This is a genomic window from Ruminococcus flavefaciens MA2007, assembly GCF_000621845.1.
Lineage (GTDB): Bacteria > Bacillota > Clostridia > Oscillospirales > Ruminococcaceae > Ruminococcus > Ruminococcus flavefaciens_E.
The window spans coordinates 1-57,671 of sequence record NZ_JHXF01000022.1 but is presented as its reverse complement, the minus strand read 5'-3'; the positions used below and the strand labels follow the sequence as shown (position 1 = coordinate 57,671).

48 protein-coding genes, 2 pseudogenes and 1 riboswitch are annotated in these 57,671 nt (G+C 44.2%); of the genes and pseudogenes, 18 read left to right on the top strand and 32 right to left on the bottom strand.

Going from position 1 to position 57,671, the window contains the following annotated elements; translation table 11 throughout:
• Window positions 1-71 precede the first annotated feature (71 nt).
• Both T497_RS0110395 and T497_RS0110390 read right to left on the bottom strand, forming a co-directional pair.
• A complete protein-coding gene (locus T497_RS0110395; protein ID WP_028515558.1) occupies window positions 72-1,703 on the bottom strand; it encodes an alpha/beta hydrolase in 1,632 nt (543 codons plus the stop codon).
• Between the two features lie 256 nt (window positions 1,704-1,959).
• Window positions 1,960-2,706: an alpha/beta hydrolase family protein gene (locus tag T497_RS0110390; RefSeq protein WP_028515557.1), complete on the bottom strand. Its 747-nt coding sequence runs from the start codon at window positions 2,704-2,706 to the stop codon at window positions 1,960-1,962.
• Window positions 2,707-3,050: 344 nt separating this feature from the next.
• Here T497_RS0110390 and T497_RS18115 point away from each other — a divergent pair, with 344 nt between their 5' ends.
• From T497_RS18115 to T497_RS0110375, 3 genes are all read left to right on the top strand, one after another.
• Window positions 3,051-6,686, top strand: coding sequence for a family 43 glycosylhydrolase (locus T497_RS18115; protein ID WP_242840005.1), 3,636 nt, complete (start codon window positions 3,051-3,053; stop codon window positions 6,684-6,686).
• 205 nt (window positions 6,687-6,891) lie between these two features.
• Window positions 6,892-7,782, top strand: coding sequence for a dockerin type I domain-containing protein (locus tag T497_RS18550; protein ID WP_028515556.1), 891 nt, complete (start codon window positions 6,892-6,894; stop codon window positions 7,780-7,782).
• 285 nt (window positions 7,783-8,067) lie between these two features.
• Window positions 8,068-8,607 carry a hypothetical protein gene (locus T497_RS0110375; protein ID WP_028515555.1) on the top strand — a complete coding sequence of 180 codons (540 nt, stop codon included), beginning with the start codon at window positions 8,068-8,070 and terminating at the stop codon, window positions 8,605-8,607.
• Window positions 8,608-8,708: 101 nt separating this feature from the next.
• Here the strand turns inward: T497_RS0110375 and T497_RS17600 are convergent, their stop codons facing one another.
• The 3 genes from T497_RS17600 to T497_RS18105 form a co-directional block, all read right to left on the bottom strand.
• Window positions 8,709-10,307 carry an endo-1,4-beta-xylanase gene (locus T497_RS17600; RefSeq protein WP_051530623.1) on the bottom strand — a complete coding sequence of 533 codons (1,599 nt, stop codon included), beginning with the start codon at window positions 10,305-10,307 and terminating at the stop codon, window positions 8,709-8,711.
• Between the two features lie 244 nt (window positions 10,308-10,551).
• Window positions 10,552-12,378 carry a glycoside hydrolase family 3 protein gene (locus T497_RS16575; protein WP_051530622.1) on the bottom strand — a complete coding sequence of 609 codons (1,827 nt, stop codon included), beginning with the start codon at window positions 12,376-12,378 and terminating at the stop codon, window positions 10,552-10,554.
• A 165-nt stretch (window positions 12,379-12,543) separates the two neighbouring features.
• The gene (locus T497_RS18105; RefSeq protein WP_080693354.1) at window positions 12,544-14,478 is read right to left on the bottom strand and encodes a glycoside hydrolase family 11 protein; all 1,935 of its coding nucleotides are present in this window, start codon (window positions 14,476-14,478) and stop codon (window positions 12,544-12,546) included.
• Between the two features lie 173 nt (window positions 14,479-14,651).
• A riboswitch (Fluoride riboswitch) is annotated at window positions 14,652-14,723 on the top strand.
• A gap of 40 nt (window positions 14,724-14,763) precedes the next feature.
• On the opposite strand from T497_RS18105, the gene T497_RS0110355 reads away from it, so the two are divergent.
• The 6 genes from T497_RS0110355 to T497_RS0110330 all read left to right on the top strand — a co-directional run bounded on the left by T497_RS0110355 (window position 14,764) and on the right by T497_RS0110330 (window position 19,299).
• Entirely contained in the window at window positions 14,764-15,966 is a 1,203-nt protein-coding gene (locus T497_RS0110355) for a cation:proton antiporter (RefSeq protein WP_028515553.1), read from the top strand.
• Between the two features lie 73 nt (window positions 15,967-16,039).
• The gene (locus tag T497_RS0110350; protein WP_028515552.1) at window positions 16,040-16,597 is read left to right on the top strand and encodes a chromate transporter; all 558 of its coding nucleotides are present in this window, start codon (window positions 16,040-16,042) and stop codon (window positions 16,595-16,597) included.
• Window positions 16,584-17,150, top strand: a complete 567-nt coding sequence (locus tag T497_RS0110345) for a chromate transporter (protein WP_028515551.1) — start codon at window positions 16,584-16,586, stop codon at window positions 17,148-17,150. The genes T497_RS0110350 and T497_RS0110345 overlap by 14 nt, the downstream gene beginning before the upstream one ends.
• A gap of 43 nt (window positions 17,151-17,193) precedes the next feature.
• Window positions 17,194-17,730 carry a GNAT family N-acetyltransferase gene (locus T497_RS0110340; RefSeq protein ID WP_028515550.1) on the top strand — a complete coding sequence of 179 codons (537 nt, stop codon included), beginning with the start codon at window positions 17,194-17,196 and terminating at the stop codon, window positions 17,728-17,730.
• Between the two features lie 119 nt (window positions 17,731-17,849).
• Entirely contained in the window at window positions 17,850-19,007 is a 1,158-nt protein-coding gene (locus T497_RS0110335) for an MFS transporter (protein ID WP_028515549.1), read from the top strand.
• Window positions 19,008-19,029: 22 nt separating this feature from the next.
• Window positions 19,030-19,299 (top strand): hypothetical protein, encoded by a 270-nt coding sequence (locus T497_RS0110330; RefSeq protein WP_028515548.1) that lies wholly within the window; start codon window positions 19,030-19,032, stop codon window positions 19,297-19,299.
• 99 nt (window positions 19,300-19,398) lie between these two features.
• Here T497_RS0110330 and T497_RS17595 read toward each other — a convergent pair whose 3' ends face one another.
• Window positions 19,399-23,070: a glycoside hydrolase family 9 protein gene (locus T497_RS17595; protein ID WP_028515547.1), complete on the bottom strand. Its 3,672-nt coding sequence runs from the start codon at window positions 23,068-23,070 to the stop codon at window positions 19,399-19,401.
• Window positions 23,071-23,501: 431 nt separating this feature from the next.
• Between T497_RS17595 and T497_RS18855 the strand changes: the two are divergent.
• Window positions 23,502-23,702, top strand: a pseudogene (locus T497_RS18855) (amidoligase family protein); the annotation flags it as partial.
• Between the two features lie 274 nt (window positions 23,703-23,976).
• Here the strand turns inward: T497_RS18855 and T497_RS0110320 are convergent.
• The 14 genes from T497_RS0110320 to T497_RS0110255 all read right to left on the bottom strand — a co-directional run bounded on the left by T497_RS0110320 (window position 23,977) and on the right by T497_RS0110255 (window position 40,333).
• On the bottom strand, window positions 23,977-26,586 hold the full coding sequence (locus T497_RS0110320) for a dockerin type I repeat-containing protein (protein ID WP_028515546.1): 2,610 nt from the start codon (window positions 26,584-26,586) through the stop codon (window positions 23,977-23,979).
• A 417-nt stretch (window positions 26,587-27,003) separates the two neighbouring features.
• The gene (locus T497_RS16565) at window positions 27,004-30,324 is read right to left on the bottom strand and encodes a glycoside hydrolase family 9 protein (RefSeq protein ID WP_037324877.1); all 3,321 of its coding nucleotides are present in this window, start codon (window positions 30,322-30,324) and stop codon (window positions 27,004-27,006) included.
• 437 nt (window positions 30,325-30,761) lie between these two features.
• Window positions 30,762-31,391: a flavodoxin family protein gene (locus T497_RS0110310; RefSeq protein WP_028515545.1), complete on the bottom strand. Its 630-nt coding sequence runs from the start codon at window positions 31,389-31,391 to the stop codon at window positions 30,762-30,764.
• 125 nt (window positions 31,392-31,516) lie between these two features.
• Window positions 31,517-33,355 carry an aldo/keto reductase gene (locus tag T497_RS18850; protein WP_242840004.1) on the bottom strand — a complete coding sequence of 613 codons (1,839 nt, stop codon included), beginning with the start codon at window positions 33,353-33,355 and terminating at the stop codon, window positions 31,517-31,519.
• 11 nt (window positions 33,356-33,366) lie between these two features.
• The gene (locus T497_RS0110295; protein WP_037324875.1) at window positions 33,367-34,032 is read right to left on the bottom strand and encodes a YczE/YyaS/YitT family protein; all 666 of its coding nucleotides are present in this window, start codon (window positions 34,030-34,032) and stop codon (window positions 33,367-33,369) included.
• 12 nt (window positions 34,033-34,044) lie between these two features.
• Window positions 34,045-34,266 (bottom strand): hypothetical protein, encoded by a 222-nt coding sequence (locus T497_RS0110290; protein WP_196243038.1) that lies wholly within the window; start codon window positions 34,264-34,266, stop codon window positions 34,045-34,047.
• 83 nt (window positions 34,267-34,349) lie between these two features.
• Complete coding sequence (locus tag T497_RS16555) at window positions 34,350-34,940, bottom strand: DUF4405 domain-containing protein (protein WP_037324879.1); 591 nt, start codon at window positions 34,938-34,940, stop codon at window positions 34,350-34,352.
• Window positions 34,941-34,955: 15 nt separating this feature from the next.
• On the bottom strand, window positions 34,956-35,657 hold the full coding sequence (locus T497_RS0110280; RefSeq protein WP_028515542.1) for a flavodoxin: 702 nt from the start codon (window positions 35,655-35,657) through the stop codon (window positions 34,956-34,958).
• A gap of 13 nt (window positions 35,658-35,670) precedes the next feature.
• On the bottom strand, window positions 35,671-35,991 hold the full coding sequence (locus T497_RS18950; RefSeq protein ID WP_278244741.1) for an aldo/keto reductase: 321 nt from the start codon (window positions 35,989-35,991) through the stop codon (window positions 35,671-35,673).
• On the bottom strand, window positions 35,948-36,607 hold the full coding sequence (locus T497_RS16550; RefSeq protein WP_278244740.1) for an aldo/keto reductase: 660 nt from the start codon (window positions 36,605-36,607) through the stop codon (window positions 35,948-35,950). Before T497_RS16550 ends, T497_RS18950 begins: the two co-directional genes overlap by 44 nt.
• Window positions 36,608-36,620: 13 nt before the next feature.
• Window positions 36,621-37,658 carry an aldo/keto reductase gene (locus tag T497_RS0110270; protein WP_028515541.1) on the bottom strand — a complete coding sequence of 346 codons (1,038 nt, stop codon included), beginning with the start codon at window positions 37,656-37,658 and terminating at the stop codon, window positions 36,621-36,623.
• Window positions 37,655-38,275 carry a TetR family transcriptional regulator gene (locus T497_RS0110265; protein ID WP_028515540.1) on the bottom strand — a complete coding sequence of 207 codons (621 nt, stop codon included), beginning with the start codon at window positions 38,273-38,275 and terminating at the stop codon, window positions 37,655-37,657. The genes T497_RS0110270 and T497_RS0110265 overlap by 4 nt, the downstream gene beginning before the upstream one ends.
• A 248-nt stretch (window positions 38,276-38,523) precedes the next feature.
• A complete protein-coding gene (locus tag T497_RS0110260; protein ID WP_028515539.1) occupies window positions 38,524-39,069 on the bottom strand; it encodes a prolyl-tRNA synthetase associated domain-containing protein in 546 nt (181 codons plus the stop codon).
• A gap of 373 nt (window positions 39,070-39,442) precedes the next feature.
• On the bottom strand, window positions 39,443-40,333 hold the full coding sequence (locus T497_RS0110255) for a LysR family transcriptional regulator (RefSeq protein WP_028515538.1): 891 nt from the start codon (window positions 40,331-40,333) through the stop codon (window positions 39,443-39,445).
• A 136-nt stretch (window positions 40,334-40,469) separates the two neighbouring features.
• Between T497_RS0110255 and T497_RS0110250 the strand changes: the two genes are divergently transcribed.
• The 7 genes from T497_RS0110250 (at window position 40,470) to T497_RS0110220 (ending at window position 46,208) form a co-directional block, all read left to right on the top strand.
• A complete protein-coding gene (locus tag T497_RS0110250) occupies window positions 40,470-40,694 on the top strand; it encodes a hypothetical protein (RefSeq protein ID WP_028515537.1) in 225 nt (74 codons plus the stop codon).
• Between the two features lie 244 nt (window positions 40,695-40,938).
• A complete protein-coding gene (locus tag T497_RS0110245; protein WP_431602426.1) occupies window positions 40,939-41,931 on the top strand; it encodes an alpha/beta hydrolase in 993 nt (330 codons plus the stop codon).
• Between the two features lie 11 nt (window positions 41,932-41,942).
• Entirely contained in the window at window positions 41,943-42,485 is a 543-nt protein-coding gene (locus T497_RS0110240; protein WP_028515535.1) for a flavodoxin family protein, read from the top strand.
• 22 nt (window positions 42,486-42,507) lie between these two features.
• Window positions 42,508-43,614, top strand: coding sequence for an MBL fold metallo-hydrolase (locus T497_RS0110235; RefSeq protein WP_028515534.1), 1,107 nt, complete (start codon window positions 42,508-42,510; stop codon window positions 43,612-43,614).
• Window positions 43,611-44,180, top strand: coding sequence for a sugar O-acetyltransferase (locus tag T497_RS0110230; protein ID WP_028515533.1), 570 nt, complete (start codon window positions 43,611-43,613; stop codon window positions 44,178-44,180). The genes T497_RS0110235 and T497_RS0110230 overlap by 4 nt, the downstream gene beginning before the upstream one ends.
• Window positions 44,170-45,678, top strand: coding sequence for an aldo/keto reductase (locus T497_RS0110225; protein WP_196243037.1), 1,509 nt, complete (start codon window positions 44,170-44,172; stop codon window positions 45,676-45,678). The genes T497_RS0110230 and T497_RS0110225 overlap by 11 nt, the downstream gene beginning before the upstream one ends.
• Before the next feature lie 8 nt (window positions 45,679-45,686).
• Window positions 45,687-46,208, top strand: coding sequence for a flavodoxin family protein (locus T497_RS0110220; RefSeq protein WP_028515531.1), 522 nt, complete (start codon window positions 45,687-45,689; stop codon window positions 46,206-46,208).
• Window positions 46,209-46,377: 169 nt separating this feature from the next.
• On the opposite strand, the gene T497_RS0110215 is transcribed toward T497_RS0110220, so the two are convergent.
• The 11 genes and pseudogenes from T497_RS0110215 to T497_RS16545 all read right to left on the bottom strand — a co-directional run bounded on the left by T497_RS0110215 (window position 46,378) and on the right by T497_RS16545 (window position 56,514).
• Window positions 46,378-47,226: an SIR2 family NAD-dependent protein deacylase gene (locus T497_RS0110215; RefSeq protein WP_028515530.1), complete on the bottom strand. Its 849-nt coding sequence runs from the start codon at window positions 47,224-47,226 to the stop codon at window positions 46,378-46,380.
• Entirely contained in the window at window positions 47,192-47,956 is a 765-nt protein-coding gene (locus T497_RS0110210) for a protein-ADP-ribose hydrolase (RefSeq protein ID WP_028515529.1), read from the bottom strand. Before T497_RS0110210 ends, T497_RS0110215 begins: the two co-directional genes overlap by 35 nt.
• A 4-nt stretch (window positions 47,957-47,960) precedes the next feature.
• Window positions 47,961-48,578: a 4Fe-4S binding protein gene (locus T497_RS0110205; RefSeq protein WP_028515528.1), complete on the bottom strand. Its 618-nt coding sequence runs from the start codon at window positions 48,576-48,578 to the stop codon at window positions 47,961-47,963.
• Window positions 48,575-48,916 (bottom strand): hypothetical protein, encoded by a 342-nt coding sequence (locus tag T497_RS0110200; RefSeq protein WP_028515527.1) that lies wholly within the window; start codon window positions 48,914-48,916, stop codon window positions 48,575-48,577. The genes T497_RS0110205 and T497_RS0110200 overlap by 4 nt, the downstream gene beginning before the upstream one ends.
• Before the next feature lie 53 nt (window positions 48,917-48,969).
• Window positions 48,970-49,407, bottom strand: a complete 438-nt coding sequence (locus tag T497_RS0110195) for an Rrf2 family transcriptional regulator (protein ID WP_028515526.1) — start codon at window positions 49,405-49,407, stop codon at window positions 48,970-48,972.
• 17 nt (window positions 49,408-49,424) lie between these two features.
• Window positions 49,425-50,054: an NAD(P)-dependent oxidoreductase gene (locus tag T497_RS0110190; protein ID WP_028515525.1), complete on the bottom strand. Its 630-nt coding sequence runs from the start codon at window positions 50,052-50,054 to the stop codon at window positions 49,425-49,427.
• A 510-nt stretch (window positions 50,055-50,564) separates the two neighbouring features.
• Window positions 50,565-51,443: a dockerin type I domain-containing protein gene (locus T497_RS18845; protein ID WP_242840006.1), complete on the bottom strand. Its 879-nt coding sequence runs from the start codon at window positions 51,441-51,443 to the stop codon at window positions 50,565-50,567.
• A 597-nt stretch (window positions 51,444-52,040) separates the two neighbouring features.
• Window positions 52,041-52,709 (bottom strand): annotated as a pseudogene (locus T497_RS18840) (glycoside hydrolase family 11 protein); the annotation flags it as partial.
• Window positions 52,710-53,414: 705 nt separating this feature from the next.
• Window positions 53,415-55,166, bottom strand: a complete 1,752-nt coding sequence (locus tag T497_RS0110175; RefSeq protein ID WP_028515522.1) for a 1-deoxy-D-xylulose-5-phosphate synthase — start codon at window positions 55,164-55,166, stop codon at window positions 53,415-53,417.
• Between the two features lie 13 nt (window positions 55,167-55,179).
• Entirely contained in the window at window positions 55,180-56,040 is an 861-nt protein-coding gene (locus tag T497_RS0110170) for an aldo/keto reductase (protein ID WP_028515521.1), read from the bottom strand.
• Between the two features lie 18 nt (window positions 56,041-56,058).
• Entirely contained in the window at window positions 56,059-56,514 is a 456-nt protein-coding gene (locus T497_RS16545; RefSeq protein WP_051530621.1) for a flavodoxin, read from the bottom strand.
• Window positions 56,515-56,668: 154 nt separating this feature from the next.
• On the opposite strand from T497_RS16545, the gene T497_RS16540 reads away from it, so the two are divergent.
• A complete protein-coding gene (locus T497_RS16540; RefSeq protein ID WP_242840003.1) occupies window positions 56,669-57,325 on the top strand; it encodes a LysR family transcriptional regulator in 657 nt (218 codons plus the stop codon).
• 11 nt (window positions 57,326-57,336) lie between these two features.
• Here the strand turns inward: T497_RS16540 and T497_RS16535 are convergent.
• On the bottom strand, window positions 57,337-57,671 hold a 335-nt coding region (locus tag T497_RS16535; protein ID WP_037324667.1), incomplete at its 5' end, for an IS3 family transposase.

Genomic DNA, 57,671 nt, shown 5'->3' with positions numbered 1-57,671 from the left:
CACCTATTGTTGAAAAAGGCAATATCTGCTTATAAAAATCACAGATAAAAATGTTTCACCGAAAATAGCTTTTATTCGGCAGGATAGAACTTTTCAAGCATTTCAACGAGCATTTCGGGTATAAACTGATAGTGCTCCGAGTTAGGATATATCTTGCACTCCGCTGTTGTAACGCCGTACTCTTCAAGCCTGTCCATAAGATGCTGTATGCCCTCAAGAGTGGAGTCGTTCCCTTTATAATACTCCTCATAAACCGGATCCTCATCAGCTCCGCCGCAAACGAAAATATTCTTGTCTAAGCTTTCGTTCCTGTCGAAATAGCCGTATTCATGCTTGAACGCATCTCCGTCGGTATAGGGCAGGAATCCCGGAGACCAGAATGCAGGACTGCCAATGATATAATTTTTGAAGGGCTGATTTTCAAACTTATCGGAGTTGAATACTGCATAGTGAGCAAAAGTTCCGCCAAGGGAATGACCGTAAAGAGTGGAATTGCCGAAGTCTATATTGTATTCCTCACCGAGATAGGGCATAAGATCGTCGGTAATAAACGCAAGGAAGTCCTCGCAGCGGTCGCAGAAATACCTGATACGGTTGGAGTCATTGGTTCCGTCGATAGAATAGTCGTAGCCTATGCTTACTATGATAACATCTGATGCCTTCCCCTCCTCCATTGACTTTCTCAGGTCAGCAGAATTGTTGAAGCGCCATACTCCGTCTGTGAGAACGTATGCTGGATAGGTCTTTTCTTTCTCAAAATCGGGCGGAAGCGTTACATGAACTATGAAATTAGTATCGAGCTGCTCGTCGTATATGCTGTACTCCTTAACATACGGAGCTATCGCCTCTATCTTTTCGCGGTCTATCTCCCATGTAGCTGTACTGTCAGAATCCATGGCTTCAAAGTACTTTTCAGAAGCTCCGACGGGAAGCGTTTTGTAGTTATTATCCATTACAGCTTCCCATGCAGTGAGATAGTCCTTATACTCGTCCTCAACAATTTCATCTATATCTTCAACGTCGGATTCACTGAAATATATCCGTGTTCCCTGTTCTATCTTCTTTTTCAGATAGGGCTTGAACTCTTCAAAATCCGCAAATGTCACATAGCGTACCTCGGAATAGAAGGCTTCATTCATCTCCGCAGCCTTATCTTCGGGTATCACATTATTATTCTCATCAACATGGTAACCTCTGCCGTTTTTGTCAATAACGTAATATACAGGACAGGACTCCCTCAGTTTTATCTCTCCGCCGTTATAGCCTTTTATTGGAAAAAGCTCATTGAAGCTAAGGCTCCTTCCGTCAACGAATATGCTGTATATATCATCAAAATAAGGCTTGCTATTCTCGATAGCTTCTTCAAAACTACCGCCGTCCAGTATAGAGGGATCTTTCTCGTACTGTTTCTTCCAATTGGCTATATAGTCGTCTTCAGACCAGAATTCAATGCATACGCCCTCATCGGGGATAGCAGCTTCGTTTTCCTCCTTATCCTGCATATGATCGAATACGGTGAGCTCCCCCACACTGACCTTTGACCGCTCTTTTTCAGTCATATGATTGGTAAGCTGTGTTTTCTCGGACAATGCAGTCGTTACGGCTGAACGGCTGACTTTTTTGGAACTTGTGTTGTCTTTGCTGCACGAAACCGCACTGAATACAAGAGTAAGTGATACTAAAAATGCTAATGTTTTTTTCATATTGATTCCTCCGATTTTAATAGATCACGTTAGTGAAACATAAGAACTATGCGTTCTTTCAGTAATAAGTGTTTTTAACGTACAAAAAAGACGATTATAATTTCAGCTTTGTAGGAATGCACAAATAAGTCTGTTAGTATTTGTGCCCATTTATCTCGTAATTTTTCCTTTATCCTAAAACAAAGCAGCCTGCACAAATTGTACAGACTACTTTAGGTAACAGTATGGAATATTCTTCGTCGTTTAATGCGAGTTTTTATTCAGCAGCAGAAGTGAAGAAACTCTTTATCGAATCAGCCAGTTCATCAAGGTGACCGACAAAACAGTGATCTGCACCGTGTATAGGAATAACAGCTGCATCTCTATACAGCTCTGCGGCTTTTTCTGCATAGGAATACGGAACTACAGGATCTTCGTCACCGTGTACTATGAGCACCTTGCCTTTGAACCTTGCAATCGCATCTTCAACATGGATAGTCTGTGCAACACGGATATAGTCTCCTGATATCTCCCAGCTCTCGCTGGCTAACTTTTCGGGTATATGCTCGGGATCGAATGAATTGCCGAGAACAATACCTGCTCTTGCGTTCTCAGGTATCATCCATGCAGGTGATAACGGAAGTATTCCTTTAAAAACATCAGCACACATACCTCCCAGAAGCATGGTAAGCAGTCCCCCCTGAGAGTGACCGCAGATATAAAGCTCAGTTACAAAATCCAGCCCTCTTGCATATGCTATCACGGCAAGAGCATTCGTCACCCATTTATAGAGCGTATGGTCAATAAACTTGCCGTCGCTTTTTCCGTGTCCGTACATTTCAGCACGAAGGACAGAAACTCCTGCTTCATTCATTGCTTTCTGAGCCGCAATGATATGTTCCTCTTCCATATGTCCCGTAAAACCGTGTATCAGTATGCAAAGCGGTCCTTTTACTGTATCATCGGGACGATCAAGCTTGGCATGGAGCCTTGTACCGTCGCTGTTTATATAGAATTCTTTCATATCTTCTTTCCTCCTGCATTTTTTGTGAAGTTCAGTTTAAACTAAAGGCTGACGCACCATAAAAGTCATATATCCGCTGTAAATGCTGACAGAAATTATGTCAGTATTTTTTTCATATTTTCCATCCACGAGATATTATTTTATGCCATTATTATACAAAACCGAAAGGCAAAAAGCAAGTCATTTATTGCCCATTGATTAAATCAAATATATCGTTTTATCCACCTGTGTATCACTTTTTTAAGTTGACATTACGGTTGAAAAAATATTACAATATTTACAGTTCCATAAATTACGGGGATATTATTTATGGAATGAATAAACAGATTTGGAGGAATTACTTAATGAGTATTCAAAGCAAACTCAAAACTGCTGTTTCGGCAGTTATGGCGGGAGCAATGCTGATAGGCACAGCGTCCTCTTTCCCGTCGCCTGCACCTATGATAGCTGATGCTGCCAGCGCGTGCAACATCAACACAAACAAGGAATATCAGACTATCCGCGGCTTCGGCGGTATGAACCACCCTGAGTGGCAGAGCTACAACGCTCAGAACGGAGCTCCCGGAGACATGACAGCCGCACAGGTGCAGACGGCATTCGGAAACGGCGATAACGAGCTTGGTCTGACAATCCTGCGTATCTTCGTAAGCGATGACAAGAACGCATGGAAGAACGCTATCCCGACAGCTCAGAGAGCTCAGAAGCTTGGTGCAACCGTATTCGCAACACCGTGGAATCCGCCTGCATCAATGAGACAGAATGGCTCGGGCGGTCCTTCAGGCGGTAAGTACGTTCTGAAAAACGGCGCAGAAGCTCAGTACGCTCAGCACCTCAACGACTTCATCAAGTACTGTAACAGCCAGGGCGTTCAGCTCAACTCCATATCAGTACAGAATGAGCCTGACTGGTCAGGCGAGTGGACAGCATGGACACCAGACCGTGCGGCAAACTTCATTGCTAACTACGGCAAGTCCGTAACAGCAGGCACAACCACAAAGCTGATGTCGCCTGAGAGCTTCAGCTATAACAAGAGCTTCTACAACGCTATCCTGAACAACTCAAAGGCTATGGCAAACTGCGATATGTTCGGCACTCACTTCTACGGAACACAGCGCAGCGCTATGGACTTCCCGGCACTTGAACAGTGCGGCAAGGAGATCTGGATGACAGAGGTTTACGTTCCGAACAGCGATAACAACTCCGCAGACCGCTGGCCTGAGGGCGTAAAGGTAGCTGAGAATATCCATAATGCGCTGGTTGTTGGTAACATGAACGCTTACGTATGGTGGTATATCCGCCGTCAGTACAGTCCGATGTGGGATACCGGTAAGATCTCAAAGCGTGGTTACGCTATGGCTCAGTTCTCAAAGTGGGTTCGTCCAGGTGATGTACGTATCGACGCTACAGAGCAGCCAGACAGCAACATTCTCGTATCGGCTTACAAGCACAGCGACACACAGGCAACAGTAGTTGCTATCAATAAGGGCAGCAATGCTCCTGTACAGCAGTTCAACTTCAGCGGAAGAACTATTACAGACGTAACACGTTACAGAACATCTGCTAATGAGAATATTACAAAGACTTCAAGCCCTGATTTCAGCGGCTCATCATTCAGTGCACAGCTTCCTGCAAACAGCGTTTCCACTTTCGTTGTTAACCTCGTCAGCGACGGAAAGGGCTTCCAGGGCGGCGGAGATCCTACTCCTCCGGAGCCGATCAAGCCTGACTCAAATGGTTACTACTATCACGATACATTTGAAGATGACAACGGCAGCTGGGAGAGCCGCGGCGGAGCTTCTGTAAACACTGGCGGTACTGCTTACAAGGGCAGCAAGGCTCTCACAGTTTCAGACAGAAGCAATGCATGGCACGGTGCTGCTAAGACTCTCGACTCACTTACTTTCAAGGCTGGACAGGAGTACAGCTTCAGTGCTGTTGCCAAGGGCTCTGGAAACATGATGCTGTCCCTTGAATACAAGGATTCTACGGGCACAACAGCTTACGCTCACATCGCAGACGGTGTATCAAACGGCGAATATGTTCAGCTCGCTAACACAAATTACAAGCTCCCAGAGGGCTCGGGCTATATCCTCTATGTTGAGACAGAGGAAGGAACAAGTGATTTCAGCATTGACGAAGTTGTCGTTGCTAAGGCAGGTGTAAAGGTTGACGGTCCTGCCGCAGTAACAACAACCACTGTACCTGTCACGACTGCACCTCCTGTAACACTTGACCCCAAGGCTTCATTCGAGGCAAAGGTCTCCAAGTGGGGCGACGCCAACAACGACAGCGAGGTCGATATGAGCGACGTTGTTCTTATCATGCAGTCACTTGCTAACCCCAACAAGTTCGTTCTCAAGGAACCCGGTCTTTACAATGCAGATGTTTACGAAACAGGAAGCGGCATCACTTCAAACGACGCACTTTCGATCCAGAAGTACCTGTTGAACACTATCTCAAAGCTTCCCGAAAGCTGGTCGGACAATCTCCCTGTCGTAACTGTTACACAGCCAACAACTCAGGCAACAACAACTACTACCACAACTACAACTGCAAAACCTGTCCAGCAGATCGATTTTTCTGCAATGGCACAGAAATTCGGCAGCGTGAACCCTGCAAAATCATATAAGAACGACAACGAGCACAATCCGCTGATATCCCAGTATTTCGGCGCTGACCCCGGTGTTATGGAATACAACGGCAGAGTATATATCTACATGACAGATGACCACCTGCTCTATAACAACGGTCAGGTCACCAAGGAGACCTACAGCACTATTAACTGCCTGCGCTGTATCTCCTCCGACGACCTTGTCAACTGGACAGACCACGGTCTTATAAATGTTGCAGGTCAGAACGGTATTGCAAAATGGGCAGGCAACTCATGGGCTCCTACAGCCTGCCACAAGAAGATCAACGGCAAGGAAAAGTTCTTCCTATACTTTGCAAACAATGCAAACGGCATAGGCGTACTTACTTCCGACAGTCCTATCGGTCCCTGGTCAGATCCTAACGGCCGTGCAATGATAGACCGCAAGACCAACGGCGTCACAAATGTTCCGTGGGTATTCGATCCTGCGGTACTCGTTGACGATGACGGCAAGGGCTATCTCTACTTCGGCGGCGGTACAGACAATCTGCCGAAGGATCATCCGAAATCTGCCCGCTGCGTCGCTCTCAGCGATAACATGACCTCCATCGTCGGTACACCAGCTGTCATTGACGCACCTTATATGTTTGAGGACAGCGGTATCCACAAGTACAACGGCAAATATTACTACAGCTACTGCACCAACTGGAGCACAGGCGGCAACCAGTACGGTCTTACGACTGCCGCTATCGACTACATGGTCAGCGACAGTCCTCTCGGACCATTCACCCATAAAGGCGAGGTGTTCAAGAACATCGGCAACTTCTTCGGTACAACAGGAAACAACCACCACACTATAATGGAGTTCAAGGGACAGTGGTACCTCTTCTACCATGCACAGTATCTCCAGGATGTTATGAATCTGAAGGATATGGGCTACAGAAGCACCCACATCGACAAGATCACCATGAATTCCGACGGAACTATGCAGCAGGTCAAGGGTACAAAGACAGGCGTTTCACAGATCAAGTCATTTGATCCTTATACAACTTCCCGTGCTGCAACCTTCTCACATCAGGGCGGTATCACTATCAGCGGCAGCGGCAATTCGACTGTAAATGCAGAAAAAGGCAGTTGGTATCGTGTATCTAAGGCAAACTGCGGAAACGGTGCTGCAAGCCTGACGATAAAGGCTTCTTCCAAGAACGGCTGTATCGTAAAGGTATGCAAGGGCAGCCCCTCAGGCGATGCCGTTTCATACGCAGAGATACCAGCAGGAAACTCCATGCAGGAAATAACTGTTCCTGTCCAGAATCTCAGCGGCGAACAGGACCTCTGTTTCGTATTCAATAACTCAGCTTCAATTGACAGCTGGAAGCTCAATAAATAAACGCTCACGCCTGCGGCAACTTATGCTGCAGGCGTATTTTTTGCCATTTTACATTGGCTTTCCCAAAGTCAGCTAAAGTTCTGTTTTATGTGTTTACATATTGTCTGCGATGTGCTATAATATATGATAACATCAATAATAATGGAGCTATACGAGATAATAGTCGTAATAAAGAAATTTTTATATGATCAACAGGAGGTATACCATGAAATGTAAAAGAATAATAGCAACTCTGCTGTGTGCTGCAATACCATTCGGAACTAACATTTTTCCGATCACAGTTCCAATAGCCCATTCTGCTTCGGCAGAATCAATGACATTCGAGGAACTGTATGCCTTGGACGAAAACCAACTGGAGCAGTATTGTTCAGAGCATAAGCTGAAATATATAAGCAAAAAAGAAGCCGAAGAAAACCTTGCCGATGGGCGCGGAACTTCGGTAAATATAAAGCCGAACGACTATTTGCTTAAAGGAAATGCTGATTTGCTTGAAAGCGAAGATGTGAATGCTTTTAACCGAAAGAATTACTATGATTATAATTTTGAGAAAATGATTTCTGATCTGAATATGCCTGAAAAGTATTACAGATTCAATAGTGAATACAATGATTTTGCCTACTATAGGAAATCTGAAACTGATGTCAGCGGCAATACTAAATGGACTTATATAAAACTTGCATCAATATATGTAGTGCCTGTTTCGTCTGATGCAAATGATAGTTCAATTGTAAGACTTTATCAGCTCATACCTGTGTGGACACAACAGAATCCGCTCGTTTACGGAGGAGCAACGTTTAAATTCGGAAGATCTCCTGACAGTCCGGAAGAAATCATAAAAAATGATAACCTTGGAGATGTAAACTCTGACGGATGTATCAATGCAGTAGACGCTTCTTCAGTACTTACATATTATGCTTGTATCTCCACAAATCAAGACGGAGGTTACACTGAAGATCAGAAACTTGCTGCTGATGTTAATAATGACCGCTTGATCAACGCCGTTGATGCGTCAAATATTCTTGCGTACTATGCATATACCTCAACAAATAACTCAGAAAAAAAGAAAAGCATTGAGGATTATATCCAGAACAAATAAACCAAGGGACGGCTCTGCGCCGTCCTTTTTGCGGAAATAAGCCTGAACTCCGAATAAATACATAAAAATAATTGTCAACCGTGTAACACTTGAACCTGCTGCTCCGATTGTTTTTTATGTGGGAGCTTTTATGGATAAACAGCAGCGTTATACCTGAGCTTCTGATATCATCGGGAGATTCTGAGGATATGTTTTCGTATCCTGCTATATCGCCAATTTCTCGACGCTTTTAGAGTATCAACGCAGCAAAAACATAGGCTTTCTGCTGCAAAGGAGGACAAAATTATGAAAAAGAAAATGATAACACTTGCTTTATGCTTTATGTGCGTAAGCTTAGCTGCTTGCAGCGAAAAAGTAGAAAATACAAGTGTACCGCAACCCAAATCAAGCACTGTGACCGAAAATGTACAGACAAGTAAGCCTACAGAGACAACTCAGCCTGCTCCAATTGAAGCTTCCCTGCCTGAGCTGACCGAGGCTGTTCAGCCCGATAAAACTGAAAATACAACGGCAGAACAGAGCGAAGCCAAGTCAGATGCACTTACAGAAGATCAGGCATTGAATGCGATCAAGAATTATTGCTTCACTAAGAACCCCGATTTGAAAAATATGGCAGAATCAAATGAATACACTATTTACTGGGACGCTGCAACAAATGATGCTAATGAAATAGTTGTTCTTTACAGGTCATATACCGGCGCTCAAACGCGCTATTACATTGATCCTGTTTCAGGAGCAGCATATGTTACTGAGTTTGTTCCCGGAATAACAAATGAGGAACAACGTACAGAAGAAAGCATTAATGTAAAAGACTACTTATCATAAAGATATAATAAAAGCCTCCCGAGGGAGGCTTTTTTCATACTATTTGCAAATCAATAAATGCAGGATCATGCTTATACACTTATATTTTGCCTTCTCCGTTATTAAGCTGTGGGAGCAGCAGCCTCAGGTGCAGCAGTTACATCTGATGAATAGCTCTCTGGAAGTGACTTTATAAGACCTAATAGGTACTTCTGGATACCGGCTGCGTCATTTGTTGTTATACCGCCGCCTGCCTCGCAAACGTCTGCATTGAACTTGCCCCGCTCTGTGAGCTTGTACTTGTTGGGATTAGCGAGAGACTGCATTATAATTACAGCGTCGCTCATATCAACATCGCCGTCGCAGTTCGCATCACCCCATATTGAAACCTTTGAATCAAGAAGCTGCTTATAATCAACAGGAGCTGTTGTTGTAACAGAAACTGTTATTGCAGTGGTATTGGCAGTAGTTGTTGTGATTGTTGTCGTTGTTGTGGGGGGGTTAGTTGTTGTAACTGTTGGAGGATCTATCTTTTCAGCAAGTGCAATAATGTCATAGTAAAATTTCTTAGGCTGATAGTTTCTGAACGGAAGCCGTATATAGTCGTCGGTTCTCCAGACACTCTCGTCTGTCGTTCGCGAAAGTGTCACGCAGGAGATGTTCTTAGCATGCTTCATAGCTACCTCAAAGATCTGAGGATAAAGCTCATCGACAGGACCCGTGCTGCTCGAGATATCAAGCTCTGTGATCTGAATGTCAAGACCAAGCGCCTCAAACTGCTTGATAGCTGTCTCAAATTCGCTTGCTGAAGAATACCTTGAAATAAGGTGAGCCTGCATACCTATACCGTCGATGTAGTCGCCTTCCTTCATGATCGTCTTAGCCATATTTATAAGGTCGTCCGTCTTTTTACTCATGTACTCGTTATAGTCGCTGAGATAAAGCTTACAATCCTCAGGAGCATACTCTCTTGCATACTTGAATGCATTTATAACGAACTCTGAGTTTCCTTCGCCATACACTTTTGCCCAGTTGGAGCCGCTTTCAGGTCTCATTCCGCCGCCGTCGTTAATGAACAGCTCGTTGCATACGTCATAGGAATGGATCTGAAGGTTCGGGAATTGGCTCCAAAGCTCTGAAAAAGTATTCTTTATCATACTTTCAAGGCGCTTGTTCATACGCTCCTTGGAAACATATTCGTGATTATCCTGAAAAAGGTAATAAGGTGTCTGGCTGTACCATACAAACGTATGACCATGAACTCCGATGCCGTTCTGCTCTGCAAATTTGAGTATTGCTTTTGCGCTGTTAAGGCTTATATCTACTTCATCACCGTTTATGCCTGCAATGATTGAATCAGGCTTCATTTCGTTCATGCATGTGATCGAGTTATAATTCTTCTTGATGAACTCCTGAGCCACTGACTTATTAATTTCAAAGCCGGTTACAGCAGCGCCAAGGCGAAAATACGGTCCCATGTAATCTTTAAAGCCGTCGCCGCCCTTCTCGTAGGTGTAATTAAGGTTCTGGCGAGATGCAACGCGCCCCATACAGTCTGCGGTCTCATAAGCTGTGTCGCTTTCATCGCCTGCATTACTGCCGCTGTTTATGTAACTTTTATCAATCTTATCGTCAGCTGAAACCGAAAACGGTACGCAAAATGATAATATCGCAGCGGAAGCAGTCAGACCTAAGACCTTTTTAATAGTATTGCCAATCATTCATATCACTCCCTCATTAAAATTTATTTCAACCGAAATGTTATACCTATGCTTTTATTATACATATTTTTTGTGAGAATGCAAGGCATTTTTTGTTGTTTAATATAAAAACCGTAATAAATTGACACATGATCGAAAAAGTCAGCTCTATATAACGCATATCTTTACAGTATTATGCTCAAAAATCAAATCTATCATAAAAAAGGAGCGCCGTATGTATGGCACTCCTTTTTTATATTATATTTCACTGAGCATTGCGCGGTTTGAAGCCTTCACCGTAGCTAAGTCCGTAGCCACGCCCGAGGAAGCATTTATCCGTGCCTATCTGATCAAGCGAACCATACCAGTCTGACGGCAGCTTTCCTGTAAAATCAGCGCAGCCGCAGAGCACGTCTGATATGCCCTTGCCCTCTGAACCAGGGAGATAACACATAACTACGCTGTCCCAACCATCGTAGTCCTTTTCGTCGAGGATAACGTTTCTGCCTGCCACAATGCAGGTAACTGTGGGTTTACCGAGCTTCTTGGCTTCTTTTATAGCATCAGCATTTCCATCAAGTCCCAATGAACCGCAGAGCGCAAGGTCTTCCGTATCGCCGTTCCACTCGGCATAAGCCTGCTCGCCTACGCAAAGGAGAACCGCGTCTGCATCTGCTGCTTTTTTGTCATCGGTTATGACATCTATCCCATAATCATCGGCATATTCCTCAAATGCCTCCAGTATCGTGGTAACACCCGGAATATCCTCCGTAGGAGCGCCATTCCATGACATGGTCCAACCGCCGCACTGCGCCTGTCCGTTGTCTGAAGCGGGACCTGTGATATATATCTTTGTGCCTTCCTTGAACGGCAGCACTTCTTTGTTGTTTTTGAGAAGAACAAGGCTCTTTTCTACAAGCTGCTCAGCTACGGCTCTGTATTCGGGTGAACCTGTTTCCTGCTGTTCGGTCTTTATGTTTTCAAGCAGCGGATCGTCAAACAGTCCTGCGTTTTTCTTAACCTTGATTATACGTGTAACAGCATCGTCAACACGCTCCTGACTGATATCACCGCTTTCAACTGCATCTATGATGATATCCCGAGCCTCCTCAAAGCGCTCGGTCTCCATCAGCATATCAATACCGGCGTTGACGCTTGTGATTATCTGCTCTTTATAGGAAGAACCAGAGGTATTTCCAACTGAGTCCCAGTCACTGACGATGAAGCCCTCAAAGCCCATTTCGTCTTTGAGCTTCATGATGTACTCTTTGTTTTCGTGCATCTTCACGCCGTTAAGTGACGAGTGGCTTATCATTATCGTCTGCACTCCTGCGTCTATCTGCGCTTGGTACACTTTCAGAAGCTCCGCTATCTCAGCATCAGAGAGCTGTGAGTCGCCTCGGTCTATGAGCCTGTCGATGTCACTCTTCTCACCGGTGCCGTATACAACGTTACCGTCAGCAAAAAAGTGCTTTGTGCAGGCAACAAGTCCGCCGTCGATAAGCCCCTTTGTGTAAGCTGTACTGAGCTTAGTAATGGTTTCAAGGTCAGAACCGTAGGATTCATATGTACGTCCCCAGCGCGGATCAACAGACTGAGCCACACATGGCGAGAAATTCCAGAGCATATGACAGAGCTTTGCTTCGTCAGCTGTTATAAGTCCCACCTGATAGGCAAGCTCTTCGTCGTTTGCTGCACCTTGTCCGATATTATGTGGGAAGTATACTGCATTTCTGCAATAATTAACGCCGTGAACGTCGTCCTGTCCGTAGATGTACGGTATACCGGCTTCCGACCTGATAGCTGCATTCTGCAAGTCATCAACTGTCTTTCGCCATTTGGCGGCGTCGATACAGTCCGTAGTTGAGAGAATACTGCCATAGTCATTTTCCTTCATTGTCTTAGCCGAGACATTGTAAACGGCAGGCTGTACCATCTGAGCGGTCTTCTGCTCAAGTGTCATGCCTGCAACTATTTCCTCAGGAGACATGGAAGCGTACTGCTGATAATTTGTTGCTTCGGATTTTTCAGAGCAGGCTGTCACAGATGCAAGCATAGCCAGTGAAATGATAAGTGCAATCGTATTTTTCATTTTATATCTCCCTTGATAATGGTAATGGTGTTGAGCGTTCATTTGATTATACAGTAATACTTTATAGTTATTTCATATAATACCATATTATTTTACCAAATACAAGGATTGTTTCTGTATTGTAATCAGTTCTGAACTAAGATGTAATAATCACTCCATTATATATCATTCACTTGTGACTATCTCACCGTTCCAGTCCATAATACCGCCGAATTCGTAGATATGCGTATATCCCATATCAGCCAGCTTCTGCGAAGCCTGTTTACTTCGATTGCCGCTTCGGCAGTATATCAGAATCACTTGATTGAAGTCAGGTAATTTCTCAGGCTGTTCCGTATCTATAGATTCGTTCGGTATCAGTATTGCACCGGGGATATGACCGCTGTCGTACTCGTCCTGCCGCCGCACATCGACTATAACAAGCTTGTCATCTGCCGCCATCATTTCCTTTGCTTTTTCCTGCGTTATATGATTATAGCCTGCTTCGGTTTGTGATGTATTGACCTGACTTTTATTATCAGTGGTAGTTAAAGTGGTAGTAATAGTTGATGACGCAGCAGTCAGAACAGCCGTAGTTGTCGTGACAGCAGTTGTTTCATTATCGGAAAGCTTTTCAACACCCAGAATAAATCTTTGCAGGCATACAAGATCGGCTACATTGACCATTCCGTCACTGTTTACATCGGCTCTGTAAAGATATGAGCCTTTGCCTGCCAATAGATCAAGGATAATTCTTCTGAGAGGTATAATATCGAAAACGTCAACGATACCATCCTTATTTATATCGCCTTTTTCATATTCCGAATCACTTCCCTCTTCTATCAGCTTATTCATATAGGATCGAACTCCTGCTTTGGCTACATAAGCATTATCAAAGTAAAAATCTGTATCGCTTTCCTTTGTTTCAATGCGTATAGTTGTCTTATATGCATTCTCGGGAATGGTATATGATACGGCCGAAAGATCTGTCCATTCGCCTTTGCGTGCTGAAACAACAGCAGCTTCATCAAAGTGATCTGCGCCTTCCTCATCTTCATACATGACTGTCAGGACAAAATCTACTGATTCTTCCGTGTCCTGCATTACCGCTGCACCAAAACCGATTTTGTCCCCTGATGAAAAATTACTTGAAATAGGAAGAACAACTCCGTCCCATTCTTCAACTCTATCAGATACAAGCAGGCAATTGTCACCTTTAATGCCGCTATAACCGTTTTCGGCTACAGACAGATCGCATTCATGATAAGATGACCAGTCAATAATCTTATCCGAATCAAAATTATATATATGATAATATCCATTGGAGTCCATAAAATTTAATCGAGGATTCTTAACATATGGACCATATCTGAGTATCTGTGCGTGTCCCGAACCCATAGGAGACGTATATATCCTCTTTACGTTTGCAGAGCCGCTTGATTTATAGTTTTCAATATACAGACAGACTTCATAAAGAGATCCCGACATATCAACTCCCAGCTGTTCAAATGCTTCTAAGTGTCCGTAAATATCAACATCACCTTTAATATAGTTTATCTGATTATTTTTTACGGAGTTTTCGGTGCATACGCTCCAGTATCTGGGGAATGTTGCGGTTCCATCAAGACTTGGTTCATTATACACCATCTGCTTATAAAGATCGTAAGCCTTGTTATTGATGAAATATGATCCGCAATCTTCAATATTCAACGGCAGTACCCAGTCTGCATAGCCTTCTACGATATAATATTCTAAAAGAGGATTTCTTGTCCAACCATGTAAACCTAAGAATGAATTACCTTTAGGAGAGTATTCAGCTTCATAAATAAATGAACGTTTAAAGAACAGAAGGCTATTATATTGCTTTTTTCCGCTGTCATAGTTATTTCCCATACTGAATATGCAATTATCAACATCTTTCCATGAACAAGTAAATGACGACTCATCAGGTTCAAAAGTGACCTGTCCTGTATTATCCTGATTCCACATATTATAATCATAATAACCTGTGTAACCTCTTTTCTGTCCGTCGTAAGCTGAAGCTGAAAACGGAACGCAAAAAGATAATATCACAGCGGAAACAGTCAGACATAAGACCTTTTTGATAGTATTACCGATCATTTATATCACTCCCTCATAAAAATCATTTCAACCGAAATGTTATATTCATGCTTTTATTATACATATATTTCTTGAAAAAGCAAGGCGTTTATTGTTGTTTAATATAAAAGGATAGATTTACAATACTATAAACTGCTTGACATAACATGGAATGAGTGATATAATATAAAAAAAATTCATATGGGAATGATGTTCTCCCTTGGGAAACCTAAACCGCTTATCAAGCTGATGACTTCTGCATTTTTTACGCAGAAGCTGTCGGCTTTTTTATTTTGGAGGAATACTATGCTTTTATCTCTTGCTATAATCTTTCTTTCGGGACTTTCAGCAGCAGCTATCTTTGAGAGGATAGGCTTGCCGCGTATCATAGGTATGCTTGGAGTCGGAATAGTTGTAAGTCCTTATGTACTTGATATGCTGGACAGCTCGGTACTCGGCATATCTTCTGAGCTTAGGCAGATAGCTCTCATCATAATTCTCATCAAGGCTGGACTTTCACTGAATCTTTCCGATCTGAAAAAAGTGGGCAGACCTGCGGTTATGATGTCATTTGTTCCTGCTTGCTTTGAAATTGTTGGATATACGATATTCGCTCCGCTTCTGCTTGATGTAAGCAGGATCGAAGCGGCTGTTATGGGAGCTGTACTCAGTGCGGTATCGCCTGCTGTAATTGTACCGAGAATGGTGAAGCTCATAGAAGAAAAACGCGGCACGGAAAAAAGCATACCTCAGATGATACTTGCAGGAGCTTCATGCGATGATATATTCGTGATAGTTCTTTTCTCGACTTTCGTAACAATGGCACAGGGCGGTTCTGCCAGAGCTGCTGATTTTCTGAATATCCCCGTGTCCATAGTTCTCGGAGTTCTGCTGGGCGCTATCACGGGAATATGCGTGTATTTCCTGTTTGAAAAAGCGTATCAGCATAAGCACAAGATAAGAAACAGCACAAAAGCCATTATCATGCTCGGAACTGCATTTCTGCTGATGTCAGTTGAAACGCTTGTGAAGTCACACGCTGCAGTATCGGGATTGCTTGCAGTCGCTGCTATGGCATGTGTTATCAAGCTGAAAGCCGACAAAAGCGTATCTTCACGCTTGTCCGAGAAATTCGGCAAGCTTTGGATAGGCGCCGAGGTCATATTGTTCGTGCTTGTCGGTGCAGCTGTTGATGTGCGTTATACCCTTGCGGCAGGAGCTTCTGCACTGCTGATGATATTTATTGCGCTTGCATTCAGGGCAGTCGGTGTTATTATCTGTCTGCTTGGGACAAAGCTGACCGTGAAGGAACGGCTTTTCTGCATAATCGCTTATCTTCCGAAAGCAACTGTACAGGCTGCTATCGGCTCGGTCCCGCTGTCCCTTGGACTTCCATGCGGAAAAACTGTATTATCAGTAGCAGTGCTTGCTATACTGATAACAGCTCCTCTCGGCGCTATCGGTATAGATAGTACAAGCTACAGGATACTTGAAAAGGAGAAGTCATGAAATAGCCTGTATTTAAAGCATATAATTGACAGCCTGTCTACTATTGTGATATACTGATTAATGGTGATTAACTTTGAATAAAAATCTTGATCTGTTCCTTACCTTTATGAAAATAGGAGCATTTACATTCGGCGGAGGATACGCTATGATACCGCTGATACAGCGCGAGGTATGCACGAATAAAAAATGGCTTGATGAAAAAGAGATAAGCGATATTGTGACGATTTCCGAATCAACGCCAGGTCCGATAGCGATAAACGCGGCGACTTTTGTCGGATATCGCACCAACGGCTTCATAGGCGCCTGCGTTGCTACTCTCGGCGTGGTATTGCCGTCATTCCTTATCATATCGGTCATATCTTTTATTCTGAATGAGTTTAAAAGCTTAAAGGCTGTTCAGTATGCGTTCATGGGTATACGTGCAGCTGTTCTTGCCTTGATACTTAAAGCATTGTGGATGATGTTCAAGTCTGCAAAGAAGAAAGTGATCTCCTATGTTATCATGGGCGCAGCACTTATTCTTACAGCGTTCCTGAAAATAGACGCCGTATTCGTGATCATCGGCTGCGGTTTGTTTGGTTTGATGTGGTCGCTGCTGAACAGAAAGGAGCAGAGCCATGATACTGATTGAGTTGTTCCTGACCTTTCTGAAGATAGGTGCGTTCACTTTTGGCGGCGGATATGCGATGATAGCCATGATACAGTACGAAGCTGAACGGCACGGCTGGCTCACGGAGGCAGAGCTTGTTGACTTCGTAGCTCTGAGTGAGAGCACTCCCGGACCTCTGGCTGTGAATATGGCAACATTTGTCGGTATCCGAACAGGCGGTATTCTCGGCGCTGTCATAGCAACACTTGGTATCGTGCTACCGTCTTTCATCATTATCCTTATCATCGCTAAGTGCTTTGAAAGGATCAAAGACAGCAAAGCAGTAAAAGGCGTGATGTCTGGATTAAAGCCTGCCGTTGTCGGAATGATAGGTACGGCATTTCTTTCGGTCGGCAGAACGGTGTTCTTTCCGAATGGATTGCAGACAAGCTGTTTTACAGACGTATCATTCTGGATATTCCTCTGCTTGTTCGCAGTGTCGGCTGTTCTTGCGTTCAAAAAATTGAATCCGATAAAAATTATACTGCTTGCAGCTGTTGTCGGTATCGGGGCAGGATATGGACTTGGATTATAAATGACAGCCATTTTTTACTTTGGAAACGAAAAAGGAGAAAAAAATGACAGAAGTACAACTTGTTCCGCTTGAATCATCAGACCGTGAACAGTTTATTAAAGACAATCAGGAAGCCTTCGATTATGGTGCAATGGTAGAATTCGGGCTTCGGGACGCTCATTTTGAAGATAAAGATGACGAGCAGATAATTTCCGGCAAAACCATAGAAGACTGCATTGACTCTGGCGAAGCTTACCGAATCATCGCTGACGGTAAAACTGTCGGCGGCGCAGTTATAAAAGTCTCAAGCACTCACGGCGATCTTGAACTGCTTTTCATAAAGCCTGAAGTTCACAGCAAAGGCATAGGATATGCGGCATGGTGTGCGATAGAGAAACTGCACCCGGAAGTTACTGTCTGGGAGACGCTCACACCTTACTTTGAAACACGGAATATCCATTTCTACGTCAACCGCTGCGGATTTCATATAGTAGAATATCTGAATAAACATCATCCCGGAGATATGCCTTTGGAGGAATTTGAGTGTGATGATCCTCAGTTTCCGGCAGGAATGTTCAGGTTTGAAAAGCAGATGAAATGAAATCCTTGCATATGCAAAGGGAACCAATATGACCGTTATGGTTGAGGAAGAATAAAAACTGGCCCTCTACAAACGCCGCAGGAAGTAGCGGAGCTTATAAAATAAGGAGAGTAAAGAATATGGGTTCAATGCTGCTTGCAGTGATTTATTTAGCGTTCATAAGTCTCGGACTTCCCGATTCGCTTCTCGGTTCCGGCTGGCCGACTATGCAGAAGGACTTCGGCGTACCTTCATCTTACGCAGGGTATGTGTCCATGTCCATATCATTCATGACCATAATCTCCGCACTTCTCGCCCCGACGCTGATACGGAAGCTGCGCACACACCACATCGTCACGGGTTCGATACTGCTGACAGTCATAGGTCTTATCGGCTTTTCACTGTCGAAGTCCTATGCTATGCTGTTTCTATTTGTTGTACCATACGGTCTGGGTGCAGGCTCGGTGGATTCGGCACTCAACAACTATGTTGCAAAGCACTACTCATCATCGGTGATGAATTTCCTGCACTGCTTCTACGGCGTGGGTGCAATGATAAGCCCCTACATCATGTCCCTTGCCCTTGCCAAAGCACACTGGAACGAGGGCTACCGCTGGACTGCATACATACAGTCGGGAATAATGCTTGTCTGTCTGCTTTCAACCCCTCTTTGGAAGAAAAACGCCAAAGACGATGATGACAGCGCGGAGCATTCCGCAGGCATAACAGAAGCTCTCAGAATCAAGGGAGTTATCCCTACGCTGATAGCTTTTTTCGCCTACTGCGCTGGAGAAGCGACCTGCTTTCTGTGGACTTCGAGCTACTTTATTGGCACCAAAACTATCTCCGCACAAACAGCGGCGGCTTTCGGTTCGCTTATATTCGGCGGTCTGATGTTTGGCATACTTATCTCTGCATTCGTTTCAAACAAACTGAATGACAGGTTTCTCATACGAATCGGAGTTGCCGTTGAAGCCGTCGGTATACTGCTGATATTTCTGCCCTTTGAGAGTTATGTCCCTGCTGCGGTGGGCTTTGTGATAACAGGCGTCGGCATGGGACCTGTCTATCCTGCGATACAGCACATGGCTCCCGAGAATTTCGGCAGGCAAAACAGTGCCGCAGTTATCGGTCTGCAAATGGCTTCGGCTTATATCGGAAGTACGTTTATGCCTATGGTATTCGGTCATTTACAGCAGGCTGTCGGTATCGGGATAATGCCTGTATATCTGACGGTATTCGCTGCACTGAACCTCGGATTTCTGGAATATGCGTACAGGCGTATAGAAAAAGGATAACGTAAAGCAGAAGTCCTGCCGTATGTTCTGGACTGATAAGTTCTATCCCAACGACGACAGCCTTGTGCGTATAGGAGCTACAGGCTGGGTTCGTTCCGGAGAAATGGTACAGAAGCTGAAGCTTGATGAGCTCCCCATAAAAATGAGCGATGTTACGGTGAGATTCTCAGCGGTAAATCCTGCTAACGAGAATATCAGAGCAGGTATCTTCACTATGGATACTGTAATGCACATCTCTGACTACAAGGGAAAAATGCTCGATGAAAACGGCAACTGGATAAACGCAGGATAATGTTCCCGTAATAAATATCACAGCAAAAAAGCGCTTTGTTCTGACTACAAAGCGCTTTTGTTGTAATCCGCCCTTTAACAGGCGGATTTTAAATGTATTTTATTGTATCTTGCTGCCGCCCCATTCAACGACTGTAAAGCCCTTTCTATCAAAGGTCTCAAGCTGCTGAGGTTCGATATCCACGGCTTCTTCAAGAGGAACATAAGCCATGAATACGCGGAGCAGACTGTCAGGTGCGGGTGTGATGTCAAGCTTTGCGGAATTTGTATACACATCGCCTTGGAAAGATATGAGATTATACTTGTTATACTCCATTAATGGCAGCCAGTATACGATGAATTCGTTCATTTCTTCCTCGGTAAGTCCCATATATTTGAGCTTTTCCTTGAGGAAGCTCTCTGTATCACTGCCAGCAACACAGAAGCCTTTGGAAAAGTCGAATCTTGTGCGGCAGTGTACTGCGTCCCAGAAGAGATATTTATGATGTGTACCGTCTGCTTTGTTCAGAAACGAACCGTCAGGATATGCAGTTACATCCCAGCCATTATTGTATTTTGGGTAAGTTGTTGACAGCTCTGCTTCTGTCAGCTCCAGCTCAACATGAACATCGGTCTCCTCTTCGGGGTAGAGGTAAATTACTGGCTTAGCGGCAACAGCATCAGGATAAACAGTAGCTGTTTTATTATCTTCCTCAACTGTTTTTATCCAGCCGTACCTTCCTTTATATTCCGTAAACATCCAGTGGTCATTATCCTTATTGTATCCAAGCTCATCAATGCTTGTATGTGCAGGGATAGTATTTATAACCTCATAGCTTTCATCGGGACCGAGACGCAGTTCAAGTCCGTCTTTAGCAACATTCATAGGATTACCGTATCTCAGACTCTTTTCAGGTATGACGCAATCCTTGAAGCTATTCCTGACAAACTCCTTCTTCATGCGGGTAAGGTCGAATATGTCCAGTTTGCCGTCAGCGCAGAAGTCGGCAGCCTTCCAGTCGTGAAGAGTGTATCTCTTATCACCTATCACCCATTTCTGTACGAGCAGAACGTCAGCTATGCTGAATTCGCCGTCAGCATTTACATCTCCCGAAGCAGGCTCAGAAGGCGTTTCTGTCGAAGCCTCGTCCTGTAAGAATGATACTACCCATGCAAGAGAAGCATTGCCGCTGAGAGAAGCTTGATTGGTAGACCATGATTCTACGGAATCAGCATAAAATCTTTCAGAAGGATCATCCGGATATCCACATCCCATTCCCATAGCCTTCACATATGTGTCTACAGCCTTTGCAGTCGGACCGCTTACGATAACTCCGTCGGGTGCCTGAGGCAGAGACTTGTCGATCTCATGCTGCCAGTATTCATGTGAAGGATTCTTTGTACAGTAAGAACCATAGCCCGAAATGAATGAGTATGACATAGGATTGTTGCCGAGGATATAGTCCATACCTCTTGCCACGCCGTTCAGGTATTTATCATCACCTGTTATGTCGTATGCATAAGCCATAGCGATCATATTATTCAAAGCGCGTCCGTTGGAATCATATTCAAAACCCTTATAATATATTATAGGACTGAAAGCGCTTGGGTCATTATAACCGGGACCGTCATACTTATACGGGATACCGTAGCCCTGGCTTTCTTCTTCGTCTATGAAATCATCTGCCGTTTTAAGAAGTGAACTATTCAGCATCTCGTTCTGTTCAACTGTGAGCAGATCCTCGTGCATCAGCAGCGACATAGAACCTGCTGCGGCTCCGCTTTCGCAGTTAAAAAATGTGAAGGAATCATCATAATTATTATTTGATGCGCCATATATTCTTGGATAGAACTTGAATGCGTCTTTATATTCAGAAAGGTCAGCAAGATAAGCATCAGCATCTTTATCTTCCATTTCCTTTGAAGTGATATAAAGCTCACAGGCTGCCCAGTATGCATCAGCTGAGACCTCAGTTTCAGGGGATTCATTCGTTCCCTTCCACAGATTTTGTGGAGCATAGAATGATACTTCGTTAGAATACTCCATATTTCCTGCTTCATACCAGTTTACCTTGTATGCCTGATATGCCTCCTTAGCACTTTCAAGGAGCTTATTTGCATATTCAGCGTCATATTGTGCCCAAAGTCTCGCTCCCTGCGCCGCACAGGCAGCATAATTCAGGGTTGCCGCAAATGTTGGCGGCTTAATGATACGGATATCCTCATAACCGATGTAATCAAGTCTGTTGGTAAGACTGCGCCACCTGTGATCGTTTATGCAGTGATAATACATACCCGAATATTTGCCCCATGTTTTCTCATCGGGCTGCACCTTCATGCGGGACATAAAATCGAGCTCATATCTGCATTCATCAAGGATATCGGGGTATTTATTGCCCGATTCGGGAATAACAACAGTGCCCGAGCCGTCAGCAAATTTTTTGATCCCGTCTTTTGAATAAGTTGCACGCTCGTACATATTCTGGAGCGTCCACAGCGAAATACCGCCCTCTGTCATATTCTTGCTATGGTCGTCGGATTTATACCAGCCTCCCGATACGTCGAGCTTTGAAGAAGCATAGTAATTGGTCGCTTCATAGTCTGACAGATATTCATTTTTCCATTTATTCTGAACATAGCCCATATCTGTCTTATGAACGCCTGCGTGTGCGAGTTTATCTTTTTCACCCGATGTGATATATTCTGACTCGATATCTGTACCTGAACGGTTCTGGTAGAAATAATTCAGCGCATTTGTCAGCATATTATGTTCGCTGTCACTGTAAATATCAGTACCTATCTTAAACGGGAACGATCTCCAGTTCTCCCCTTTGATGCGGATATAATACTCACCAAGCTCGTTAAACTCGGAAAAGTCGATAATGCTTACATTATCGCCGGAGTCAGCGTCCTTCTTAGGCGTACCTGTTTTGCCTGTATAAACAACGGTATCATCTGAAACTCTTACTATCTCATAGTCATATACCTGATCGAGCTTGAAGTACTTAGCACCGTAAGTGAAATCTCCTTTATTATTGCCAAGTGTGGCTGTTTTTTCAAGGTTCTGGTAGTATCCAAGCTGATTAACAGATATAAAGTTATTCTCGAGTCCGCTGAAACCGCGGGCGGTATAGCCGTAGTTATACACAGGCGGATTTGTTGTGTCATCTGTCAGATCCTCAATGGACATATCATCGAACCAGATCTCATCACCGCTCTGAGCATTTCCGCTATACTTGATGCCTTTTGCATACTGGAAAGCCCATTGAGCAGCTTCAATATCATTCGCAGGCTTGAATATTCCCTCATAAGTCTGCCATTCGGTCGTAAGCCTTACAGAACTCGAAGGCCATTGACCGCCCATATCAGGTCCCATGTGCATATCGTTTGTCGAACCGTCAAGCACAAAGTATTCTTCACTGTCGCTGAGATTGCCGATAAAGGAGTAAAGTTCCATACCCTTACGTCTCGCCTTTGACTTAAAGCTTACCTTGTACTCATGACCTGCCTTGAAACTGAGATTCCTGTGCCTGAACTGAAGATCCCATCTTTCCTTTTCGGAACCTTCAGGTATTATGATCGTGATGTGTACATTTCCATCAGAAAGCTCAAAATCCTGCTTTGCCGGGCTGTTCTCCACAGTATGCCATGGGATCATCTTATGAGAAAATGATGTCTCTCCAAGGAGCTCATAAGCATATGCTTTCGGCGGCTCTGATATACTGACGGCGGTTGGTGCGATCATTACAGCAGCCATCAGTCCTGCAACGATCTTCTTATAGTTTTTATGCATGATATTCCCTCCCTTTATCTATCTGCATTTGTAATAATATTATATATTATTATCTTGCATATGTCAAGATTGCTCGTCACAATTTACAAACAAGTACACAATAAAAATATCCTCTAACCAATGTATCTCTACTTTACTTGATCAGAAGAGTTCAAAATAATTCTCCAATCAGATCTAATAAAAACAGCTCCCTCGCGGGAGCTGGATTATTGTTGTATCGCTATAATGACTTTCGTCGTGTGAATTCGTGTAAAAAACGCCTGTTTTTGCTGCTGTGTGAAACGTTTTATGTCAATAGGTCTTGGTCTAATGCAACCATTACTATTATGGGGGGGCGGGCGATGTTCAGCCAACATTTCACCAAGAAAAAAGCATATTTCACCACATATCCAACTATTCATACAGCTTTCATGCTATAATGAAGAAAAAATCGAAGCCATCAGACTTCGACCTGTGGTTTACATATCCATGTAAACAGGAACTGCTTCGGAGAGGACAGAGACACACAGGATGAGGTTATCAGCCGTATTCTGTACTTCATTGAACATCACTGGAACGAGATGCTGAAGTTCAGCCGCCGTACCGAGTACAGCATGAACCGTTGGGCTGCACGATACGGCTTCCCTCGGACTGTTCCTGTACATTTGATCATTCACACAACTACAGGAATCATTCCGACTTGCCTGTGATCGATAAGTGCCTGATAAAAACGACAATTGTGGCGGCATCAAATCATGCACACTGTCCTCATTGGACTATCTTTTTCTGGTCGACCATGATACTCGGTTCTCTTTTACGACACCCAAAGACAGATTAAAAGAATTACATCAAGACTACGGGTTCCGGTACATAAAGTAAAAAAGGCGGGAGAGTCCCGCCTTTAATTAATTATAATTAGTCTGTTGTTCAGTAAAGTTTGGTCTCAGTAAATTTAACTGTGAAATCAGTGCTTATCCTTGCGTCTTTATCAAGCTCGATAAAGATATCCCATACTGCCATATCGGCAGTCATTACATCAGGGATTGTACGGTTTATAGTGACATGATCGCTATAAAACTCGGTTATTCCATGACGTATAGAGCCGCTGCCTTCTTCGAGACTTATGACCATAAGCTTATGGGTGCTGAACCATTCATCATTATATTTTTCAAGTTCTTCTGCACGGTAGCTTGTCTGAACTTTCTTTTTCATCTCTCCTGCACTTGTTATAATGTTTATAACAGGCTCTCTGCTTCCTGAGGGAGTTCTGTTTCCGCGGAGATACTGTGCTTCAAAATAATACTTCACAGGGGCGTCAAGATTATGCACATCGATGATCAGCTTTCTCATAGCAACAAGGTCAAAGATATCCAAAGAACCGTCCCTGCAAAGGTCAGCCGCTTTCCAGTCGGCAAGCTTTGTGTCGGAACTGCCGTTCAGCCATTTTTGCAGCGTTACAATATCCGCGATACCGAGGTCACCGTCACCGTTCGCGTCGCCAATGCACTTGAACTCTGCTTTCTGACCCTTATAGTTGCTCTTTGGAACAGCTGCCTGTAAAACAAACAGATAGTCGGTGTTGCATACCTGGAAGTCAGGAGCAGGCTTTGTGTAAAAAATGATTATGTTGTCGTCTGATGATGCATTATCATTTATCTTTACTTTATCTCCGCCTGTTGAGTCAATAAACATATTAAGGAGCAATACATTGTTCTTGAAGAATATGTCATCGTAACTGCAGAATATCTTCTCCTGATACTCCTCCGAGAAATATTTTAAAACAGTCTCTGAGAGTTCAGCCGAACTTGTTATGACAAAAGATTTATTTTGTGGGAACTGAGCAAAGGCACCATGATCACTGCTGAACATATTTCGTGTTGTGGCGGAGTACTTGTCTATGGCGTATTTTACATCGCCTGTCTCTTTTTTTCTGAGCCAGAAGGTAATATCGCCTGTATTATTGCCGTTATTTATAACTTCTCTCGGCTTTTCCTTTGAAAGCTCATAGCCGTAGGGGAGATACTTCTCATCAATGTTGAGATCAAGCCATTCAGCGGTGATAGCTTCCCAGTAATAAGGATTCTGACCTTCAATATACTTCATTTCGATACCGAAAAGCTTGGAAAGGTCAACATTATCCATATCGACAAACTCATTGGCGTCCTCATCAATAAAATTTATACGCTTTACATTGTCAGCAAGAGCCTCCTTGCATTCCCATTCCACATTACCGTATGTGAATTCGTCCTTTGGCATAGTAAGCTGAAGTATACTTAGATAGGATGTTCTTGACTGATTGCCGTTTATGATAGGCATATAATCAACGTAAAGGAAGCTATCTCTGAAGTAAACGCGGTCAAGACCAAAGTTTGAAACATAGCCGCGGTATTTGTCGAGGTAAGTATTCACTATAAGAACATTTTTCTCAAAGAATTCCTCGCTGTACTGAGATACGAATTCTTTCGCTGCGTCATCATTCAGATAAAATGTAAGAAACTCATATAGGTCAAGCTGTGATTTTGCGACGACGTATTTTGATTCGTCATAAGTAAAATATGCGTCCTCACCCGTCGCTCTCACTTCAGTACCGTATAAAGAGTAATTCTTGTATGAGAATTCCGCGTTATTTATCAACCCCTTAAGTAGTGTCACTTTTGAAGCGTTATCGGATGCAATAGCGTCAGCGATAAGATTTTTTGACGCCTGAAGTTTCTGGTTGTCATCTGACGGAACAAAGCTCCATTTTATAATTGAATTTCCGTCTGTTAATGCCTTGTAGACCTCCATGTGAGGCGTTTTGCCGCCTGCTGCTTGCTTGGTCGTTTCTCTTGAACAGTAGCTTGAAATATAGTGGCTGAAAGCACCGTTATAGTTGTCCGAGGTCTCTTCCCACTGATATCTTATTCCTGCTGTATCGTTAATGCAGAACACAACGAACTCGTCCTTTGCAGAAACAGAGCCGTTCTTTTCGGTATAGTCATAGAACTCCGTATAACTATCAGGAAGCCAGCCGTAAATATCTGTTTCGGTTATATCGTTTTCCTCGCCTATAGAGAACGAATAATGGGCTATAGCATGATTGTAGCCAAGGTCGAGCTCAGATGACTGTATCCATGTATCCACAAGAGCTACTTCAAAATTGCCCTGCTTCTGCGGAGCGTAATAAGCCACTACTTCATAGCAGTACCTGCTGTTTTCATCAGCATATGTCTTGTGGAACAGCTCCTTCATCATATCCTTGGTAGTCCTGATATCGTATCTGAGAACACCCTGAGGTTCGCCCTCGGGGACTTTTTCGTATTGTTCCCTGAAAACAATGCAGACAAGTCCGTCTTGTATATGAGTAGCGCCGTAGGTGTTGCGGAAATCCAGAGCAGATTCAAAGCTCTGGGGTATCCATTCGGGGAGAGCAGCTCCCATAGCGTGTTCAGCCGCATATACAGCTGAAGGAATGAACACAGAAAGCCTGTCCGCAGAAAGAGGAGCAATTGCAGTTGTAGCAGCGGCAATTGCAGCTGCAATCTTCTTGAGTTTCATAATATTCACCTGCCATTCTTCAGATTTGCAGAATATAACTGCTTTATTTCATTATACAACGATATCTCGCTGAATGCAAGAGATAATTGTACTTTAGTCTATATAGGCTTTAACGTATGAGACTGGCAAAATGTGCGGCTGAAATCGTAAACTTTTTATGAACGTTGAGCATTTATGAGGAACGATAATGAAAGCGCCGCACATGGCGGCGCTTCTGTGTATAACCTATTATGTTCAATAGTGTCTCTGAACCACGTCGGTCCGAATACGTTTTTGTTATCTTTTTGCCCAAAGGAAACAGTCTATTATGCATATCTCTCCACAGCTAAAGATGAAATAACACCTTTTGAGGAATATATAAAGGCTTAAACTTGCAAAAAGGAGGACCGAAGTCCTCCTTTTTCATTATTATACAGATCAAAGTGCTCCCTTTTCAAGCGTAGCAGTAAAACCAAGTCCTGCTGTCTCATAAATGTATATTTTTCCAAGCTGAACAGACTTGTCACCATCTGCTCCCTCAACCAATATCTCGATATAACAGTCGTTATGATAACACTCATCATCGGGCGACCATAATACATAGCCGCCGTTTTCTATATCGCAGGTATTTCCGGAAAAATTAACAGCTTCACTGTCACTGTTGAGATAACAGTTTGCAAAGTAACCGGCATTAGCTTTCAGTGTAACAGGATATCCGTGAGAAGCAATTTCAAGCATTATGCCAAGTCCCGACCAGTCGCTCATTACAGGATTATAATTTGTCTTAATTGATACGATATCGCTCAATTCAGTCTTAGTTTCACTTTTTTCTCCCTTGATGCCAAGCAATTTATACTGTATCGCCAATGCGTCGCCTACTGTCAGTCCGTCACCGTTCATATCACCGTTGAGTTTGCCCTGTTCGGTAATGTGATTCCCGGTTGTACCGTTTAATCCGTATTTATTGGGATTTGCAAGAGCCTGCATGATAAGTACTGCGTCTGCCATATCGACCTGTCCATCGCAGTTCGTGTCGCCCGCCAATATCACATTGAACTCAGAAGTTGTTGTAGTTGTAATCGTGGTTGTTGTTGAAGCTGCGGTGGTCGTCGTCGTTGGAACTTCGTCATCATTGCCCATATTATTCTCAAAGAACGAAAGCATCCACGCAAGCGCTGCCTGCCACTGAGGTGTGACTGAATTGCAGGTCCATGCCTGGACTGAGTCCGCATAGAGCTGCTGGTCTGGCGTCTCGCCTATCTTGAGACCGATACCCTTAACAAAACTGTCACTTATACCGTCAGGACTTCCTGCCAGTCCCGTAGGACCTCCTACAAGTACACCGTCAGGAGCAGACGGGTAACTCTTGTCAATCTCATTCAGCCAGTAATTGCTGCTTGGATTCTTGGCATGATATGAACCATAACCCGTTACATAGGATATACCAAGACCGTTTCTGCCGAAAATATAGTCCAGTGCATAGCCTGCGTATTCCATATATTTCTTGTCGCCTGTTGCATCATAAGCATAAGCCATAGCAACAGCATTATTGACTATGGATGAGTTTGAGCCGTATTCATATGTCTTCCAGCTGTCGGCATATGTTGAATAAGGATCTATTCCGAATCCGCATTCAACCTGTCTGTACGGAACGTCCATAGCATTAACATATTCTTTATGCTCAATATTTCTTGTGGCTGCATCTACGAAATTATCAGCTGTCCTACCGATATTTACAGCTATAACTTTTCTGTCTTCTTCTGAGAGCTTATCGCTGAGATACAGCGATAATGTTCCAAAGTCAAGGGTTTCAGTCTCGCTGAACGCTCTGAAGCTGTCATCCGGCTGCGGCCAATGAATGATTTTATAATAATCAGGTACACATTGAGTAAGATTCAGATCAGGATTATAGGAAGTAAGGCAGTCATAATACTCCTTATCGCCTGTAGTCGCAAAAAGCTCGCAGGCAGCCCAATAAGCCTCGTCCAGTATATTTATATCGCCGAAGTCAGCATCATTGACATCATAAGCGTTAGAACCAGTGTTGGGAGCACAATGTTCATCATGTATAGAAATTTTTTTCCACTCATCTTCATGCTTATGGATTGCTTTCCATGAAGCCTTTGCCTGCTTCAGACACTTCGCAGCAAAGTCAGGATCAGAGTCTTCCCAGAGACGCGCCGCCTGTGCGGCACAGGCTATAAAGTCAAATGTTGCGGCATATGTCGGAGGATTAACTAATCTTACAAGAAAATCGTGTTTCATATCAAGAGTATGATTGACAGGATCATAGGTGTTGAAATATCTAACGCCGTGATATATCATGTCGGCATAATTCTCGCCCCAGACACTGTCCTTTTCGGGATCAACGACCATATCAAGCATGAATTCAAGCTCATATCTTGCTTCGTCAAGAGCAGTGCTCAAACTTTCATTTCCGTTTTTCTCCGAAAGCTCATACATATTCTGCAAGAGCCATACTGTATTTGCTCCTGCAATAATATTTTTTCCGCAATTATCATCAGTGTACCAGCCACCCGAAACATCAATTATTTTGTTACTTGTATTGGATGAATACCAGTTTTCCCTCAGATATCCTTCATCATTTGCATGGTAGGCTTTATGTGCAAGCTTTGCTTTGTTCTCCTCGGAGGATGCAGCAATGATCTTTTCTGCGTCCAGATCAGTATCGGAACGCTGCAGATAGAAGAAATTCATTGCATCTCTGAATATATTTCCGTAGATACTGTCCCCTACCGTAAATTCATGGCTGATATAACGCTTATAGACCTCGCCGCTGTAAGAATTTGTAAACACGTTTTTCTCATCATCGACTGCTATTGTGTACCTGCCCGGCTTTTTTACTTCTGAAAAGTCAAGCTTGTGGAAAAAGCCGCCGCCTGCTTCGGGATCAGGTCCTACAGGCACAGTTCTGCCCTTTAAGACCTCTTTGCCCTTTTCGTCGAGAACTCTGAAGTCCATTGCTTCTCTGTCATCCGCAGTCACATATGTAGCCACTTTCTTTGAATCGGGATAATAGCCTGCCTGATTGAGGCGTACATCGCTTCTCGGTATCACATAGCCGAAGTCTCCAGTGCTTTGCCAACCACACACCGGATTATCCGACTCCTCACAGGTAAGGCATTCTATGACCATATCATCGAACCATATCTCGTCACCCTGTTGAGCATTGCCCTGATACATAATTCCTTTTGCATAGTGGAAAGACCACTCTGCAGCCTCGATATCCTCTATGGGCTTGAATATTCCCTCAAATGTCTTCCATTCAGTCGTAAGCTTTACTGCTGACGCAGGCCACTGCCCTCCCATATCAGGTCCCATGTGCATATCGTTTGTCATACCGTCCAGCACAAAATAGTTTTCTTCGTACTTGACATCACAGATCTGCGAACAAAGTTCAAAGCCTTCCCTGTTGCTCTTTGCCCTGAAGCTCACCTTGTACTCATGCCCTGCTTTGAAATTGAGATTCCTATGTCTGAACTGCAGATCCCACTTTTCTTTGTCAATGCCCTGTGGAGACGTTATACTGATATGAAATGTACCATCCTCGATCTGGTACGACTGCTTTGCAGGAAGCGCAGAACTGATGTGCCACGGCAGAGACTTTTTCTCGAATGTGCTCTCTCCGATGACCATGACCGTTCTGTCCTGCTCGGCAGAAGCCGCAGAGACCGTCGGTACAGCCGCCATAACTAATGTCATAACGCCTGCAATTAATTTGCTCGTTTTTTTATACATATGAAACCCTCCCTTTTTTAATTATAACATATGTATTTATAAGTGTCTGTTATAAAGGATAAAAGGCAAACATACTTATCGCTCACCTAAATTGAGCTGAAAAAAAACATTCTTCTATTCCTTTATCAGAATTATAACATATAAAGAAACCACAGTCAACATCTGTTCCTTCAAGGATTAAGAAAAAGCCTCCCGAGGGAGGCTTTTATAATCATTCTACCGGCAAATCTATAAATGCGGGCTCGTGCTCAGCCTCTCGAACGTATCTGAGCATATCATCACGGAGCAGGCGTACTGTTGATGTATTGATACCGGGATGCCCGCAGATGTATTCATCCTTCATCAAATCATTATCGATAACAAGCTGAATGTTGTTGTCTGTATCAAATATAAGCTCCAGTGCTGATATAGAACTAGGGATAGTATATACTTACCTCTTATTTCATATCATCTCTAACAAAATGGGTTGAATTCCATGCTTCCTTTTCGGGCATACCATATTTTTCCTTACCGAGGGCTATTGATTTCATCAGGAACGACATATTCCTTGCGAGATTTCTCATTGTCTGCATTCCTTCGGCATCAAAAGCGGCTTCGCCTTGCAATCTGCCGTGAACACTGTTCCAGTATGTGCTTGAAGCAACAGGCATACCGCAGATAGTGAAGTATTTGTTCAGCTCGTCAAATGTCGCCGAACAGCCGCCGCGTCTCGCAATAACAACACTTGCGCCGACCTTCATGGTCTTGTCAAAGTGAGAACTGTAAAACAATCTGTCAAGACAGGCAATGAGAGTTGCATTTGCCGAAGCATAATAAACAGGAGACGCAACGATAAGACCATCCGCAGCTTCAAACTTAGCTGCAATATCATTTACCTCATCATTGAATACACAGCGTCCAAGCTCGGCGCATTTACCACAGGCAATACATCCGCGAATATCCTTATTGCCTATCTGACAGACCTCGATCTCTATTCCCTCAGTATCGAATGTTCTGACCATCTCTTTCACTGCGACAGATGTGTTGCCATCGGTTCTGGGGCTTCCGTTGATTAAAAGTACTTTCATTGAATTTTCCTCCTTATAATTTGACTGAACACATTTCAGCATAAATATCATCAATACTGAAAAATGTCAGAATGTAAAGTGATCTCCGCCCATATTGGCGGAATTAAAAATTGTCCATTAATCGCCTATACTTCATCAGGATGCTCTCCCGACCATCCTCTCTCGGGAAGGCTTGAAAGGTATGACATATCGTCCGCAGAAATCCTGAAGCCAAATATATTCAGATTTTCCTTCATTCTTTCCTTTGATGAAGCTTTCGGGATAACAGGAATACCTCGCTGATTAAGGTATCTGAGCAATAATGCCGCATTGGTGCATCCGTATTTGGCGGCTATCTTTGATACTGCACCGTCATTTATAAGTTTTGCTCTGCCAAGAGGGCTCCATGCCTGAGGAAGTATCCCCTCATTTCGGAGGTATGAAAGCGTATATTCCTGCATATATCCTACGTGAAGCTCCAACTGGTCTACCATAGGACGGATCCGTGCAATCTCTAAAAGAGGCCTTATATGGTGCGGAAGGAAATTAGACAAACCTATGGCTTTTACTCTTCCCTGCTCATATAACTCCTCCATTGCCGCCCATGAACCGCTGACTTTTTCAAACCATTCATCAACATTCCCGTCACTCTTAGGCCAGTGTATAAGATACATATCAAGATAATCAGTTTTAAGCTTCTTGCATGACTCTTCAAATGATCTCATCGTTTTCTCTCTGCCAAGATCGGTATACCATACCTTGCTGCACAGGAATATCTCCTCTCTTGGAATTCCCGAACGTTCTATAGCTTCACCGATCTGTTCCTCGTTTCCGTAGAACTGCGCCGTGTCTATATAGCGGTAGCCGGCATCAAGGGCATCTATAATAGTCTGAACACCGCCATTTTCTGTTGAAAGGTATGAACCGTAGCCTACTGCCGGGATCACTGTCCCATTTGGCAGGACGAACTGCTCCTTTGAGTCATTATATCCCACTGCATCAAGTATACTATCAAGAATCCGCATATTTCTGATTGAAAATTCCTCAGTGATATATGGCAATGCTTTTCCATTAATGCATTCATTCATCTGCTCCATCTCCATACTGTAGTTGGAACCGGCAGTAACAGTTTCCGTTCGTGTAACTCTTTCACCATTTGAGTTCTTAACTGTTACCTCAAATGGCAGCTCACCTTCACCGTTATACTCAACATCAGAACGAATATATCCTTTTGAACCGTGGATAAACAGCCTGTCATATCTGTCGCTGGTATCAGTACCGAGTATCATGCCAGCATTGAATGAAGCTCTTGAACCGTCCTCAAAACCTATAAGAACAGAAGCCATATGATCGACACCTGTGCCGCCAAACTCCGCATCAGCCTTTATGTACTTCATAGGTGTATCAATGAGCGAAAGTATCATAGATGTACAGTAACATCCTACATCATATATTCCTCCTCCGCCCTGCTCCTTATGAAGTCTGATATTCTCAGAATAGTTCTGTGTAAGGAAGGCGGTATCTATATAGTCTACCTTTCCTATCTCGCCTGATGAAATTATCTCCTTCAGACGGCATATATACGGACTATGGAGATATGCGTAAGCTTCCATAAGTATAACGCCGTTATCCCTTGCTGCTGCAAACATACGGCGAAGCTCGCCTTCGTTCATAGCAAGTGGCTTCTCGCACAATACGTGCTTATGAGCCTTAAGAGCCTTTATTACCCATTCGCAGTGGATATCATTCGGCAATGGAATATATACCGCCTCCACCTCTGGATCAGACAGCAACGCATCATAGCCCTTATAAGCTTTTTCAAAGCCGAAACGCTCCTTATACGCCTGAGCTTTTTCAAGGCTTCTGCCTGCTATCGCATACAGCTCGCAGCGCTTGGCTTTCTGCATCCCTGGTATAGTACCCCATGATGCGATCCCGGCCGTACCCATAACGCCCCATTTTACAGTTCCTTTTTCTTCAAACATAAAGCATCCTCCTATGAATTATTCTTGCTTATTCTATGTACACATCTCTCTGCAATAGATTTTGAAAAAGGCATACAGATATCTGCAACAGGTCCAACCAGAAAAGCGCAGATTATCGTACCTATGCCAAATTTTCCGCCAAGCAGAAAGCCTGTCACTACAAATATCACATCTGTAGTGATTCTTACAGCTGCAAATCGTATCTTTCTTTTGTCGCTTATGACAACTGCTACAAGGTCATTTGGACCTGTACCTGCCTCAGATTTAATAACAATCGACATTCCGAATGCCAGTATCCCACAACCTATGATCAGTACAGCAATTTTTACAGGCAGTACAGCATCTCCGATTTTCAAACCGCTCAGCAGCCATGTGAAGAAATCGATTATCGGTCCGCCGCAGAACATACAAACTATCGTCCCAAGCTTTATATAGCTTCTGTCGACGATCAAAAGGATAAGAATGATCAAAAAGCAAATGAACATATGCACTATTCCATGAGTTGGTACAAACAGACCTGTTTTAATGACAAGAAGGCGAAGTCCTTGTATCATAACATTGAAAGGATCTGCTCCCGAATCTGCAAGCAGAAATAATGTAACCCCGAGATGAGCGATCACAAGTCCGATAAATAACAGTATCAGCCTGACTAAAGTTTCTTTTGTTTTCTGTTGCATTATCTCAACTCCTCAGAACGGATAATCTTCATCAAGATTAGTTATAAACCTATGGCTGTCAAAATCATTTCTCTTTTTCTCAAAAAGCTCACGCAGTATCTCTGCTGCTTCATAAGATGAGAGCGTAGCAGGATTATCAGCTTTTCCATCAGTTCGTATCCATCCTGGATGAACACAGAATATATTAACTGCCCTATCGTTCCTAAAAGTGTTGTAAAGGTTCATTGTAGCCATATTCAGTGCGGCTTTTGCCATACCATAGTCAATAAGATCAGTACGGTAACACTTCGATATACTTCCCGCTTCTGAAGAGATATTCATATTGCAAGGTTTTGCAGAATGATCAGCCATTTTGCCGTAGTGTAGTCAAGAAAAGCAAAGTGTGTTTGGAACGTGATATAGTTTATGATACCGCTTTTCAGAAACAGCCATAGTCCCACACCTGATAAGCCTGTGAGGATAGCATTGAAAACAATTTTGCCATTGTCTGGCAGCTTTGCTGTCATTGCTTTCATGTGCAGACCGATATGTATACCCATAAGTATAAATGACCAATAGGACATTGCAAGGTGAAGCGTCCTTGCTGTCATAACATTGATAAACCCATACATAAACTGTACTGCGTGTCCGCTCATAGCCATTCCGCTGAGAGCCGTCAGAGCGATAGCCGCAAGTAAAAGCGTGTTTACCGCAGTCATAGTGATACGGTAGGGCGTATATTTTCCCTTGAAAACAGACTGATACCATTTGCGGTTGAGGATATGATGAAGTATCAGCGTTACGGTCATACCGATACCCAGCCACTCATGCAGCACATCGCTTGTCACCTGATATGCCATAAGAAACAGCAAAAGGACTGTCAGCACCGCATCGACTATTCTTTTGATGATACCCGTCTTTGTCTGCATAACAGCCCTCCCTGTTTAATTCATACTGTTTATCCAGTCCTGTATCTTGCTCTCGGATATGCCTGAATCAAGCCTGTCTCCATCAAGCCATTTTCCGCTGCCGGCCTGCGATGCAAGGTTACTTCCACTCCTGCCGATGCCGCTGCCGCCAGAGGTGCAGAAGGGAATTACAGTCTTGCCGTCAAAATCGTGTGCCTCAACGAATGTACTCATTATTCTGGGCGCATCACCCCACCAGATCGGGTAGCCGATGTAAACAGTGGTATAGCTGTCCAGATTAACTGTATCATTTGCGATAGCAGGACGTGCCTTCTGATCGTTCATCTCGATCGTCGTGCGGCTGTTCTTGTCGTTCCAGTCAAGGTCTGCGTCAGAGTATGGCTCAGCAGGAATAAGCTCAAAAATATCGGCATTTGTGACACTTGCGATACGCTCTGCTACTCCCTTTGTGGTGCCTGTTGCAGAGAAATACACAACTATCGTGTCCTTTCCGCTGCTCTCAGTAGTATCCGGGTTTTCCGGCTGATTCTCAGTCTGTTCGGTAACAGCCTTTTCTTCATCTGGCTTTCCTGCTTCAGTATCTTCGGCGGACTGATCCGTCTGCACTTCCTGCTGTACGGCAGTTTCTGCCGGAGCGGAGCTGAGGTCTGTATTTCCGCAACCCGTGATGCACAGCATACACATTGCAGCTAACATTGAAAGAATAATCTTTTTCATACATTTCACCTGTTTATTTCATTTCCTTTTCCCAGAAACGGATAACATTCAACTCAAGACTGTCGGCAACGCTTTCAAGCTCCTTTACCTCATCGGCAGTCAGCGTTATATTTGCTGCCTTCACTGCGTCCTCAACATGGCTGACCTTTGTTACACCGATTATCGGCAGAGTACCCTTAGCTATAGCCCACGCAACAGGAACCTGTGCGATTCCTACGCTGTATTTTTCAGCGATCTTGCCGAGAGCCTTGTTCATGACCTCCAGCTTGTCGAGAATGGGGTTATAGCTGTCAGCTCTTGCGGAGCCTGCGGGCATGGGGGTGAGCAGTATCATACTTGCCGGAAAGTGCGCCCTGTTCAAGCACCATATAGGAGAAGAACGTAATGCCATTTTCATTGCAGTAGTCCAGAATACCGGACTCCTCCGAGGAACGGTTGATAAGGCTGTAATGGTTCTGAACCGCTGAGAGTTTCAGACCATGCGCTTTGAGGATTTCATCCGCCTGCTTTATCTCCGCAAGATTATGATTAGAAACACCGATCATTGGCACGTTGTCTTTACCCTCAAAGTATTTTGCAAGCTCCTCCGTCCATTTCGGAGCGTCCCAGACGTTGTGTATCCAGTAAATATCGAAGCGGTCAAGTCCCATGAGTTTCAGCTGCATCTCGATCATATCCTTCATAGCCGTTGGAGAGGAAGCATCTGCACACTGTGGCGCGAACTTATCCGAAATCATGAAGCTGTCTCTCGGAAGATCATTCACGAATTCTGCAAGCACCTTTTCGGAAGTACCCATACCGTAGGCATAAGCGGTATCCCACAGGTTCAGACCGTTCTCCATCGCCTTATCGAAGATCGGGCGGAGCGTATCAGCCGTCAGGCTGCCGCCGAATGTTCCGTCATTGCCCCAAGCCCACGCACCGAGTGCGATCTTTGGTAAATTGTTCATATTGATTTCCTCCTTAGATTTTCTGACTGCCTGTTGACCAGACGTGTTTTTCATTCTTGTTTGCAGGCTTGTTCTGCGCCATAACGCCTGCCAGCGCATGAGGTACATAAGGTTCTTCAAGATATGCTGTTTCATCATCGGTGAGTTCAAGCTCTGTTGCCTTTGCTGCACCCTCAATGTGATGCAGTTTCGTCGCACCGACAACGGGGGATGTTACCTTTGTCAGCAGCCACGCAAGACTTACCTCTGTCATGGAAACACCATGCTTTTCAGCAAGCTCTGCAACCCGGCGGATGATAACTTCATCCTGTTCTTTCGTGGCATCATACTTGAATTTAGCGTAGCTATCCTCCTCGGCACGTTTTGAGGTCTCCCCGGGGAGTCTTGCAAGTCTGCCGCTTGCAAGGGCACTGTATGGTGTCATAGCGATATTGTCCTCAGCGCAGAGCATAGCCATTTCTCTCTCCTCCTCACGGAAGATCAGATTGTAATGTCCCTGAACACTGACGAACTTTGCAAAGCCTTCTTTTTCAGCGAGAGCATTTGCCTTTGCAAGCTGCCATGCATAACAGTTTGAAATGCCGATGTACCTTGCCTTTCCTGCCTTGACGATACGGTCCAGACCATCGAGTATATCGTAGATAGGCGTATTCCAGTCCCACATATGATAAATGTACAGGTCAACGTAGTCCATTCCGAGATTTTCAAGGCTCTTGTTTATCATACGCTCTATATGCTTCTGTCCGCTGATACCTGCTTCAATATCCGCAGGAGTTCTCGGCAGGAACTTTGTTGCAACCACAACTTCATCACGCTTTGCAAAGTCACGCAGTGCTCTGCCGACATACTGCTCGCTGGTTCCGGACTGATAACCGATCGCGGTATCATAGAAGTTTACGCCGAGATCAAGCCCGCGCTTGATGATCTCACGGCTGTGCTCCTCGTCTATCGTCCATGAGTGCTGACCGTTTGACGCATCTCCGAAGCCCATACAGCCCATACATATTCTCGAAACGTTCAGATCTGAGTTACCAAGTTTTGTGTATTTCATTTTGTACCTCCTAATAGCTGCATCACGCAGGAATAAATTATCTCATATATGCTGTGCATCCTGAATTTCATTTTTGCATCACGCATGGCGTCAAGCTGTTTTTGTGTCGCCACCGAATACGGATATACACCAAACAGAAACGGAAAGAATACGAAGATAAAGCTTTCGCAGTCCGTTTCGGGGAAGAATTTTCTGACACATACTCTCACTGCATCAAGAGAAGCACCGTAAGCGACCTTGAACTCCGTCAGCCGTTCGTGGCGAGAGTTTTCCTCCATATCGTAGTGATTCATGGCAAGGAGCTTCAGAAGTTGCTCGTGTTTTTCAAGAGAGTGTGCAAGTGCTGATGAAAACTCCTCAGTGGTCATAGTTTCATTTTCCTTTGCAAGCTCGTTCATTTCCTCAGCCCACAGCTCGTACTCACGCTGCATCAGGGCAAGGAAAATTTCCTCTTTCGTCTGAAAATAGTTGTAGATAGAAGTCCTTGTGAATGATGTCACAGCACCTATATCCTTTATTGTGATCTCCTTGAAGCTCATTGTCTGATAGAGCTTTTCGCAGGCGTTCACAATCTCTTCCTTACGTGAAGCTGTCAGCTCCGGTGAACCTTTTGGCATAGTACATTCTCCTTCTTCCTCGTCACGATCAGTGTTTTTTCGCATGGATATTGTCCATTATACGTTGCACAATCTATTCTGACATCGTGTCACTATAGTTAGTATAGCACTATTCTGACACGGTGTCAATATAAAACCTGAACATTTTTGAATTTTCGTCATTACTTACTATATCGGATTTTGTTTTTATAGCAAATTACACAAGCATACTTTATATCAAAAAAGCCTCCCTCGGGAGGCTTTAACTATCATTCAACCGGCAGATCTATAAATGTAGGTTCATGCTTAGCCGCACGGACATATTTGAGCATATCCTCACGGAGCAGGCGGACTGTAGATGTATTGATACCGGGATGTCCGCAAATGTATTCATCGCTCATAAGGTCGTTATCGATAACAAGATGAATGTTGTTTTCTGTATCAAATATGAGCTCCAATGCTGATACAGAACCAGGGATAGTATGAAGATACTCCTGCATCTTATCAGCTTCAGCAAACGACAGACGAGCGCTGTTCAGCTGCGATGTAAGAAACTTAGTCTTGAAAGGCTTATCTCCCGGCATAAGAAGCATATAGAAGCTCGTTTTCTGACGGTTGCAGAGAAACAAATTCTTGCAAATCTTAGCTCCAAGAACAGATTCTATCAGCAGGCAGTCCTCCATAGTATCAGCGTGGTCATGGTCTGCTCTCTTGTACTCAATGCCAAGATCATCAAGTTTATCGTATATTGCCATTTCAACGTCAGAACTCTGCTCAGTCGGTCTTCCTGTATATAGTGTGTTATCAATATTCATTTAAAAGCTCCTTTACCAGTTCTCACACATAAAAAAACTGTGATATTAATAATTACTATTTTGCTGATCCCATTATAACATACGCTCATAATTTGGTCAATAGTTCAAACAAAAAAAGGCAGCCGCAAGGCTGCCCAATAATAACAATTCATAAATTCTTATCCTTATGGAGCTGGCTTCTTTTATTATCGTTATACTGCCTTTCAGTCGTGTGCATTTCGTGTGCATAACACCTGTTTTTGCTGTACACGAAACTGCAATGCGAATACTTTCATTTTTAGGGTAATGTGATATATCGCCACATTATGGGATATGAAGAGAAGTATATGTGAATTAAGAATGAGTCGGCATTTTTGTCAGCTCCAAATCTCTTTCATCCGAAAGCATCCTGTAATTTTTCAAGGAACAATTCTGCTGCAGGTGAAAAAGCCTGATACTTTTTCCATATAAGATCAAGTCCCGAGATCATTTTCGGAACGAGCGGACGGAAGCATAGTTCACTCTCGTCACTTGTGTTGGTTATACCGTCTATACCTACAGCGTAGCCAACCCCGGATTTTACCATAAGTGCAGCATTATACATCAGATTGAAGGTAGTGACTATATTCAGTTTATCAAAGTCATCACCGAACCATTGAATGAAAGCGTTGTTTTCACTTTTGGTATTCAATACCTGGCGTGAAAAAATCAATGGTAAATCTATAATGTCTGCTTTCGCGATAGCTTTCTTTTTTGCAAGCGGAGAATCCTTGCGCATAACAACTCCCCATATATCTTCGGCAGGCAGGTGTATATAGTCATATTTCGTAACATTTGCAGGCTGAACAAGAATACCAAAATCAAGCAAACCACGGTCAAGCCGTTCAGTTACATCAGCTTCATTGCCGCTGTAAAGATGATATCGTATATCTGGATATTCCGTCCTTAGCTTTGAAATGAGGTCAGCAATAAGACTTACTGCAAGAGTTTCTCCGCCGCCGATATAGATATCACCTGCAATCGGTTTATCCATAGAAAGAAATTCAGCGGATGTCTTATCCACCATTGCAACTATTTCTTCGGCTCTTTTTCGGAATATGAACCCCTCCTGTGTCAGTTTCATGCTGTGGCTGCTTCGGTGAAACAACTTCTGTCCAAGCTCGTCCTCCAAGTCTTTGATCTGTCTTGACAGCGTAGGCTGTGTGATATGCAGTTGTTCAGCAGCCGATGTGATGCTTCCTTCTCTTGCGATAGTAAGAAAATAGCGTAATACACGAATTTCCATAGCCGTACCTCCTTTCGGGTATGGCTATATTATATCATCTTGTGATATGCCTGTCAAGCATATCTTGATTTGCTTATAAAGTATTTGCTATTTTGCTTTAACTGTGTTAGAATGAAAGCACAGGGAGGTGAACATCATGGCAGACAAAATGGACCTGTTCAGAATAAGGCGCAACCTGACCGACGCGGGTATGTCAGAAGCCGAGATATCTGAGTGTATAAAGCTGATCGAACAGAAACAGTACACAGCACTTGATAAGCTGATTACAAAGCACAGACTTTCACTGCTCGATAGAGTCCATAAGTATAATTATTGTATAGACTGCCTTGACTACTTCACTCACACGATGAAACGATCATGATCATATCAGTAAAGCTTTACGTATCGCATCACTTAAAAGGAGTATTATTATGAAACAAAAAAAGATCAGATTAGCGACTATAATGATCTGCCTATGTACTGCATTACTTACTGGATGCGGCAATTCTCAGAACAATTCTACACAGAATAACGTTGATACGCCTAAAAGCTCGCAGACAGAAGCTGATCCAACCGAACAGCTCATTACTGATTTGACAGAAAAAGGAGGAAATGCAATGAATTACATGGAAAATCTTACACTTACAAAGGAATGGGACAAAACTTTCCCGAAGTCTGACAAGGTTGAACATCAGAAGGTTACTTTCCACAATAGATATGGAATTACACTTGCGGCTGATATGTATACTCCGAAGAACTCCGACGGGAAATTAGCTGCTATCGCAGTATGCGGACCTTTTGGCGCAGTCAAGGAACAATGCAGCGGTCTTTATGCACAGACACTTGCGGAGCGTGGTTTCCTGACTATCGCTTTTGATCCTTCCTTTACGGGAGAAAGCGGAGGTCAGCCAAGATACATGGCTTCTCCTGATATAAATACAGAGGACTTCCAGGCAGCAGTTGATTTCCTTTCAGTACAGGATAATGTTGATCCTGATAAGATAGGAATCTGCGGAATCTGTGGCTGGGGCGGCATGGCGATAAATACTGCAGCGCTTGACTCACGTATCAAGGCAACTGTTACAGCTACAATGTATGATATGTCCAGAGTTAATGCAAATGGTTATTTTGATGAAGGCGATAATGAAGAATCACGTTTTGCGACGAAAGAAGCTCTCAACGCACAGCGTACAAAAGACTACGCTTCAGGAGAATATGTACGCGGTGGCGGTTGTCTGCCTCTTCCGGTGCCTGAGGATGTTCCGTTTTATGTAAAGGACTACAGCGAGTATTACAAGGACAGAGCATACCACAGTCGTTCACTTAATTCAAACGATGGCTGGAATTCAATAGGCTGTATGTCATTCATCAATCAGCCTATCAATACCTACAGCAACGAAATTAGAAGCGCTGTTCTCCTTATCCACGGTGAAAAAGCTCATTCATGCTATTTCAGCAGAGACGCTTATGAAGCTATGACTAAGGACAGCAAATATGCTGACAATAAGGAACTCATGATCATTCCTGATGCGGTTCACACAGACCTCTATGACGGCGGTGGAAAAGACGCAATCCCGTTTGATAAGATTGAAGAGTTCTACCGTGAATATCTTAAATAAAGGAGAAAAACATGTCTAAAAAGGTACTTGTCATATCATCGAGCCTGCGTAACAAAAGCAATTCCGAAATACTTGCCCGACAGGCGGCAAAGGGCGCAGAGGACGCAGGTCACGATGTAGAATTCATCACGCTGAAAGACAAAACACTGAATTTCTGCAAGGGCTGTCTTGCCTGTCAGAAAACAATGCGGTGTGTTATCAGGGACGATGCCTCGGAAATATGCGAGAAAGTCGGCAATGCCGAGGTGCTTATCTTTGCAAATCCGATCTACTACTATGAGCTTTGCGGTCAGCTCAAGACCTTGCTTGACCGCTGTAATCCGCTTTATCCGTCCGACTACAAGTTCAGAGATGTGTATCTTATCACTGCCTCTGCTGAGGACGGCGATGAGGTCTGTCAGACAGCTAAGGGCGGCTTGCAGGGCTGGGTGGACTGCTTTGAGAAAGCAAGACTTGTAAAAGTGCTTTCGGGCGGCGGTCTCAACGTCCCTGCCGAAGCGGAGCAGAGTGAAGAATACTTAAAGGCAGCCTATGAGTTAGGCAGAAACGTATAAATTCCATGAAGGGTGTGATCTTATGAAGATACTGAAAATTTGCGGAAAGGTACTCCTGATAATCGTCATCATCATTGCTGTGATACTTGTTATCGGTCTGCTGTTCCTTGAATTTTATCCTTCCGTAGGAGATACACCCGATAAGGAAAAGCAAAAAGAATATGGAGCAAAAACCGACCTGTACTATGAAAAGCAGTTCCATAACGAACTTGACTTTGAAGTCATGACAGGTGAAGCCTCGCCAAAGAGTGATAGGAACGTTCCAGAAAATAAGCTGCCTGCCGAAATGCCCGAAAGCATTGAACGTGCAAAGTCGGGAGAAATGAAGATCACATGGCTCGGACATTCTTCTTCTCTGCTGCAAATGAACGATAAGAACATTCTCATTGATCCCATAATGAGTGACAGGGCTTCTCCTGTTGGTTTCGCTGGTCCAGCACGGTTTGCGGAATACGCCTTTGATACAAACACCGTTCCAGAAATAGATGTGTTGTTTATTTCACACGACCATTACGATCACCTTGATTATGATACGATCAAGGCAATAGACAGTAAGGTAAGCAATTATATCGTTCCACTCGGCATCGATGTTATCTTAAAGGGCTGGGGCATTGACGAAAACAAGCTGCACCCTCTGTACTGGTGGGAGAGTATCGAGCTTGAAGGCATTTCATACACTGTAACCCCTGCGGAACACTATACCGGAAGAAATCCGCTGAAAAACAATGCCACGTTATGGGGCGGACTTTATATCAAGGCCAGCTCTCACAATTTCTATTACACGGGCGATACGGGCTATTACGATCTGTTTGAACAGGTATATGACAAATTGGGAGCGCCCGATCTTATGCTTGCCGATTCAGGACAATATGACAAAGGTTGGGCAACTACCCATATGTTCCCCGAAGAAACAGTGCAGGCTGCAAAGGACGTTCACGCAAATTGGCTGATACCCGTTCACTGGGGAGCGTATTCGCTCTCAAATCACGCCTGGGACGAACCGCCGCAGAGAGCTGTAAAGGCGGCAGACGAGCAGGGCGTGAGCCTTGCAACGCCGAGGATAGGTCAGACCGTGAACTATGATGATATAGCTTCATTTACCGAGCATTGGTGGGAGGAATATAAATGACAACATCTGAATTTCTCGAATACATAAACAGTGGCAGACAGGTCACGTCAGAGTGCGGTGTTCATCAGACTATGCACAGGCTGAGTCAAGAGGCTATCCGCATCACAATGGAGATCAACAGCCGTTATCATACGCCCGATGAGATAAACGAGCTTATGTCGGAACTTATCGGCGAGCCCGTCGAGGTCGGACTTTTCCCGCCGTTCTTCACCGATTGCGGAAAGAATATTCATCTTGGCAAGGGCGTGTTCATCAATTCGGGTTGTAAGTTTCAGGATCAAGGCGGCATTTACATCGGTGACGGTGCACTGGTTGGTCATAATACGGTGCTTGCAACGCTTAATCACGGACTGCTTCCCGAAGAACGCCACGATCTGATACCAAAGCCTATACATATCGGCAAAAATGTCTGGATAGGATCTAACTCAACAGTTCTTCCGGGAGTTACTATCGGAGATAATGCTGTCATCGGTGCAGGTTCGGTGGTGACAAAAGATATTCCCGAAAATATGATAGCAGTCGGAAGTCCAGCGAAAGTGATAAGGAGTATATATGATGAAAAATAGATTGTTTACATCATTTCTTTTTTCTGTTGTCATGCTTATGTTCAGCGGCTGCGGAGCATATGAAGACGCCTTACCAACAAACAAAGGAAGTTCCATAACAGCCACTGCTACGGAATTTAAAGAACAGACAGCGAAAGAATCCGAGCCTATCATGAACATTTCTGTCGGAGATAAAGAGTTTCAGATCACGCTTGAAAATAATGATACCGTTACAGCATTGAAGGAGTTTCTGCCCATGACACTTGATATGTCAGAACTTAACAGCAATGAGAAGTATTATTATCTTGATTCGAAATTACCGTCAGCTCCAGAAAAAGTCGGTAGGATAACTGCAGGTGATATTATGCTGTATGGTGATAACTGCCTTGTTGTTTTCTACAAGAGCTTTGACACATCATACACCTACACTAAGATTGGTCATATCAAGGATACAACCGGATTGACAGATGCACTTGGAAGCGGCGGAGTAACTGTTTCTTTTCAGCTCGCCCCCACAAAGGTCATATATACAGTGCATGATATACGCAATCTCAGCGATTTTATCCTTGGGAAACCAATAGAAAATGACCTGACAGATAAACATTATGATCTTGATAATGATGGTATATGGAGTACCTTTGATATAGTTCTGATGAGAAAAAAGATACTTGAACAGAAAAATATGAAAACAGAATTTGATTTTGACAGCAAGACCGTATTGCTGAACAGCGGCTATGAAATGCCAATACTCGGGCTCGGTACCTGGACGCAGGACGATGAAGCAGTTGAAGAATCAGTCTATACAGCATTGAAAGCCGGTTATCGTCTTATCGACACGGCTCAGTATTACGGCAACGAAACAGGCGTAGGCAACGGCCTGAAAAGAGCTGTATCCGAAGGTATAGTCAAACGTGAAGAGGTTTTCATCACAACAAAAGTAATGCCCTCCAATTATGAGAGGGCATATCAGTCTATAGACGATTCGCTTAAAAGACTAAACGTTGATTACATTGATCTTATGCTGATACATCAGTCCGGCAGCAATGATACGGAGGTCTATAAGGCCCTGTGTCAAGGCGTAAGAGACGGAAAGCTCCGCAGTATCGGTATTTCCAATTATTATACTCCGGAAGAATACGAGCGTGTTACTGCAGGTGAGAATATCAAACCTGCGGTGGTACAGAATGAGAACCACCCTTTCTATCAGAATACGGAATTCAAAGAATATGTATCAAAGTATGGGACAGTAGTCGAATCATGGTATCCATTCGGCGGAAGAGGTCATACGCAGGATTTGTTTGAAAATGAAACAATCATGGAGATCGCCGAAGCTCACGGAAAGATTTCAGCTCAGATAATCCTTCGCTGGCATTTGCAGGCAGGATATATTACGATACCCGGTTCACAGAATCCTGACCATATCCTTGAGAATTACAGCATCTTTGATTTTGAGCTGACCGATGCAGAAATGCAGAGAATGGCAGAACTGCATACAGGACAGCGGTATGAAAATTGGTGAGGTGCGCTATGAATATACTTGTATTAAATGGAAGCCCCCGTCAAAATGGGAATACTGCAAAAATGGTCACAGCATTTTGTGAAGGGGCTGAATCATCAAATCATACCGTGAAAACAGTAAATGTCTGTAAGCTGAATGTAAAAGGCTGTCTTGCCTGTGAATACTGCCACAGCAAAGGGAACGGCAAGTGTATACAGAAAGACGATATGCAGGATATATATTTGCTGCTGAATGACACTAATATGCTTATTCTTGCTTCCCCGATCTACTATCACGGTATTAGCGGTCAACTCAAATGCGTGATCGACAGGTTTTATTCTGCACTTTATCCTGCTGCGCCGAAAAGCTTGACTCAAATTGCAATGTTTTTATCCTCCGGTGACAGAAACCAGTATGACGGAGCAATGTTTTCATACAAGGGGGATTTCCTCGGTTATCTGGGATTAAGGGATATGGGAGTGTTTACATCAGCAGGCGATGTTTCTGATGAGCTGCTTGCAAAGATTAGAAAATTTGGGGAATCGTTATGAGAAGCCGTGCGAGCACCACTATTTCATTAGCCCGTAGTCTATTGGCGCACCTGTAATCCGTTCCGCACAAGTCCAATATATTATTTTGGCGCACACCACAATTAAAGCAAACCCTATTGGCGTAAAATGAGCCTTGCACTCTGTTTTGGAGTGCAAGGCTTGAATTGATTTAAGCTAAAACATTCAGCACCTCATGAATATCCCCATTGATGCAAATGCTCTGCCCGGCTATCTCATCGGGCGCATACGCTTCGCCGTAATTCACGCAGACATAGACCGCCTTCGGGTTTGCATAGGTCATCTTCCAAAACGGATACTTGATGATGACAGGCGTATTCATGCCTACGCCAAGCTCTAAGAACAGGATATGCAGTCCATCATGGCGGCGCAGGAATTCATCATAACGCTCTGCCGCATTATGCCAGCCATCGTCCTCAACAAAGGTATCATCGGCACGAAGGTTCATGCGCATGGGCTTTCCACAGACTGGACACTTCGGTACAAGTTCGGAGGGTACACGCATATTTTTTTGCTGCTCAAACATCTTCCTGACAGTTTCTTCGTTGTCATAGGTCTTTTGGTGGCAAGGCTCACTGCATTGCCAAAGCCCGTAGTCTCCCTGAGTGTAGAAAAGGCGGTGCTTGTCAAAGCCTGCCTTCTGGAACTGATGATCGACATTTGTGGTCAGCACAAAATATTCCTTGCCCTTCACCAACTCAAACAAGCGCTTGTATGTGCCGTTGTCCACGTCCATATAGCGGTTGATGTAGATGTAGCGTGACCAGTACGCCCACTGTTCTTCCGGTGTCGGGAACGGATAAAAACCGCCCGAATACATATCCCGAAAGCCGTATTTCTCCACGAAATCCCCGAAGTATTTCTGCAAACGCTCTCCCGAATAGGTAAAGCCTGCGGCGGTGGAAAGTCCTGCACCGGCACCGATGACAATTGCATCTGCCGTTTCGATCTCATTTTTCAGACGGTCAATTTCTGCCGAGTAATCTCTTGTAAATCTCATGATCGTCCTCCTTGAAAACGTTGAATATAACCTGTATATCGTGTGTGTTGCGGAACTCCCTGACAGTACGGACAGCAATTTCTGCCGCCTTTTCCTGCGGAAAGCCGAACACACCCGTTGAGATACAGCAGAAAGCGATACTGCTGATGCCGTTTTGCACGGCAAGGTCAAGGCAGCTTTTGTAGGAACTTTCCAGCAGACGGCAATGCTCGTCCGTGAGCTGCCCTTGAACGATCGGTCCGACCGTATGTATCACATAGTTGCATGGCAGGTTGTAGGCAGGCGTTATTTTTGCCTTACCCGTGGGTTCTTCATGCCCTTGTGTCTGCATGATCTGACCGCACTTGTAACGAAGCCGTACCCCTGCAAAGGTGTGGATACAGTTGTCGATACAAGAGTGACACGGCTGCCAGCACCCCGTCATTCCCGAATTGGCGGCGTTGACTATCGCACCGCATCGGAGAGTGGTAATATCACCTTTCCAGAGATAAATGCCGTCCTCTATTGGCGACAGATCAGCAATATCCGTGATGCCCTTGCCATTAGTCAGAGCCGTGAGGTATTCGTCCTCGGCTTGCAGATAATCCTCGTCTGCCTTGACAGCAGGGCGGATATTCACAAGGCTTCTGTAAAGGCGGAATTTATCTGTATCATTGTTTGGTATCTCAATTCCGTCAACATCGTTTCTTTCGTTAAGCAGATAGTTTATCAGAAGATCAAGTTTCTCCATACGATCATCTCCTTATGACTGCCCCCACAGGGCAGACCTCCGCACAATTCCCACAATGCAGACAGTTTTCCTGACGGATCACAGCCTTGCCGTTCAGTTCGATACAACTCTGCGGACAGTCGCTCAGACATGAACCGCACCTGATGCAATCATCGGTCACGAAATATCCGCTTGACCTGATCTCTGCACCGCCGAATGTGAAGCTGTCACGCTCGATAGGCTTCTTCGACAGGTCGAACCACTCTCCGCTGCCCTCATAGATCTGGAACACTGTGAGTGCCTTGCGGCTTTCCTCGGTGGGATAGATCTCAAACATATAGGGATTCTTCTCAAACAGCAGTGGGAGCATATCAGAACCCAGCTCTCTGACCTTGCCACGGACAGAGATCGCCGTACAGCTCATGGTATCCTCTCCTTTTTTTCCCGAAAGAGCAAGATATTCCTTATCCTTTAATCGCTGATAAAAGTTCTTTCCCTTTGCGGTGAGAAAGTACAGTCCGTTCTCATCTGCATACATCATGTCGATCACACAGGTCACAGGCAGACCATCGCTGTCCACTGTTGCAACAACAGTGGAGTGTATCTCGTCCACGATAAAATTCAGATAATCATGTGCTGTCATAGATATCCCTCCGACATAACTGTTAGTCTTCCTGCTTCCTCAAATACGTCGCAGATCTCCATTTTCAGTCTGGTGTTCACAGGAGTTTTTCCTTTTTTGTGAGCGAAAACCACAACAACATCAGAAGCCTCCTGACTGCACTGCACGTATTTTTCAAGCTGTATCATAAAAACAGGTGCGTTGAAATAGGCAATGCGGTCTATTATCATTTCTGATTCAATGGCAGAGGAAACATCTCGCATCACTACTGCGTCAGTTGACCAGTTTTTAGCAGAGTCGATGACTGCAATAAATCCTGTCTTTTTATCATAAACTTTTGCAAATTCTCCCACTGTCATTTCTTTCACTCCCTATGGAAAGAGTGTGCCGATCATTTCAGCACACTCTTTTTTTATTCTCCGTCTATTATCTTGCGTGTATCAGCAACAACTTGCGCAAGTGTAGTGCTTTTCAGCTCATTTTCCAAAGCCGCCTGAGCTGTTTGCAGTCTGTCGTCCATAGCCTTATGGATATTGCGACCCACGGGACATTCCGCATTTGGATTTTCATGGAAGTGGAACAGTCCCTCGTCATCTACGCAGTCAACCGCCTTGTAAATATCGTACAGCGTTATTTCATCGAGAGCCTTAGCAAGGTGTGCGCCGCCGCTGCCCTGACGAGTTTCAACTATCCCTGCCGTGCGAAGCTGTCCGAGGACGCCCCGGACTATGACTGCATTTACACCCGTACTGCCCGACAGGAAGTCGCTGGTCACTCTCATCTGACCGCCAAAAATGTCGATGCAGGTGAGGATATGCACTGCCACTGTGAATTTACTTGTTATCTGCATAGATGCTCATCTCTTTCTTACTCTCTTACCACGCTGATACGCTGACCGATGTGATCGCCTTTTTCGATCTCGTCAACCATAGCAATAGCATAATCTGCATAGCTAATAATACTCTCGCCCTTAGCGTTGAGGGTCAGCTCCTCTCCTGCGAGAATGTACTTGCCGCTGCGCTCACCGTCAGCCTGAAAATCTCCGGCAGGGCTGATGTATGTCCATTTTACGTCATTTCTCTGACGTAGTTCTCCCAGAGCCTTTGCCATAGCAGAAGCGAGCGGCTTGAAAACTTCGGGAAAATCAGCACCGTCAGAAACACAAACGGTATGCTCTGCGTTCACATACAGACTGCCTGCACCGCCGACAACGAGAAGTCTTGTGTCAGTTCCTGAAAGAACATCGCACAGGTGAGCAAGTGAAGTGGAGTGCTGAGGAAGTGTGTCGGGGGTCCATGCGCCGAAAGCGTCTACGACAGCGTCGAAACCCGTGAGGTCTGCTTCGGTCAGATCGAACAGGTCTTTCACGATCACGTTCTGAGCAGCGGACTTGTTCTCTCCCTTGACAACTGCTGTAACGTCAAATCCTCTGTTTACTGCCTCTTTCACGATAAGCTGACCTGCCTTGCCGTTTGCACAAACTACTGCGATTTTCATAATAAATACCTCCTGATTATAACATGATTTTGGTGATTTGTAAAGTTGTAACATATTTAGTTTCAACTTTCTGATATCAGTATATCATTCCTATACTAAGTTGTCAATATTTATATTACAACTTTGGAAAATTGCATAAAAATCAAAGGTTGTTATGCGCTTAATATACAAAACTCTTTGCATTGTTTCAAGCAGAAGTCATCTGTTCACTTTTCAATGCTGATCTTCACACCTGATTTGAACCGGAACTCCATATAGTCGGAGTGGAAGCAATAAATTTATTACTTACAAAAACAACTGCTCCCTCACGGGAGCTAGCTTCTTTTATTATCGTTATACTGCCTTTCTGTCGTGTACATTTCGTGTGCATTACACCTTTTTTTGTGCACACGGGACTGAAAATTTTCATTTAAAACTGTTTTTTGTAGGTAACAGAAAAGCCTGTATTTCGGTGTTTTCCTCGAAATACAGGCTTTTTAATTCTGGGGGCAATTCCATTTTTGTACGATATTACGTGAAGCTCAGCTCCTTGAAATCAGCATAGCCGTTTGAATCATATGACTCAACATACATTCCTATTTTCGTTACACAGGCGATTTCTTCGTTGTATATGGAACATTCCTCAAGGAAATCGCTTAGATTGTATTTGTTTTCAATAAAGCATGAATCGCTGTGTTTCATAGTATCGTCCTTGCGATAGAAGTATAAGTTGCTTATCTTTCCTGCTCTATACTCCTTGTTCATATAATACTCAACGCCGTTTACAGTGACTGTTTCGTACTTTCCGCTGTCTATTGCTTTGCTGATGTCACTCTTAGTATAGCTGTTCCACTTAAAGCATTCGTGTATCTCAAAGCCTATCCATTGGTTATCTTCCTGGACAGATCCGCGGAGAAAAACATCTATATCATTTGTTGAACTTATATCAGCACAATAGTTAATATCGAAGTCCTTGCAGTAATTGGAAGCGTATTCGTCGTATTCAGTGAAACTTCCGCAGGTATAATCGGCTATTCTGTTCCATTCAGCAGTAAATGTGCCATCCCTGCGGACTATGGTGCTGACAGTATCATCGTTTTGTCTGAAGGCTGAAACCTCAAACGCATTATTGTTGTCCGTGTTGCGGAAAACATTATCGCCTGTAAGTAAAAAAGCTTCATTCTCCGTAAGAGGGATCTCTTCCGAGACTCCAAGAACATACTTTGTCAGAAGCACAAGGTCACTTACATTTGTCTTGAAATCGCCGTTTACATCGCCGCCATCATCTATGAGGTAATTACCTGTAGATGTCAGTAAGGCTTTTCGGCATCCCACGAGATCGAAGCTGTTTATAGTACCGTCGCCGTTGAGGTCACCTCGTTTCTCAGCATCAAATGTCTGTATTGCCATATCGTCTGCGGAACCGGCAGAGCTTATGAAGAAATCATCGATATAGAAATCAACGTTTGAATCAGCTTCGAATACAATACTGTATTTTCGGAAATTATCATGCTGGAAATCGAAGAACAGACCGCGTATGTTTATCCATTGTCCGGCTTTACATATCCTTTTTCCAATATGATACGTTTTGTTCTGCGGTAATATCTCTTCATCATTGTATTCGTACAAATACACTTCAAAAGAAGTATCCTTATCTGCGTATATCCTTGCTCCTGTCTGGAAGCGAGCAACAGTACCGTCTGTGGAAGTTGGAAGGTCATAAGGATCCAGTTCATAATAGAAAGCTGATGATCCTTTTTTGCCACAGCATATGTTTAATGACTGCTCACCGCTGAAGAAGGCATCTTTGGTGAGTTTTGCTGTACTTTCACTGTTGCAGCCAACTTTATCATTTTCAGTCTCAAAATCCACCTTTATTATCCGTCCGTCCTTGCCTGCAGGAAGAGGATCATGCCATTCATAGGGTTCATGGACCTTGTATTTATCAAATAACTCCTCTGTAGCCATGTCCATATGTGTGTCCATTGAAATAAGCTTAGCGGAGCCGTTGGAATTATACGCCTCAATTCCGAATTTTACATCATAAAGATATCCCAGATCAAGTCCTGCTGAAGCCCATGCTCTTAAGTGCTCGCCCACATCTATAGTTCCCTCAAGATGATTGTTAGTATTGAGCTCAAGTTGGTCTCTTCGTGCAACGCTCCAATACATGGGATAATTGTAGCCACTACCGTCAAAAGTCTGTCCAACGTGGAAACTCCAGAAAAGATCGTAAGTAGTGACGCCGATGATCACGCTGCCAAGTTTTTTGACTTCTTCTCCAGGCGGCTGCCATAATGCCTAGGCTTCAACAATATAAAAATTAGCCGTTGCATTTTGCATCCAGCCCTGAACGCCGACATATGCGATTCCGTCGGTGTTGATATCAAGAGAGTAATCGATAGAGTAATCCTCCACCTGATAAGCCTTTACAGAGTTTTTTTCAAAGCCTTTTCCCTTCAGTGCCGTTGAATTGTGTATGTCGTTCCAGTTGACAGAAAAACCGTTGTTTTCCGTGTTTTCATATTCAACATCGCCTTTATAAAAAGCATTCCAAATCTCGTAAACGTAGTCATCTATTATTCCCTTTATCAGCTGATCAGCGGCATTTACAGTGAACGAGTTAAAGGCTGACACAACCAAAAAACATACGACAGCTGTGAGTACAGATAACATTTTAGTCAGTGTTTTTTTCATATGTTCCCCCCTGAGATGTTATTTTATGCCATTATTATACAAAGTCGAGAGGCAGAAATCAAGTCGTTTATTGCCAAATATACCGATGTTTTGAAATTGTTCTTGTTATAGCTATAAAGAAATCCGCCCGTTATTGGCGGATTTCCGTTTTTCTGTTTTTAATTATCGTTATACTGCCTTTCATCAGGTGCATTCCGTGTGCATTTCGTGTGCATTACACCTGTTTTTTTGTGCACACGGGACTGCAAATTTTCATTTAAAACTGTTTTTTGTAGGTAACAGAAAAGCCTGTATTTCGGTGTTTTCCTCGAAATACAGGCTTTTTAATTCTGGCGGACAGAGAGGGATTTGAATATTTTTAGCGACGTGTTTTCGCCTATTTATAGACTTTTATATTTTCCGCGTGGAATAGAATTATTCAGATTGAAAGCCATTTCTTCTTTAGCTGTTTTCTTCCTCTATTATACTGCATACTCTGTCAGATTGCAAGAACGATTAATAAAAAAACCCCCTCACCAATCAGGAGCATCTCAGTTTCCTACCTGATGAGGGGGAGCGTATCATTATATTCACTTTTCCATGCTGACCGTCACACATGTCTTGAAACAAACTTTCAGAAAAGTCGCAGACCTTCATATTGGTAGTCCTTTAATAAGCGAACTTCTTTTCATGTGAAATAGATTATTATTTCAACGCACAGATTATCTCAGCGGTCAGCTTATCCACGGAAATACCATGAGCATCAAGCAGTTCCTCAGCCTTGAATTCCGTGTGGAACGCCTTGGAAATGCCACGGCAGCGTACCCGCATATCAGAATCGCCGTAGAATGCTGCAATATTCTGTCCGTAGCCGCCCATAACTTCACCGTCCTCAATGGTGATGACAAGGCTGTGGTCTTTTTTCAGTGAATCAAGAAGATCCTCGTCTACACCGCTGACAAATCTCGGATTGATGACCGTGATCTCTGTACCGGTCTGAGCCTTGACCTTGTCAGCCGCTTCCAGTGCCATGGGAACAAGTCCGCCCACTGCAAAGAGTGCGACCTTGCTGCCCTTGCGTTCGATCTTGTTTTTCAGAACTGAGTAATCAGTATCGTCAGCGACACCTGTCGATTTCAGATTGTCCACAACTCTGATCGCAACAGGGTGCTGCTTCTGCGTGGTTGCATAGCGGAACATCTGCACGAATTCCTCATTGCTTGCAGGTGCAAGATAAATGAGATTCGGGATATGAGCAAACATCTGAATATCGCAGAGCGCAATATGCGTATTGGAGTTCATACCGTAGGCCCCGGGGCTAAGTATCAGGAAAGTTGCAGGACTGTCATTCAGGCACACATCATGTGACATCTGGTCGTATGTACGCTGATAGAAAGGAGCGAATGTGCCGAATACCGCCGTGCCGCCGTTTCTTGCTATTCCGCCTGCCATAGCGACTGCGTTTTCCTCTGCGATGCCGACGTCAATGAACTGTCCACGGTCAACATATTCCTCACGGACACCCTGAACAAAGCCCAGTCCCATAGGAGTTGCGGCGTTCAGAACAATGGCATTCCCGTTCGTGTCCAGCATTTCTTTCAGGCAGTTGAACATGACACTTTCGCCGCCCTCATAAGGATACAGCGGAGAGCCGTCCTCAACATGGAAGGGACCGCCTGCGTGCCAACTTTCACGGTCTTTTTCTGCATAGGGCAGACCTTTTCCCTTGATCGTGTGGATATGCAGCACAACAGGGTGGTCGATGTCCTTCACACTCTCAAACAGTTCAACAAGCTTTGTGGTATCGTGACCGTCATCGAGATAGCGGTAGTCCAGTCCCATTGCACGGAACAGATTGTCCTCGGCAGTGCCGTTTGATTCACGGAGCTTTTTCAGCGTTTTGTAGAGTCCGCCGTGATTTTCAGCGATACTTTGGTCGTTGTCATTCACGATGATAATGAGGTTCCTGTCGTACTCTCCTGCGTAGTCGAGAGCCTCAAGCGCCTCGCCGCCCGAAAGGGAACCGTCGCCGATGAGTGCAATGATATTCTCACTGCGCTGATTCAGGTCGCGTCCCTTTGCAAGTCCGAGCGCCAGAGAAACAGAGGTCGAAGTATGACCGACAATGAACATATCGTGTTCACTTTCATTCGGATTAGTATAGCCTGTCACATCGCCGAAATGCGTCTCATCCAGAAATGCCTCTTTTCTTCCGGTCAGGATCTTGTGCGGATAGCACTGGTGGGATACGTCAAAAACGATCATGTCCTTCGGGGAATCGAATACATAATGAAATGCCACAGTCAGCTCCACCACACCGAGGTTCGGTCCCTGATGTCCGCCGGCTTTGCTGATCTTATTGATGAGTGCGGCTCTTGTCTCATCTGCAAGTACCTGAAGCTGAGAAACCTCCAGCTTTTTGATGTCGGCAGGGCCGTTGATATTTTCTAAGTACATAGTTTTATCCTCCTCAGATCTTGAAACCATTTATCATCTTTACGAATGCAGGATCGCTGTGGTCAACTATCTCGCTGTGCCCAAGATCAAGTGCCGCGATCTTCTGCATATCCTCGTCTGAAAGGGTGAAGTCCCAGATGTCAAAATTCTGCTCCATACGTTCCACATGAACGGATTTTGGCAGGATCGAAACACCTCTCTGAGCATTCCATTTCAGCGCAATTTGTGCAGCGGTCTTACCGTATTTTGCTCCGATCACCGTCAGTACATGGTGGGTGAAGATACCGTGTCTGCCCTCTGCGAGAGGTCCCCATGCCTGTGGTGCGATACCGTATTCCTTCATGAGCGTGATCGCACTGTCCTGCGTAAAGAACGGGTGCAGTTCAACCTGATTGACAGCAGGCATGATTTCTACATTCTCACAGAAATTTGCAAGAATAGCAGGATAGAAATTTGATACGCCGATCGCCTTTACCCAACCCTCTTTGTAAGCTTTTTCAAGCGCACGGTAGCCTGCAAAATAATCGCCCATAGGCTGATGGATCAGGATCAGATCAATATACTCCATATCAAGCTTTGCAAGAGATTCCTTCAGAGAAGCATAGGCGCCGTCTTCTGTTTTCATGTTTGATACCCACAGCTTCGTGGTGATGAATAGTTCCTCACGGCTTACAAGTCCGTCAGCAATCGCACGGTGGACAGCTTTTCCGACAGCCGCTTCATTCATATAGGCTTGTGCAGTGTCGATAAGGCGATATCCTGTCTTGATTGCATCATATACAGCCTGTTCGCAGACAGCCGCATCGGGCACTTGAAATACGCCGAAGCCCTCAATCGGCATTTTTGCTCCTGTGTTCAGTGTTACGAATTCCATAATAAGTTCCTCCTTGTCTTATAGGTTCAGCCATTCTCTGACATCAGCTTCTGTCAGGTGATTTCCGTCAATGCTTTTGTGGACATTTCCCTTGCACAGCTTCTTGATATCGTCCGTGCCGACAGAACCGCTTCCGCCGTGGGTATTGAAAATATACACATTTTTACCGGTCAGGTCGTATTGCTCAAGAAAACTCAGCACGATCATCGGGCAGGTATACCACCATGCCGGATAACCGATCACAATGTCGGTATACTGTGATATATCCGCAATAACTCCTGCATAGGAAGGCCGTGAGTCCTTGTCACGCTCTTTTTTCGCCTGTGTCACACAGATGGGGTATATTTTTGAGTACGCCTTTTCCGGTTTCAGCTCAAACTGATCGCCGCCTGTTGTTTCTGTGATCATTTTGGCAGCCTTTCTTGTGTGTCCGCCCCATGAAAAGAATACAGTCAGAAATTTTCTCTCCGGCATATGATCCCTCTTTTCCGGTATTGATTTTGATACTGGTTTGTGTTATAATCAGAACAGATATCCTGTTACAAGCATATTATAGCATACTATTTTGGATTTGTACAATGCTAATATCGGATACTGCTATAAATCAAAATCATACTGAGGTGATGATATGTTTGAGTTATATCTTCTGCGGCAGCTTGCCGCATTCAAAGAATACGGCACACTTTCCGAAGCTGCCGAACGGCTGTATCTTTCGCAGCCAGCACTGAGTCGGAATATGAGAAAACTGGAGGAAGAGATTGGTGTACCGCTGTTTGTACGCAGCCGCAATAAGCTGGAGCTCAACGAAAACGGCATACTGACCGCTGAGCTTGCCGGGAAAGCCTTGTCAGAGATTGACGGCATTGCAAAGCAGGTACGTGACTTTGACCGCAGCCGCAGGACGATTTCGCTTGGCGTCTGTGCGCCCGCACCCATATGGAAACTGACTCCGCTTCTGTCGCAATTATACCCGACCATGACGATACAAACGGAGATCACGGAAGAAACGGAACTGCTGGAAGGTCTCCACAACGGACAGTATCAGCTGATCGTGCTGCATTTTCATCCCGAGGATAAACACTATATCAGCACTGCCTGTGGAACGGAAAAGCTGTTCTTCTCGCTGCCGCCGACACACAGGCTTGCAAATGAAGCCGCGCTGTCCTTCTCCGACCTTGACGGCGAGAGCTTCCTGCTGATGTCGGAGATCGGATTCTGGCACGATATGGCCGTCAGAAATGGAATTGTCAAGAAATGTGCAGTCAGAGAATACTCAAAATCTTAGATAGGCAGGAGTCAGGCAGCATGATGAGCCGACTTGGTTGAAGTTCTTAATGTCACAGGTGGGAGACCGCCTTCGTTGAAGCTGTTGATCCTTTGTGTGTTGTAATAGCCGAAGATATATCTGAAGATGACAGTTTTGACCTCTTCACGCTTCATTCTGTAGGTCGGTATCTGATACAGCTTTTCTTTTTTCAGTGTGGCAAAGAAGCTCTCCATACGAGCGTTGTCATAGCAATGAGCAGTGCCGCTGAGGCTTTGAATGAGCCCATTTGTTACAAGTTCCCTGCGGAAGGCGTAGCTTGTGTACTGGCAGCCACGGTCACTGTGGAGAACACTTCCTTCCAGTC

Coding starts and splice junctions, on each gene's coding strand:
- T497_RS0110395 (WP_028515558.1), bottom strand. CDS start 1,703: ATGAAAAAAACATTAGCATTTTTAGTATCACTTACTCTTGTATTCAGT.
- T497_RS0110390 (WP_028515557.1), bottom strand. CDS start 2,706: ATGAAAGAATTCTATATAAACAGCGACGGTACAAGGCTCCATGCCAAG.
- T497_RS18115 (WP_242840005.1), top strand. CDS start 3,051: ATGAGTATTCAAAGCAAACTCAAAACTGCTGTTTCGGCAGTTATGGCG.
- T497_RS18550 (WP_028515556.1), top strand. CDS start 6,892: ATGAAATGTAAAAGAATAATAGCAACTCTGCTGTGTGCTGCAATACCA.
- T497_RS0110375 (WP_028515555.1), top strand. CDS start 8,068: ATGAAAAAGAAAATGATAACACTTGCTTTATGCTTTATGTGCGTAAGC.
- T497_RS17600 (WP_051530623.1), bottom strand. CDS start 10,307: ATGATTGGCAATACTATTAAAAAGGTCTTAGGTCTGACTGCTTCCGCT.
- T497_RS16575 (WP_051530622.1), bottom strand. CDS start 12,378: ATGAAAAATACGATTGCACTTATCATTTCACTGGCTATGCTTGCATCT.
- T497_RS18105 (WP_080693354.1), bottom strand. CDS start 14,478: ATGATCGGTAATACTATCAAAAAGGTCTTATGTCTGACTGTTTCCGCT.
- T497_RS0110355 (WP_028515553.1), top strand. CDS start 14,764: ATGCTTTTATCTCTTGCTATAATCTTTCTTTCGGGACTTTCAGCAGCA.
- T497_RS0110345 (WP_028515551.1), top strand. CDS start 16,584: ATGATACTGATTGAGTTGTTCCTGACCTTTCTGAAGATAGGTGCGTTC.
- T497_RS0110340 (WP_028515550.1), top strand. CDS start 17,194: ATGACAGAAGTACAACTTGTTCCGCTTGAATCATCAGACCGTGAACAG.
- T497_RS0110335 (WP_028515549.1), top strand. CDS start 17,850: ATGGGTTCAATGCTGCTTGCAGTGATTTATTTAGCGTTCATAAGTCTC.
- T497_RS0110330 (WP_028515548.1), top strand. CDS start 19,030: ATGTTCTGGACTGATAAGTTCTATCCCAACGACGACAGCCTTGTGCGT.
- T497_RS17595 (WP_028515547.1), bottom strand. CDS start 23,070: ATGCATAAAAACTATAAGAAGATCGTTGCAGGACTGATGGCTGCTGTA.
- T497_RS0110320 (WP_028515546.1), bottom strand. CDS start 26,586: ATGAAACTCAAGAAGATTGCAGCTGCAATTGCCGCTGCTACAACTGCA.
- T497_RS16565 (WP_037324877.1), bottom strand. CDS start 30,324: ATGTATAAAAAAACGAGCAAATTAATTGCAGGCGTTATGACATTAGTT.
- T497_RS0110310 (WP_028515545.1), bottom strand. CDS start 31,391: ATGAAAGTACTTTTAATCAACGGAAGCCCCAGAACCGATGGCAACACA.
- T497_RS18850 (WP_242840004.1), bottom strand. CDS start 33,355: ATGTTTGAAGAAAAAGGAACTGTAAAATGGGGCGTTATGGGTACGGCC.
- T497_RS0110295 (WP_037324875.1), bottom strand. CDS start 34,032: ATGCAACAGAAAACAAAAGAAACTTTAGTCAGGCTGATACTGTTATTT.
- T497_RS0110290 (WP_196243038.1), bottom strand. CDS start 34,266: ATGGCTACAATGAACCTTTACAACACTTTTAGGAACGATAGGGCAGTT.
- T497_RS16555 (WP_037324879.1), bottom strand. CDS start 34,940: ATGCAGACAAAGACGGGTATCATCAAAAGAATAGTCGATGCGGTGCTG.
- T497_RS0110280 (WP_028515542.1), bottom strand. CDS start 35,657: ATGAAAAAGATTATTCTTTCAATGTTAGCTGCAATGTGTATGCTGTGC.
- T497_RS18950 (WP_278244741.1), bottom strand. CDS start 35,991: ATGATACTGCTCACCCCCATGCCCGCAGGCTCCGCAAGAGCTGACAGC.
- T497_RS16550 (WP_278244740.1), bottom strand. CDS start 36,607: ATGAACAATTTACCAAAGATCGCACTCGGTGCGTGGGCTTGGGGCAAT.
- T497_RS0110270 (WP_028515541.1), bottom strand. CDS start 37,658: ATGAAATACACAAAACTTGGTAACTCAGATCTGAACGTTTCGAGAATA.
- T497_RS0110265 (WP_028515540.1), bottom strand. CDS start 38,275: ATGCCAAAAGGTTCACCGGAGCTGACAGCTTCACGTAAGGAAGAGATT.
- T497_RS0110260 (WP_028515539.1), bottom strand. CDS start 39,069: ATGAATATTGATAACACACTATATACAGGAAGACCGACTGAGCAGAGT.
- T497_RS0110255 (WP_028515538.1), bottom strand. CDS start 40,333: ATGGAAATTCGTGTATTACGCTATTTTCTTACTATCGCAAGAGAAGGA.
- T497_RS0110250 (WP_028515537.1), top strand. CDS start 40,470: ATGGCAGACAAAATGGACCTGTTCAGAATAAGGCGCAACCTGACCGAC.
- T497_RS0110245 (WP_431602426.1), top strand. CDS start 40,939: ATGGAAAATCTTACACTTACAAAGGAATGGGACAAAACTTTCCCGAAG.
- T497_RS0110240 (WP_028515535.1), top strand. CDS start 41,943: ATGTCTAAAAAGGTACTTGTCATATCATCGAGCCTGCGTAACAAAAGC.
- T497_RS0110235 (WP_028515534.1), top strand. CDS start 42,508: ATGAAGATACTGAAAATTTGCGGAAAGGTACTCCTGATAATCGTCATC.
- T497_RS0110230 (WP_028515533.1), top strand. CDS start 43,611: ATGACAACATCTGAATTTCTCGAATACATAAACAGTGGCAGACAGGTC.
- T497_RS0110225 (WP_196243037.1), top strand. CDS start 44,170: ATGAAAAATAGATTGTTTACATCATTTCTTTTTTCTGTTGTCATGCTT.
- T497_RS0110220 (WP_028515531.1), top strand. CDS start 45,687: ATGAATATACTTGTATTAAATGGAAGCCCCCGTCAAAATGGGAATACT.
- T497_RS0110215 (WP_028515530.1), bottom strand. CDS start 47,226: ATGAGATTTACAAGAGATTACTCGGCAGAAATTGACCGTCTGAAAAAT.
- T497_RS0110210 (WP_028515529.1), bottom strand. CDS start 47,956: ATGGAGAAACTTGATCTTCTGATAAACTATCTGCTTAACGAAAGAAAC.
- T497_RS0110205 (WP_028515528.1), bottom strand. CDS start 48,578: ATGACAGCACATGATTATCTGAATTTTATCGTGGACGAGATACACTCC.
- T497_RS0110200 (WP_028515527.1), bottom strand. CDS start 48,916: ATGACAGTGGGAGAATTTGCAAAAGTTTATGATAAAAAGACAGGATTT.
- T497_RS0110195 (WP_028515526.1), bottom strand. CDS start 49,407: ATGCAGATAACAAGTAAATTCACAGTGGCAGTGCATATCCTCACCTGC.
- T497_RS0110190 (WP_028515525.1), bottom strand. CDS start 50,054: ATGAAAATCGCAGTAGTTTGTGCAAACGGCAAGGCAGGTCAGCTTATC.
- T497_RS18845 (WP_242840006.1), bottom strand. CDS start 51,443: ATGGCAATACAGACATTTGATGCTGAGAAACGAGGTGACCTCAACGGC.
- T497_RS0110175 (WP_028515522.1), bottom strand. CDS start 55,166: ATGTACTTAGAAAATATCAACGGCCCTGCCGACATCAAAAAGCTGGAG.
- T497_RS0110170 (WP_028515521.1), bottom strand. CDS start 56,040: ATGGAATTCGTAACACTGAACACAGGAGCAAAAATGCCGATTGAGGGC.
- T497_RS16545 (WP_051530621.1), bottom strand. CDS start 56,514: ATGCCGGAGAGAAAATTTCTGACTGTATTCTTTTCATGGGGCGGACAC.
- T497_RS16540 (WP_242840003.1), top strand. CDS start 56,669: ATGTTTGAGTTATATCTTCTGCGGCAGCTTGCCGCATTCAAAGAATAC.